This window comes from Nonomuraea maritima (assembly GCF_900100395.1).
GTDB classification, from domain to species: domain Bacteria; phylum Actinomycetota; class Actinomycetes; order Streptosporangiales; family Streptosporangiaceae; genus Nonomuraea; species Nonomuraea maritima.
In genome coordinates, this window is sequence record NZ_FNFB01000033.1 from 1 (window position 1) to 54,761 (window position 54,761).

A 54,761-nucleotide genomic window follows, 5' to 3' on the forward strand; every position below is an offset into this window, starting at 1 on the left:
TGGCTCGGCTGGACGACGCCGTGGACGACGACGCCCGCGGCATGCTGGCGCAGGGCGTGACGGGGTTGCGGCGTTACGGGCCGCAGGGGGAGCGGCGGTTGGACGATCTGGCGGTGTTCGTGCAGGCGTTCGCGCCGCCGCCGCGGATGCTGGTGTTCGGGGCGATCGACTTCGCCGCGGCGGTGGCCAGGGTGGGCAAGTTCCTGGGTTATCACGTCACGGTGTGCGACGCGCGGCCGATCTTCGCGACGGCCCGGCGGTTCCCCGAGGCCGACGAGGTGGTGGTGAGGTGGCCGCACGACTACCTGGCCTCGGTCGAGGTGGACGAGCGCACGGTGATCTGCGTGCTGACCCACGACCCGAAGTTCGACGTGCCGCTGCTGGAGGTGGCGTTGCGTACCGATGCGGGCTATGTGGGGGCGATGGGGTCGCGGCGTACGCACGAGGACCGGCTCGCGCGGTTGCGTGAGGCGGGGTTGAGCGAGGAGGAGCTGGCGCGGCTGCGCTCGCCGATCGGGCTGGACCTGGGGGCGCGTACGCCGGAGGAGACGGCGGTGTCGATCGCCGCGGAGTTGATCCAGCTGCGGTGGGGCGGTTCTGGACGTCCGCTGGCGACGACGGAGGGCCGCATCCACACGTCGACAGAGCACTGACGTACCTGTGTTACGGTTTGGGCGATATCGCTGTTACGCCGTTCTGGCCATCTGGCCGGACGTGCCGGGGCCCGCCAAGGGGACATGGGCGGGCGACTCGTACACGGGGGATTCATGCAATCTGTAGAGACGTACGACTTCGTCGTCATAGGCGCGGGTACGGCGGGCTGCGTGCTCGCCACGCGGCTCTCCGAGGACGGCGACGTGCGCGTCCTGCTGCTGGAGGCAGGCAACGCGGAGCCGCTCGAGGCCATGGCCGTGCCCGCGGCGTGGCCGACACTGCTGCAGAGCACCGCGAACTGGGGCGACGTCACCGTCGAGCAGGCCGCGACCGGAACGTCGATACCCCTGGGCCGCGGACGCGGACTCGGCGGATCGTCCAGCATCAACGCCATGGCGTTCGTGCGCGGACACCGCACCAGCTACGACGCCTGGGTCAGGGCCGGCGCGAAGGGCTGGGGCTTCGACGACCTGCTGCCGTACTTCAGGCGCAGCGAGAACGCCGACCGCCGCGACCCCGCCCTGCGCGGCGTGGGCGGCCCCCTGACCGTACGGTCCGCCGACCCGCTCCACCCCGTGGCGGCGGCAGGTCTGGAGGCCGCCGTCCAGGCCGGTCACCGGCGGGCCGGCGACGTCAGCGGGGGCCAGGAGGAGGGGTTCGGCGCCGTCGACCTGAACGTCGTCGGCGGCAGGCGGCAGAGCGCCGCCGACGCCTACCTCAGGCCGGTGCTGCACCGTCCCAACCTCGACGTCGTCACCGGCGCGCTCGTCCACCGCGTGCTGGTCGAGAACGGCCGGTGCGTCGGGGTCGAGTACCGCACCGACGCGGGCGTCTCCGTCGCGGCCTGCTCGCGGGAGGTCGTGCTCTGCGCGGGCGCGGTCGGGTCCGCGCAGGTGCTCATGCAGTCGGGGATCGGGCCCGCCGCCCACCTGCGGGACGTCGGCGTCGAGGTCGTCCTCGACCTGCCGGGGGTCGGCGGCAACCTGCACGACCACGCGATCGTCCCCCTCGTGTACGCCGCGGCGCGGCCCGTTCCGGCCACGGGGGGCCCGCACGGCGAGGTGATCGGCATGGTGCGCAGCCACCTCGCCACGGACGGCCCCGACCTGCAGCTCCTCTTCATCGACATCCCGTACGCGCCCGGCGTGGCCGTGGACGGCTACACCATCGCGGTCTCGCCCATGCTTCCGCGCAGCCGCGGCACGGTCCGGCTGTCGAGCGCCGAGCCGGGCGCCCGGCCCGTGATCGACCCGAACCACCTGGGCGACGAGCACGACCTCGCCACGGCCGTCGCCGGCTTGCGCCTCGCCCGCGAGATCGGCCGCGCCGCCGCGCTGGACCCGTGGCGCGGCGAGGAGCTCCACCCGGGCCAGGACGTCACCGACGACGCCGCCCTGCGCGCGTACGCCAGGCGCTCGACGAGCTCGTACTTCCACCTGGTCGGCACGTGCCGCATCGGGCAGGACGAGGCCGCCGTCGTGGACCCGGACCTGCGGGTGCACGGCATCGACGGCCTTCGCGTGGCCGACGGCTCGGTGATCCCCTCGATCCCGTCCGCCAACACCAACGCCACCGTCTACGCCATCGCCGAACGCGCCGCCGACCTCCTCCGCTCCTGACGAGCCCGTCAGCGAGCGAGCAGGTCGCGCAGGAACCTCGTGACGTCCGCGGGCGCCTCTTCGGCCATGAAGTGGCCGCAGGTCACGGTGGCGTGCGTCAGATCGGGCGCCCAGGCACGCCACACGGCCGCCGCGTCGTACCCGAGGGCGGTGCCCCAGTCCTGCTGCAGGACGGTGACCGGCATCCGCAGACGTTCACCCGCCTGCCGGGAGGCCCGGTCGTGCGCCACGTCGACGCCGGCCGAGGCGCGGTAGTCGGCGACGATCGAGGGCACCGCGTCCCGGCAGGCGTCCAGGTAGGCGGCGCGGATCTCGGCGGGCATCGAGCGCGGGTCGCCCGTCCACAGGTCGAGGAAATGGCCGAAGAAGGCGTCCGGTGCCGCCGCGATCATCCGCTCGGGCAGTCCTGGAGGCTGGGCCATCAGGTAGAGGTGGAAGGCGACGGCCGCGTCGGCGCCGTGCAGCACGTCCCACATGTCCAGGGTCGGCAGCACGTCCAGGCAGGCCAGATGGCTGATCGTCGCGGGGTGGTCGAGGGCGGCGCGGAAGGCGACGAGGGCGCCCCGGTCATGGCCGGCCAGCGCGAACCGCTCGTGGCCCAGGGCGCGCGCCAGGGCGACGACGTCAGCGGCCATGGTCCGCTTGGCGTAGGTGTCGGGGCCGTTCTCCACGGGTTTGTCGCTGGCGCCGTAGCCGCGCAGGTCGGGACAGATCACCGTGTGGTCGGCGGCCAGATCGGTGGCGACGTGCCGCCACATCACGTGGGTCTGCGGGAAGCCGTGCAGCAGGACGATCGGGCTGCCCGAGCCTGCGACGGCGGCGCTCAGCGTCACGCCGTCGGCGACCGGGACGCGCTGCCGCTCGAAGCCGGGAATGGTGGGAGCCAAGGTCGTGGCTCCTTTCGCCTCTGGATGGGATCGGACACGACCAGCCTGTACGGCCCGGATGAGCGTCCGATGAGCGCGCTAGCGTGGTTGCCCGGGAGGGAGGGCAGCGGCATGGCGGTCGTCTTCGGAGTGCTGGGACCGGTCGTGGCCTGGGACGACGCCGGCGACCTGGTCAGGTTGAGGGGGCCGCGGCACCGCGCGGTCCTCGCCCGGCTGATCGTCGCGCGCGGCCGTGTCGTTCCCGTCACCGGCCTGGTCGACGATCTGTGGGAGGACCCGCCGCCGGGCGCGGTCGGCGCGGTGCGCACGTTCGTCGCCGCCCTCCGCCGTGCCCTGGAACCCCGCCGCCCGCCTCGGGCCCCGGCCCGCCTGCTGGTCACCGTGGGGCCGGGATACGCCCTGCACGCCGCCCCGGACGCGGTCGACGCCTGGCGTTTCGAGCACGCGGTCGCCGGCGCGGCCGCGCTCTCGCCCGACGCCGCGCTCCCACGGCTGGAGGAAGCGCTGAGCCGGTGGCGCGGACCCGCCTACGCCGACTTCGCCGACGAGCCGTGGGCCCGCGCGGAGCGCTCCCGCCTGGCCGAACTCCGGCTGTACGCGGTCGAACGCCGCGCCGAGGCCCGGCTGGGTCTCGGCCTGGCCGCTGAGGCCGTACCGGACCTGGACGCGCACGTGGCCGAACACCCCTGGCGGGAGGAGGGGTGGCGGCTCCTGGCCCTGGCGCTGTACCGGTCGGGCCGCCAGGCCGACGCCCTGGGCGTGCTGCGGCGCGCGCGTTCGCTCCTGGTCGAGCGGATGGGTGTCGACCCGGGCCCCGGACTGCGCCGCCTGGAGGCGGACATCCTCCACCACGCCGACCGCCTGACCGAGGCCGGGCGCTCCGGTGAGACGACGGCTCGGGTATGGGCGCAGGCGACCGCCGCCTACGACCGTACGGTCGCCTCCGGCGCCCGTACCCGGCTCGAGTCGACGGTGGGCCTGTTGCGCGGGCTCGCCGTGACGGGAGGCGGCGGGCTCCAAGCCGCACGTGAGCACCGGGTGGCGGCCGTCGCCGCGGCCGAGGAGCTGGGTGACGCCGAACTCACCGCCCGGGTGATCGGCGCCTACGACGTCCCGGCGATCTGGACCCGTCTCGACGACCCGGAACAGGCGGGAAAGGTGGTCGCGGCGGCCGAACGCACCCTGCTCGCCCTGCCCTCAGAGGGCCACGAGGCCGCCCGGGCCCGGCTGCTGGCCACGATCGCCGTGGAGTCACGAGGCCTGCGGTCACCGTGCGGACCGCAGGCCGCCCGGCAGGCGGAACGGATCGCCCGCGACCTGAACGATCACACCGTGCTGGCCTTCGCCCTCAACGGCGTCTTCATGCAGACCTTCCACCGCGCCGGGCTGGCGCCCCGCCGGGCCGAGATCGGCGCCGAGCTCGTCGCGCTGTCCGAGCGGCACGGCCTGGCCACCTTCGAGGTGCTCGGTCACCTCGTCAGGCTCCAGGCCCTCGGCGCGTCGGCGGACTTCCCCCGGGCGGACCGGCACGCCGACGCCGCCGACCGCCTCGCCGAGCGGCACGAGCTTCCGCTGGTCGGCGTGTTCACCCGCTGGTACCGGGCGTTGCGCCTCGACGCGACCGGCGGGGCGCCGCTCGCCGAGGTGGAGGCGGCCTACCGGGAGGCGGCTGCGGGCACGGCCGGGGTGGGCATGCCCGGCCTGGAGCGGGGTCTGCTGCCGCTCGCCCTCCTGTGCCTGCGCCTTCGGCACGGACTGCCCGCCGCCATCGACGACCACGAGGACTGGGGTCCGTACGAACCGTGGGTCCGCCCGCTGGTGCTGCTGTCGCTCGACCGGCCAGAGGAAGCCGCCGCGGCGCTGCGCGCCGTCCCCGAGCCGCCCCGCGACCTGCTGTTCGAGCTGCTGTGGTGCCTGACCGCCCGCGCGGCCGTCCTGATCGGCGACCACGACACCATGGCGCGCGCCCACGACGAGCTCGCTCCCGCGGCGGCGGAGCTGGCCGGGGCGGGCAGCGGCCTGCTCACCCTGGGCCCGGTCGCCTCCCACCTCGCCGCCCTCACCGCGGCCCTCCACCACCCGAGCTGACGATTTGTTCGCGGTGCTATGTCACTGCTGAGTGCGCCAAAACATGAAATGTGGGATACGCGATGTTCCTCCCGTGTCAGGGGTTGCTGTCTCATGCCGGCTGGGAAAGATGCTCGGTGGCGCGGCGGCCTGGCGCGTCTGCGCCGGTGTCGCATTCCTGCTCGCGGCCCGCTCGCCACAGGCGGCCCGGGCGTTGCGCCGCCACTGCCGACCGTTCGACCCGGGGAGCGACGGTGATCACATCGGTGGTACGACTCGACGACGTGCCGGTCTGGGAACGCTTCGACTTCTGGTGGCAGGCCGTCGCCCGGTCGGTGGTCTCGGTCAGCGCCTCCAGCGACCGGGCAGCCGACTTCTGGGCCGAGATGACGACGGTCGACTTGGGTTCGGTGCAGATGTCCCGCGTCAGATGCGCCGGCTTCGAGGCGCACAGGAGCAGGAGCAGGATCCGCAGCTCGGATCCCGAGGCCTACCAGCTCTCTCTCGTGCTGCGCGGCAGCTCGGGGATACGGCAGGAGGGCCGTGAGACGCTGCTCGCGCCGACCGATCTGATGCTGTACGACACGTCTTTGCCCTTCAAGGCGTGGACGGGGAGCGGCTCGGCGAAGGGGCGGCACCAGGCCGGCTCGGACGGGCTCATCCTGCAGATCCCGCATGACGCCCTGCCGTTCCCCGCCGCGCAGGTCCGGCGCCTGCTGGCCGCCAGGATCGCCGGGCGGCAGGGCGTCGCCGCGCTGCTCGGTGACGTGCTGCGCGGGCTCGTGACCCGGTGCGACGAGCTGTCGGCCGCCGACGCGGCCCGGCTGCGCGGCATCATCCTCGACCTGGTCATCGCCGCGCTCGCCCACGAGATGGAGGCCGACCCCACGCCGTCCATGACCGACCCCGGCAGGACGCTCGGCCTGCAGATCCGGGCGTTCGTCGAGCAACAGCTGGCACAGGCCGACCTGTCGCCCGCCGCCATCGCCGCCGCCCACCACATCTCCGTGCGGCAGTTGCACCGGCTGTTCCAGCAGGAGGGACACACCGTCGGCGGCTGGATCCGCCGGCGCCGGCTGGAACGCTGCCGGCGCGCACTCGCCGACCCCCTGCTGGACGGCATGCCGATCAACGCCATCGCCGCCCGCTGGGGTTTCCCGAACGACTCGCACTTCAACCGGACCTTCCGCAGGGCCTTCGGCGTCACTCCGGCGGCGTACCGGCGGCAGGCGCAGGAGGAGCGGCCGGTCCGGGACGACTGAACGGGCCGAGGCGGTCAGCCGGCCCCCGTGCGGCGGACCACGACGCCGAGCAGCCGGTCGCCGGGGACGTACCCGCAGTGGCGGGAGTCGTAGGAGTCGGCGGCGTTGTCACCCACGACGACGAGGCAGCCGGCCGGGACGGTCGCCTCGGGAACGTGCGCGAGCGCGTCGAAGCCGTCCCTCGGCACCGGGTCGCCGGGGGCGGCGGTGACGCGTTTGATGCTCCAGGGATCCTTGACCGCGAGGTTCCACGACGGGGGATAGCTGAGCCTGACCACCACCACCTGGCCGGGCCGCACCGAGCGCACCCGGGCGCGGCGGACCCAGACGCGGTCGCCCGAGCGGTAGGCGGGCTCCATGCTCGTACCCGACACGGACACCATGACGTAGCGGGTCCGCAGCCACACGACCGCGCCCGCGACCGCCACCGCGCACACCGCCAGGGCCACGATGAGGACGCTCACCGGGGGAACCCCTCCGGTCGGCGCGCGGCGGTCTCGCCGTACCCCTGGGCCTGGAGCCGGAACATCCGCGCGTACGTCCCGCCGGCGGCGATGAGTTCGTCGTGGGTGCCCCGCTCCAGCACGGCTCCGCCGTCGAGCATGACGATGAGGTCGGCGTCGCGGACGGCCCCGAGCCGGTGCGAGATGAGCAGGCTGGTACGGCCGGAGCGGATCATCCGCAGCCGGGTGTGGATGTCGTGCTCGGCCTCCGCGTCGAGCCCCGCGCTCGGCTCGTCGAGGATCATGAGATCGCGGGAGCGGCGCAGGAACGCCCGGGCCAGGGCCACGCGCTGCCACTGGCCGCCGGACAGCACCACCCCGGTCTGCGCGTCGTCGTCGCCCGAGCCGCTGAAGAACAGCCGGGTGAGCAGGGTGTCGTAACCGAGAGGCAGCCCGCGAAGGGTCTCGTGCACGCCCGCCGTGGCGGCGGCCCGCTCGATGCGGTCGCGGTCACCGAGCGCGGTGAGGTCGCCGAGGGCGACGTTGTCGGCGGCGCTGAAGTCGTACGCCATGAAGTCCTGGAACACCGCGCCGATGCGCTCGCGCAGGTCGGCGGGGTCCATGTCCCTGATGTCGACGCCGTCCCACAGGACCGCGCCCTTCGTGGGGTCGTAGAAGCGGCAGATCAGCTTCACGATCGTGCTCTTGCCCGAGCCGTTGTGGCCGACGAGGGCGAGCGTCGTCCCCGCGGGGAGGAACAAGTTCACGCCGCGCAGCACCCACGGATGGCCGTCGCTGTAGCGGAACCACACGTCGCGCAGCTCGATGCCGTGGCGCAGCGGCGTGCCGGCGCGCCGCCGCGCCGAGGTCGGCAGGTCGGGACCGTCGTCCACCACCGCCGCGTAGTGGCCGAACATCATGAGCTGCTGGTGGCCGCCGGCGATCGCGTCCACCACGGAGTCGACCGCGCCCTGCACGCCCATCACGGCGGCCACGAACATGGACACGTCGCCCACGGTGAGCTGTCCCTGGACGGCCGCGAACACCGTCCAGGCCAGACCGGCGCCCGACACCGCCGCCGACAGCGTCGCGAGCGCCGCCTGGACCGACTGCTCACGCCGGTCGAGCCGGCGGCGGGCGTCGTTGGCGGCCACGCGGTCGGCGAGCATCCGCCCGCGCAGGAAGCCGCCGAGCCCGAACAGCCGCACCTCCCTGGCCGCGTTCACACTGGTCAGGAGGTCGGCGTAGAAGAACTCGCGGCGCTCGGTCGGGCTGATCGACAGCAGCATCGCCGCCCTGAGCCGCGAGAGCCGTACGGACATCGTCAGGGCGGGCACCCCGGCCGCCAGCACGATGACGGTGATCATCGCGTTGATCACCAGCAGCGAACCGACGAACCCGGCGAGGGTGAGCAGGCCGCGGACGAATCCGAGGACGCAGTCGACCATCCTGCCGGGGGAGCTCGCGCTCTGCTGGGCGAGCCGCAGGCGGTCCAGGTAGGCGGGGTCCTCCAGCCGGCTCACGCCGACGGTGCGGTCGAGGGCGGTGAACAGCTCGTCCTGCGCCGCGAGCCCCACCTTGCGGTCGATCTCCCCCCGCAGGTACTGGGTCGCGTACGGGACTGCCGCGTTCGCCAGGCCGGCCGCCGCGAGGCCGGCCACCAGCCCGGCCACCGCCGAGACGGAGGCGGCCGTCACGACGGTGTCGAGCGTCAGCTTGGTCAGCCAGGCGATCGCCACAGGGAACGCGGCCGTCAGCAGGGTGAGGGCCAGGTAGCAGGCCATGGCGGAGGGAGCCGACCGGCAGGCGAGAGCGATCGCCCGGACCATCCCGGCCGCCAGCGGGCGGTGGTCGGGCGCCGTCATCTCTCTGCGGGCGCCGCGAGCCTGGCGACGTCCCGCTCGACCGCGAGGACCGTCCCCTCGCTGTCGACCAGGCAGAACGCGGGGTACTCGGTGACGGAGAAGGCGTTGGCGACCCCGTCGGAGAAGTCCTCGTCCACGACGACCGTCGCCACCTGCCGTAGTTCGGCGGTCATCTCCGCCGTCGCGGCCGGCTCGCCGGGCGCCACGATCGCGAGGATCAGGCTGCGGCCCCCGATGCGCTCGCGGGCGTGGGCCAGGAAGCCCGGCAGCTTCTCCACACAGGGCGCGCAGCCGGGACTGAAGAACGCCACGAGCGTCTCACCCGACAGGGAACTCCGCGCGATCTCCTCCCCGTCGAGGGTGGTCGCGGTGAACTCCCCGACGGTGGCTCCCACCGTCGGCAGCGTGCCCTCCAGCGCCGCTCCCGCCGGCCCGCCCTGCAGCAGACGCTCCAGATGGGCGGTGTGTTCCTTCAGGCGGCGGACGACCCCGAGGGTCAGGACAAGATCCAGTGCGCACACCGCCCCGACCAGGACGATGGCGGCCCACATCACGGCCATTGCATGCTCCCTTCCAGCACCCCGACGGCTACGACAGCCTCGGGCCGAACAGTTCGCCGAGTTCTTCGAGACGTATGACCACCACGGCCGCCGCGAGCGCCGCGCCTGCCGTGACCGCCAGCCCGGCGGCCTCGGCCGCGCCGAACGGGCCGGGGTCGAGCGTCAGCCCCGCGGCGACCGCGCCGAGAAGCAGTGCGTTGCGTACGAGATGCCACCCGCTCAGCCGCGCCGACCCGCCGAAGCACCGGCAGGGGGCGGCCACGCCCCGGCGCAGCGCCAGCGCGATGGCCACGCCGAACGCGGCCAGGAGCAGGCCCGCGAGAGCCAGCGCCACGGACGGCGCGGGGATCAGCAGCACCACCACGGCCGCCTCGGCGGCCACGACGACCGGGGCGACGATCCTGGCGGCGGCCGTCGAGGCCCGCCCCGACGGGAGGAGGGCGCCCAGCAGCTTGCGCGTCGACTCCACGAACTCCCGCCGGTCGCCCCTGAGCTTGCTCGCGACGGAGACGGCGAAGACGAGGGCGACGAGCAGTTGACATCCGAAAGCTAGGTATTCCACGCGTACTCCCAGCGCGAATCCGGCCGGCCGGTCGTTCGGGGGCCGCCGTGCCCGTGACGGCGCACGGCGGCGTCGTGCCTTCACCGGTCAGCAGTAACCGCCGGTCAACCTGCAGCCCGTGCATGCCGAGCCGCTGAAACAGTGCTCGATGTACGTGCCGCGCAGGGCGGGCAGGCCGCCGTCCTTCATGCAGCAACTGCGCACACACTGGCAGGGGCCGGACGCGAGGGCCGTCATCCTGGGGACCAGCCGTTCCAGCAGCCTGTCGCCGAACCTCATGATCACTTGCATCATCGGTCATCACCTCCCTCGAAGATCGCGCGTCGGACGGGCAGGCGCACGGGATCGGGTGCTGCTAGCAGCTCTGCGGGGTGCTGGTGACCCTGCAGCCCGTGCATGCCGAGCCGCTGAAACAGTGTTCGATGTAGGTTCCGGTCAGGCCCAGCGTGGAACTGAAGCGGACGCAGCAGTAGCGCACGCACTGGCAGGGGCCGGACGCGTGGGCCGTCATCCTGGGGACGAAGTTCTCCAGGAGCCGGTCACCGAACTTCATGATCGTTTCGGTCATGGCTGTTCACCTCCTTTCTGGATCTCGTGGGTGCCGAGGCAGTCGTGGAGGAAGAGGCGAAGGAGATGAGGGGGCCCGGGTCCGGGTGGCCGCCGCCGGTCATCCGGGCTGTGCGAGGTGTGGTCCGGCCGGTTTCTGACTCGTGAGGTCAATTCCCGTTCGATCGCTCCTGCATGAGCATGGCACGGGCGCGCAGTCGCCGGTTCTCCGTGCGTGCCACGCCTCTTGCCCGTCCGTGCCGGGATTCGCGGCCGGCGGGGGTCACCGCCTCCTGGCGGTGTACGTGGCCGTCGTGCCGTCGCAGCGCACGCGCCGCAGCCCGGCCTTCTCCAGGACGCGTACGGAGGCCACGTTCGCCAGCTCCACGTCGGCGAACACCTCGTCCACGCCCGGAGCGGTCAGCCCGAACGCGGTCATCGCCCTGGTGGCCTCCGTGGCGTACCCGCGCCCGCGCCGCGACTCCACGATGCCGTACCCGACCTCGATGACGCCGTCGTCGGGCGGCCAGAACAGCCCGATCGCGCCGACCGCCAGACCGGTGTCCCGCTCGACGATCTGGCGCTGGCCGTACACGTACATGGCTTCGGGGCGTTCGGCGACGAAGCCGGAGATGCGCCGGTCGGCGGCGGACGGGAAGTCCCGCGCCCAGTGCGCGAGCCGCAGGCCGCCGACGACCGCGGCGATGTCGGCGGGGGGCCACAGACGCAGCACGAGCCGTTCGGTGACCACGTCGGCGCCGGTCGGCGAGGAGGAAAGGGACACGTGGCACTCCTGATTCGTTCGTACGCCACGGGGACACGGCCCTGGCGAGTGACGGACTCGTCGAAGGAGCGATCGAAAGCGGGTCCTTCCCCATGGAACCACGACAGTCGTTCCTGGCGTGACACGCGCTCGGGAGCGGAGGTGGAGAGTGTGGGGTGGGTGAGACTGGGGTTCATGTTTCCGGAGACCCCGGCCGCTGCGGCGGCGATGTCCGTGGTCGGGCGGTTCTGCTCGCCCGCGCTGCTCAACCACTGCGTCCGCTCCTACCTGTGGGCGGCGACGTACGGCGAGGCGCACGGCATCGCCCACGACGAGGAGCTGCTCTACGTCGCGGCGCTGCTGCACGACATGGGGCTGACGGAGTCGTTCGACAGTCACACGGTGCCGTTCGAGACGGCGGGCGGGCGGCTGGCCTGGGTGTTCGGCACGGCGGCCGGCTGGCCGCAGGAGCGGGCCGCGCGGGCCGAGGAGATCATCGTGCTGCACATGCGCGACGACGTGTCCGCGGCCGCCGACCCTGAGGCGCACCTGCTGCAGGTCGCCACCAGCTGGGAGATCGTCGGACGGCACGCCGACCAGTTCCCGGCCGACGTACGGGCGGACGTGCTCGCCCGCTATCCGAGGCTGACATTCGGCGCGGAGTTCCTGGCGTCGTTCGAGGACCAGGCGAGGCGCAAGCCCGACTGCGCCGCCGCCGCATCCGTCCGCAACGACCTCGCGACCCGGATGGCCGCCAACCCGCTCTCCTAGGCGACCGGGACGAACCTTACGTTCGTTCCGGGGCGGGCCTGGGCCGCGGCGGCGAGGTCGGGGGCGGGCACGACGCCGATGACCGGGTAGCCGCCCGTGGTCGGATGGTCGGCGAGGAACACCAGCGGACGGCCGTCGGGCGGCACCTGCACGCTGCCGAGCACCAGCCCCTCGCTCGGCAGCTCCCGATGGACGGCGCGTTCGAGCGAGTGCCCTTCGGTGCGCAGCGCGATCCGGTTGCTGGCGGTGGCCACCTGGAAGCGGGCCCTGGGCAGGCCGGCCAGCGCGGCCTCGGTGAACCAGTCGTGCCGGGGACCGAGGACGAGCCGGAGCACGAGGTCGCGCGCGGGCGCCGACAGCGGGGCCGTGTCCACCGGGCAGGGACGCGGGGCGGGCGTGCCGAGCGGCAGCCGGTCGCCGCCGGACAGCGGCGCCGGACCGAGGCCGGCGAGCAGATCGGTGGCGCGGCTGCCGAGGACGGGGGCGACGTCGACGCCGCCGGAGAAGGCGACGTAACTGCGTACCCCGTGGGTGGCCGTGCCGACGTCGAGCACCGCGCCCGCGGGAACGTGGACGGGCGCGCCCCAGGCGGCAGGGCGGCCGCCGACCCGTACGGGGGCGGGGGCGCCGGTGACGGCCACGGTGGTCGCCACGTGCGGCCGTACCGCGATGCCGGTGAGCGTCGTCTCCAGGGTGGCGGCCGACTCAGGGTTGCCGACGAGGCGGTTGGCGAGCCGGTGCGCCGGTTCGTCGAGCGCGCCCGAGCGCGGGATGCCGAGGTGGGCCAGGCCGTGTCGTCCGAGGTCCTGGACGGTGGTCAGCGCCCCCGCCCGGACGACCTCGATCATCGGTCGACGGGCACGAAACGTACCCGCGTACCCGGGGTGAACAGCGCGGCCGGCTCGCGCGCCGGGTCCCACAGCACCAGGTCGGTACGGCCGATGAGCTGCCAGCCGCCCGGCGACGAGCGCGGGTAGACGCCGGTGTACTTCCCGGCCAGCGCGACCGACCCGGCGGGCACGGACGAGCGGGGCGTGGCGAGCCGCGGCACGTCGTAGCGCTCCGGCAGCCCGGTCAGGTAGCCGAAGCCGGGGGCGAAGCCGCAGAAGGCGACCCGGAACTCCGCGGAGGAGTGGATCTTCACCACGTCGTCCTCGGACACCTGCCAGTGCGCGGCGACGCCAGCGAGGTCGGCCCCGTCGTACCGGGTGGGCACCTCGACCAGGGCTCCCTCGTCCGCCGCCTGCTCGGTGACGTGCCAGCCGGCGATGTCGCGGGCGAGCGCGGCCGGGTCGTCGAGGCCGTCGAGGAGGACGGTGCGGGCGGCCGGGACGATCTCGCCGACGGTGGGCATCGCCCCGGCGGCGCGCCGCCGGAGCACCTCGGCGTGCAGGGACTGCACCTCGGCGTCGGAACCGACCTCCACCAGCAGGGCACGCGTGCCCACCTTCATCACCTTCACGCGAAGGGCTCCACGGAGACGCCGGCCTCGGTCAGCGCCGCGCGGATGCGGCGGGCCAGGAGGGCCGCCGACGGCGTGTCGCCGTGGACGCACAGGGACCGGGCCGCGACGGGCACGGGTTCGCCGGTGGCCGCGACGACGACGTGCTCCACCGCCATCCGTACCGAGCGGGCCACGACCTCGTCCTCGTCGTGGCGGACGGCTCCGGGCTCGCGGCGCGAGACCAGAGTGCCCGCGGCCGTGTAGGCGCGGTCGGCGAAGGCCTCCTGGACCGTCGGCGAGCCGGCGGCCACGGCGGCGCGGTGCAGCGCGGAGCCGGGCAGGCCGAGGACGGGCAGCGACGGGTCGGCCCGGCGGATGCCCTCGATGACGGCGGCGGCCTGGTCCTCGTCGGTGACCACGCGGTTGTAGAGAGCTCCGTGCGGCTTGACGTAGGAGACCCGGGAGCCGGCCGCGCGGGCGAACACGTCGAGCGCGCCGATCTGGTACGTCACCTCGTCGGCGAGCTCGTCGGGCGCCATGTCGATCGTCCGGCGCCCGAACCCGGCGAGGTCGCGGTAGGACACCTGCGCGCCGATGCGCACGCCACGCTCGGCCGCGAGGGCGCAGACCCGCCGCATGATCGAGGGGTCGCCGGCGTGGAAGCCGCAGGCGACGTTGGCGCTCGTCACGACGTCGAGCAGGGCCTCGTCGTCGGTGAGGGTCCACCGGCCGAAGCCCTCTCCGAGGTCTGCGTTGAGGTCGATGACGTTCAGCCCCGTGTCGCGGTCACCTTGCTCGGTCACGTCGTGGCCGTCCAATCGCTCGTTCCAGGTGCTCGTTCGATGTGTCGTGGAGGAGCCGCAGGTGGTGCGGCCTGGGGAAGCGCGAGGTACGGGCAGAGGTGCACCGCCGCGTCTGATCTCACATGTTGACACATTGCACCCTTGTGGGGTTGTTGAACAATACCTTAACCTCTCGGGGAACTCCCCTCCACCCCATATGGGACGGGACACCAGTACCAAAAGGGACGTCCATATGATCGTTCTCCTTGGTGTTGCCGTGGTCATCCTCGGTTTCGCCCTGAAACAAAACCCGCTGCTGGTCGTGGCAGTGGCCGGTATCGTCACTGGTCTGCTGGGCGGTCTGTCGCCACAGCAGGTGATCGCGGCCTTCGGCGACGGCTTCGCCTCCAGCCGGTCGGTGACGATCTTCGTCATCACGCTGCCCGTGATCGGCCTCCTGGAGCGGTACGGCCTCCAGCAGCAGGCCCGCAACCTCATCGGCAAGCTCGCCGGCCTCACCACAGGACGCTTCCTCACGCTGTACCTCTTCATCCGGCAGATCACCGCCGCGCTCGGGCTCACCAACATCGGCGGCCCCGCGCAGTCGGTGCGGCCGCTGGTCGCGCCGATGGCCGAAGGCGCCGCCGAGCGCCGCTACGGGCCGCTGCCCGAGCGGGTCCGCGAGAAGATCAGGTCCTACTCCTCCAGCGCCGACACGGTCGGCCTGTTCTTCGGTGAGGACATCTTCATCGCCATCGGGTCGATCCTGCTCATCACCGGCTTCGTGAACACGACGTACGGCACCCACCTTGAGCCGCTGAGCCTGGCCATCTGGGCCATTCCGACCGCGATCTGCGCCTTCGTCATCCACGGCTACCGGATGGTGTCCCTGGACCGGTGGCTGGCCCGCGAGCTCGACGCGGCGGTCGCGAAGCGGGAGACGGTCAAGTGATCAAGTCCGAATGGTTCTACTGGCTGATCGGCGCCATCTTCCTGGTGATGGCCGTGCAGATGCTGCGCGACAGCACCAACCCCAAGCGGTACGGAACCGCCGCGTTCTGGGGACTGCTCGGCCTCGGCTTCATCTACGCGACCTGGGTCGTCCAGAAGCAGGCTCCCGCCGAGCCGCTCGGCGTCGCGGTGCTCGTCATGGCGGTACTCGGCGGCTTCGGGCTCACCGGCAAGGGCGAGCGGAGGACGACCACGTCCGAACAGCGGGACGAATCGGCCCGCAAGCTCGGCAGCAAGCTGTTCATCCCCGCCCTCACCATCCCCGTGGTGGCGGTGGTGTGCGCGACCGTGCTCAAGGGTCAGACCATCGGCGGCCAGGTGATCCTGGAGAAGGGCAGCGAGACCATTCTCGGGCTCGGCTTCGGCGCCGTCGCCGCCCTCGTCGTCGGCATGCTCATCCTGCGCGAGCGCCGCGTCGCGACCCCGATCAACGAGGGACGCTCGCTGCTGGAGGCGATGGGCTGGGCCATGCTGCTGCCGCAGATGCTCGCCACGCTCGGCAGCCTGTTCTCCACGGCCGGCGTCGGCGAGCAGGTCGGCAAGATCACCGCGAACGTGCTGCCGAGCGGGCAGACGTACGTCGCGGTCGCCGTCTACTGCATCGGCATGGCGGTGTTCACGTTCGTCATGGGCAACGCCTTCGCCGCGTTCCCCGTCATGACGGCGGCGATCGGCTGGCCGGTGCTGATCCAGGGCGCGGGCGGAGACCCGCACGTGGTGCTCGCCGTCGGCATGCTCGCCGGCTTCTGCGGCACCCTCACCACCCCGATGGCGGCCAACTTCAACATCGTCCCGGCCACCCTTCTGGAGCTGAAGGACCAGTACGGGCCGATCAAGGCGCAGATCCCGACGGCGATCCCGCTGCTCGCCTGCAACATCGTGATCATGTCGATCTTCGCCTTCTGAAGCACCTGCTGAGACGTCGTCGGCCCGGCCTCCCCGGCGTCGGCACACGAGAGGAAACCCATGACCAACGTGCTGCTCACCGGATTCGAGCCGTTCGACGGCTCCGGCGTCAACCCGTCGTGGCAGGCGGTCCAGCTCGCCGCGGCGACACCGCCGGACGGGGTGACGCTGACGACGGCGGTGCTGCCGGTCGTCTTCCACGACGCCATCGCGCAGCTCCGTACGGCCGTCGAGGAGTCCGGCGCCGAGGTCGTCGTGTGCGTCGGGCAGGCGGGCGGGAGGACGGGCATCACGGTCGAGCGCGTCGCCATCAACCTCGACGACGCCCGCATCCCCGACAACAAGGGCGCCCAGCCCGTGGACGAGCCCGTCGTCGCGGACGGCCCCGCCGCGTACTTCGCCACCCTCCCGGTGAAGGCGTGCGTGGCGGCCGTCCGCGACGCCGGCCTGCCCGCGTACGTCTCGCACACGGCGGGCACGTACCTCTGCAACCACCTCTTCTACGGGCTGATGCACCTCATCGCCACCGAGCGGCCGGAGGTGCGCGGCGGCTTCGTGCACGTCCCGTTCCTTCCCGAGCAGGTCACCGGCGGCGACCAGCCGTCGATGTCGGCGCAGTCGATCGCGGACGCGCTGACGGCCATCGTCTCGGCGGCGGTCACCACGACCACGGACCTGAAGGAGACCGGTGGCTCACTCCACTGATCCGTCGGTCGCGGACCTCGCGCCCCGGCTCGCCGCGCTGGCCCTGGAGAACGTGACACGGGAGTTCCCGAACGCCCCGCAGCACCTCGTCAGGGGAGCGGACGACACCGCGCTGCCGCGCGTCCACCACCCGGCCTTCTACGGTTCCTACGACTGGCACTCCGCGGTCCACATGCACTGGCTGCTCGTCCGGCTGCTGCGGCGCGACCGCGCCGGGATCGACGAGGCCGCCGTACGCGGGCTGCTCGACCGGCACCTGACGGCAGGGAACCTGGAGGCCGAGGCCCGCTACCTGCTGGCCAACCCCACGTTCGAACGCCCCTACGGCTGGGCCTGGCTGCTCGCGCTGGCCGCCGAGTGCGCCGCGGCCGGTGACGTCGGCGCTCGGTGGGCGGACGCGCTGCGCCCCGCGGTGGCGGCCGTCGCCGAGCTCGTCGAGCGGTGGCTGGCCAAGGCCACCTATCCCGTCCGCCACGGCGTCCACTCCAACAGCGCGTTCGCGCTGGGACTGATCCTGGACGCGGCCGGGCCCGCCGGGTGCGCGGACCTCGCCGACGCCGGCACCGAGGCCGCCCGGCGCTGGTTCGGCACCGACCGCGACTATCCGGCCGCCTGGGAGCCGTCCGGGCACGACTTCGTGTCGCCGGCCCTCACCGAGGCGGACCTCATGCGGCGGGTGCTGCCGGGCGAGGAGTTCCCGTCGTGGCTGGCGGGGTTCCTGCCGGGGCTCGCGCACGGCGAGCCGCAGGTCCTGCTGGAGCCGCCCGTCGTGTCCGACGCTCACGACCCGCACATCGGTCACCTGATCGGGCTCGCGCTCAGCCGCGCGGCGGCGCTGTCGTCCATCGCCGCCGCCCTCCCGGCGGACGACGCGCGCGTCCCGCTGCTCACCGCCGCGGCCGCCGCGCAGCGGCGCGCCGCCCTGCCTCAGGTGGTCGCCGGCGACTTCGTCAGCGACCACTGGCTCGCCACGTTCGCCGTCCTCGCCCTGGACGCCGCCTGATCGCGCCCCAAAGTCTGATTTTTAGTGATTTGTCGGACGTTGGGGCGCGATCTTGCAACGGACGTCCAATGACTCGTCCCAGGGGCCTACTTACGCTCCGTTTGACGAGGCGGTGGGCCTGCGCGCGCCCGCTTCGTCAGTCGTGAACGAGTGACGGAGGCGTTGCATGCGATTAGCACGGACCGTTTCGATCTTGGCGGCCACCGCGACGGTCGCGGCCCTGAGCGTGGGCCCGACCGCGGCGGCGGAGGCGCAAGCGCCGGGTATCGCGGTCGAAGGCGGCCTGACGCAGCCCGTGTTCTCCCACGACGAGGCGATCCAGGAGGTCGTCTACGTCGAGACCCCGATGGACAGCGACGGCGACGGGCACAACGACCTGATCGCCATGGACATCATCCGCCCGCGCGAGACCGGCACGGGGCTGAAGGTGCCCACCATCATGGAGGCGAGCCCGTACTACGGGCGCTCCTCCCAGCCGGCGCCCGACGCCACCCGCGGCTTCCCCGGCTGGTGGGACGAGTACTTCGTGCCGCGCGGTTACGCCATCGCGCAGGTCGAGATGCAGGGAACGGGCCGGTCGTTCGGCTGCCCGACCACCGGCGGCCCCGAGGACACCATCAGCATCAAGGCCGCGGTCGACTGGCTCAACGGCCGGGCACGCGGCTTCTACTCCGACGGCACGCCGGCCGCCGCCGACTGGAGCACCGGGAACGTCGGCATGCAGGGCGTCTCGTACGTCGGCACCCTGCCCAACGCCGTGGCCACGGAGGGCGTCGAGGGCCTGCGGACGGTCGTGCCGATCGCGGCGATCTCCAACTGGTACAGCTACGCCAACGACCAGGGCATCCCCTGGGCCGGCTGGGGCACCCGGTACACCGAGTACCTCGCGAACTACGTCTCGGTCGGGCGCAGCGCCCCCGGTTCGGTCTCGGCCCCGGCCTGCGCGGACCGCATCAAGGCGCTCGGTGACGAGGAGGAGGCCAGCGACAGCGACTTCACCCCGTTCTGGCAGGACCGCGACTACCTCCCGTCCGCGAACAAGATCAAGACGGCGAAGACGTCGGTGTTCATGGTGCACGGCATGACCGACTACAACGTCAAGACGATGCACTTCGCCAACCTCTGGTACGAGGTCGCCAAGCGGCAGATGCCGCGCAAGATCTGGATCCACCGCGGCGCCCACGCCAACCCCACCAGCTTCCGCAACGCCGAGTGGCAGAGCGTGATGCACCGGTGGATGGACCACTGGCTGTACGACATCGACAACGGCATCATGGACGAGCCGATGGCCGACATCCAGCGGCCCGACGGCTCGTGGGAGACGCACGCGAGCTGGCCGGAACCTGGCACCTCCGACGTGAAGCTGTCGCTCGGCCCGGCCGACGGCGGGGTCACCGGCACCCTGTCGCCCGACTCGTCCACGGGGAACCAGACGCAGAGCTTCGTCGACCAGGTCGAGTCCCAGGCACTCAAGGTCGGCGACCCGTCGCAGGCCCGCGCGGGCCGGCTGGCGTATGTCACCCCGCCGCTGACGCAGGACGTGCGGCTGTCGGGCACGCCGAGCGTCGAGGTCCGGATGACCACCGACAAGACCGGCGCGCTGCTGTCGGCGATGCTGGTCGACTACGGCGAGGGCCCGACCGTCACCGTGGCCGGCAAGGAGCCGCTGGAGTTGGTGCAGGAGCCGTGCCAGCCGGAGAACCTCGCCAACCTCACCGGGTGCGCCACCCCCATGGAGGTCACCACGGCCATCACGCCGGAACGGGTGCTCGCCTGGGGCCACGTGGATGTCCGCAACATGCCTGACCTGCGCCGCAGCGACGACCTCAAGCCCGGAAAGAAGTACCAGGTGCGCTGGAACACGCTGCCGTCCGAGCACGTCATCCCGGCGGGCCACCGCATCGGGCTGGTGCTGACCGGCAACTACAACGCCGACCCGAGCCAGACCCGCCCCGCCCGCGACGAGGCGTCGCTCGGCGGCCGGATCACCATCGACCTGAACGGCAGCCGCCTCAACCTGCCGGTCGTCGGCGGAACCAGCGGCCTGCGCTTCTGACACCCCGCCACCAGTGCGTGCCCCCGCCCCCCATCGGAGGCACGCACTGGTCAAGGGTGATCATCCGCAGCGTTCCCGTGGTGAGCAGGAGCATCTCTCCTGCTCCCGCGTCGCGCAGCGCGGTGAGCCGGCCGGCGGATCGCGACCGGTCCACGATCCGCCCGCCGGAGTCGAGACGGAAGAGCACGCCGTCCCGTCCCGCCAGAATGAATCCGCCGCCGCACCGGCCGATGCCGCTGACGCGCGTCCGGTCGATGTTCAGCGTGCTGAGAACCGATCCGCGCCGGGGGTCGACGGCGAGACAGCCGGAGCCGGCCTCCAGCGCGACCACGCCGGGCGTCGAGGCGGGGACACAGGCGCCATGCGTGAGGAACGTGTCCACGCGCCTCGACCCGAGGCGTAAGTCGACCACGTGCCCACCGGGACGTCCCAGCGGGGCGTGCCGTAACGGCGGTCGAGGCACACGAGCCGGGTGTGGCGTTCGTGGACGACGACGCAGTCCTCGCCGATCGCCGGCGCGCCGGCCGACGGCCTCTGGTGGAGCGGGCGCTCCCACCGTGTCGTCACGATCATGTGGTCGGGGTTCTCGGGACGACCCGGGTCGCTGTCAGTAGGTCGTACGGTGTGGCTCGGTCGCGGCGGGTCAGCAGGAGGACGACGTACGTCCCGGCCAGGGCGTACGTCGCGACGAGAAGGGCCATGCCACTGGCTGAGGTGTCGTCGGCCGTCAGCCGGGTCACCGCCATGTGCGCGCACTGCCACGGGAGCAGCTTCACGGCGTTGCGCAGGACGATCCGCGCCGCGCCCGGACGCTTCCCGCCAGTGGTGACGACGACGAGCCCGGCCCGTCGTTTGCCCCAGGTCGCCTGACGCGGCCCCGCCTCGCAGAGGGTCAGGTACGCCAGCACGGGGAGCACGCTCACCGCCGCGATCAGGACGTCGGGGTTGAGGGCGCCTGGCCGGTACAGCCCGGCCAGATACAGCGGGACGAACACCGCGGCCAGCGCCGCAAGCCAGGCCGCGATCAGGAGGTAGTCCCAGCCGGCGGCCACCAGTCTCGGGCGTAAGCGCTCACGCATCGGTTCCCCTTCCGCTCCCGGCGATGATCTCACCCGGTGGGAGCCGCCGTGCTGACCGAGTGAACGGATAAACTGCGTGCGACAGTGGCCGCACCCCCTCGGCCGGCGTGGACGACGACAGCCGACGGGGGAGTTCGCCTGTGAGACGCCTGACCGCCGCCTGCGACGTGCGGGTTCGCTGAGGCCATGCCCTGGCCGCCGAGCGAACGGCCCCGCCCGGCGCGGGTGCGGGAGCATCCGTACGCGCCCTGGCTGGCGGTGGCGGCGGTGTGCATCGGCGCGTTCATGGGGCAGCTCGACGCCAGCATCGTCACGCTGGTCTTCCCGGCGCTGCAGCGCGAGTTCCACGCGCCGCTGGCGGCGGTGCAGTGGGTGGCGCTGGCCTACCTGCTCACCATCGTGGCCCTGCTGGCCGGTGCGGGGCGGCTCGCCGACGTTTGGGGCCGCAAGCTGGTCTACCTGTCCGGGTTCGTGGTGTTCGCCGCGGCGTCGGCGATGTGCGGGTTCGCGCCGTCGCTGCCCGTCCTGGTGGCGTGCCGGGTGGTGCAGGCGGTGGGGGCCGCGATGTTGCAGGCCAACAGTGTGGCTCTGGTGGTGATGAGCGTCCCCCGGCATCGGCAGCGGGCCGCGCTGGGGGTCCAGGCGGCCGCGCAGTCGCTGGGTCTCGCCCTCGGGCCGCTGGTGGGCGGGGTGATCGTCTCGTTGGTCGGCTGGCGGTGGGTGTTCTGGATCAACGTGCCGGTCGGTGTGGTGGCCGTGCTCGCGGGCCACTACCTGCTGCCCCGCTCCCGCGAGCGGGCTCAGGGCGGGGGCTTCGACGTGGCCGGACTGGTCCTGCTGGCCTGCGCGGCCTCCGGCCTGCTCCTGGCCCTTTCCGCGGTGGCCGGCCTGCGATGGCCGCCATGGACGGTCGGGGTCCTGCTGGCCGCCGCCGTGGCGTCCGCGCTGCTGCTGCGCTGGAGGGAGGCGCGGGCGTCCGTGCCGTTGCTGCACCCGGCCATGACGAAGAACCCGGTCGTGGCGCGCGGGCTGGGCGGAGCGCTGTGCGGCTACCTGGTGCTGTTCGGGCCGCTGGTGCTCGTCCCGCAGGTGCTGCTCGCCGCCGGGCTGAGCGAGCCGCACGCCGGTCTGGTGCTCAGTGCGCTCCCTGCCGGGTTCGCGGTGACCGCGCTCACCAGTGATCTCGCCCTGCCGCGCCGGTGGGGCAACCGGCCGCGCTGCCTGACCGGCGCCCTGACGGCCGCCGCCGGTACGGGGCTGGCGGCGGTCGCGCCCACCGAGCCCCTCCCGCTGGCGGCCTGCCTCGCCGTCCTCGGCGCGGGACTCGGCATGTTCGTCCCGGCCAACAACGCGGCCGTCATGGCCGCCGTCCCGGCACGGGTGTCGGCGACCGCCGGCGGGCTGATCAACATGGCGCGGGGCATCGGCACCGCGCTGGGCATCACCACCGTCACCCTGGTGCTGTTCGCCGCGGGCGGCCCGGACGCCGCCGGGGCCCGCCTCACCCTCGCCGTGCTCGGGTGCGCGGCGCTCGCCGGCGCGCTGACCGCGATCGGGCGGGACACCTGATCGCCGTCGTCAGTGGCTGCCCGACAGCTCCCCTGACAGCGCGGCGTGCATGCGCGCGCTCGGTTGGTTGAGGCCGACGATCCGTACGGTCTTCCCACGGGCGGCGTACTTGGCCTCGACGGCGTCCAGGGCGGCGACGGAGGAGGCGTCCCAGATGTGGGCGTCGGTCAGGTCGACCACCACGTCGTCGGGGTCCTTGCCGTAGTCGAACTGGGAGACCAGGTCGTTGGTGGAGGCGAAGAACAGTTCGCCGGTGACCGCGTACACGACCTGCTTGCCGTCGGGATCGAGGCAGGCGGTCACCTGGGCGAGGTGGGCGACCCGGCGGGCGAAGATGACCAGGCCGGTCAGCGAGCCGACGACGACGCCGATGGCCAGGTTGTGGGTGGCGACCACGACGGCGACCGTGACGACCATGACGGTTGTCTCACCGGCGGGCAGGCGCCTGAGCGTGGCCGGGGCGATGGAGTGCCAGTCGAAGGTGCCGAACGAGACCAGGATCATGACGGCCACCAGCGCGGCCATCGGGATCTTGGACACGAGCGGCCCGAACACGATGCACAGCACCATGAGCATCACCCCGGCGGTGAAGGTGGACAGCCGGGTACGGGCGCCGTTCCTGACGTTGATCATGGTCTGGCCGATCATGGCGCAGCCGCCCATGCCGCCGAAGAAACCCGTGACGATGTTGGCGACGCCCTGCCCGATGGACTCGCGGGTCTTGGAGGAGCGGGTGTCGGTGATGTCGTCCACGAGCTTGGCGGTCATCAGCGACTCCATGAGCCCGACCAGCGCGAAGCCGAGCGCGTACGGGGCGATGAGGGTCAGCGTGTCGAGCGTGAACGGCACGTCAGGCAGACCGGGGACGGGCAGCGACGACGGCAGCGCGCCGCGGTCGCCGACGGTCGGGACTGCCAGGTGGGCGCCGATGGTGAGCGCGGTGAGCGCCACGATGGAGATCAGCGGGGCCGGGACCGCCTTCGTCAGCCGGGGCAGGAACACCATCAGCACGAGCGCCCCGCCGACCAGCGGGTAGACGAGCCACGGCACGTCGATCAGTTCGGGCACCTGCGCCATGAAGATCAGGATGGCCAGCGCGTTGACGAAGCCCACCATGACGCTGCGCGGCACGAAGCGCATCAGCTTGGCGACGCCCAGCGCGCCGAGCACGATCTGGATGAGACCACCGAGGATGACGGTGGCGACCAGGTAGCCGAAGCCGTACTCGCGGGCCAGCGGCGCGACGACGAGGGCGATGGCGCCGGTGGCGGCGGAGATCATCGCGGGACGGCCGCCGACGACGGCGATGACCACGGCCATCGTGAACGAGGCGAACAGCCCGACGCTCGGGTCGACCCCGGCGATGATCGAGAACGAGATCGCCTCGGGGATCAGGGCGAGGGCTACGACCAGCCCCGACAGGATCTCGGTGCGCGCCACCGAGGGCTTCAGCCAGGCGGGACGGCCGGGTCGCAGGTGGGCGGGCAGGGATGAGCTGGGCAACGAACGTCCTTCGTGATGAGCGGCCCTCGTGGGGACGGCGGTGGCCGAGGGCGGCAGCAGGCGAGATGCCGTGGCAGGTAGGGTGCGCCAGGGCAGCTGTCCGGTACATGCCGGACAGCCCAGACTTCGGTAACCCTACCCTAACGTTAGGGTAGAGATCCGGCGGGCCAGCCGAGCAGTGAGGTCGTGCAGACGATGGACGGATCAGAGTTCCCCTCCGCCGAGGGCGGCACCCCGGCGAGCGGCGACGGAGAGCACATGCACATCGGGCAGGTGGCGGCGCGCACCGAGCTGTCGCTGCGGACGATCCGGCACTACGACGAGGTGGGTCTGGTCCGCCCCTCCGCGCGCAGCCAGGGCGGCTTCCGCCTCTACACCGAGGCCGACGTGGCCCGGCTGATGGTGATCCGCCGGATGAAGCCGCTCGGCTTCACGCTCGACGAGATGGGCGAACTCCTCGCCGTCACCGACCGCCTGGACGAGACGGGCGAGACGCCCCTTCCCGCGGCCGAGCGCGAGCAGCTGCTGACGCGGCTGAGCCGCTTCGAACAGGCCACCCGCGAACGCTGCGAGGCCCTGCGCACCCAGCTGAGCCGAGCCGAGGAGTTCGCCGCCGACCTGCGCCGCCGCGCCGTGCAACTCACCGCCGACGACTGAAGCCGCTATCGCCAGTCAGTCTTCTCAGGCTGTCCACGACCGACGGCGATCAGCAGGCTGAGCACCGCGTACGCGCACAGCACGGTGAGCCCGGCCCACCAGGGCAGCGGGAAGTACCCGGCCGACGCCGCGTAGTGTGCCGTCACCTGCGGATACTCCACCAATGTCTGCTTCACCGCGAAGCCTGCGGCCGGCGTGAGCCGCAGCAGCCAGTCGGAGACCGCGTCGGGGAGCAGCGGCAACGCCGTGACGGCACAGGGCAGGGCGACCAGCGTCACCCCGACGAGCACCGCCGACCACCTCCGGCGCAGCGACACACCCAGCCCGTACGCGACGACGGCGCAGAGCGCGAGCACCGCCGCGAGGCCGAGGATCACCCGGGCGCCGGTCGGCACCGGCAGCGACGCCACCACGACGCCGTTGCCTCCCAGCCGCGCCAGGCCTGCCGCGAGGACGGTGCCCACCGCGACCAGACCTGTGGCGAAACCGGCCCCGGCGACGACGAGCGCCCGGGCGACGACCGATCGCCGGGACGCCGCCGCGCGGGTGCCGTGGCGTGCCGCGACGACGACCATGATGATCAGCGCGACCGGCAGGCCGGTCAGCAGGCTGTCGACGCCAGGCGTACCCTCCTCGCCGAGCGGCCCGATGTCGCCGGTGCCGCTGATCGTGATGACGCCGTCCTTCACCACGGCTCCCGACGCGTTGTGGTACTTCTCCCAGTCGGTGTGGTTCATCTCGCCGACGGGGTCGCTGTCCCACGTGCCGGTGGCGCCGCCCTCGACGGTGACGTTGTCGAAGACGCCGACGGCCTGGGTGAACCGGACCTCCGCGATGGCGCCGCGGAGCGTGAGGTCGCCGGGGGAGGCGGCGAAGAGGCCGACCTGCACGGTGTCCGGCAGCCCGTCGAGCGTCGCGCTCGCGACGGTGTGCCACCGCCTGCCGTCCGCGGACTCGAAGCCGGTGATCGTGTCGCCCGAGCGGGACAGGCGCAGCCAGCGGGGTGACCGCGCCGAGACGTCTCCGGCGACGTCGTTCCGGTAGTCGTGCTGGAAGCGGACGCCGTGGCTGCCGGTCATCATGAGTGCCGCGTACCGCGAGCCCTGTCGCATGCCGTCCTTGACGATGATCCCGGCTTTCGCCCACGGAACCAGCCCGGACACGATCCGGTCGTGTCTCGGCGGCGGATAGGTGATCGTCCCGGTCATCGAGGTCATCCGGACGGTGATGCTGCCCTCGCGGCCGAGGTCGCGATGCAGGAACCAGAACGTGTCACTGACGACGGAGCCGTCACCGGCGACGGGCGTGGCCGGACACGGACCCGGGCAGGACGCGTGGTTGTCGAGCGTGAGCAGCAGACCCGGCGCGATGACGGCGAGGGCCGCGGCGACCAGGGCGATCAGGCGCCCGGGGCGGCGGAACGCGGTCCATTCCCGCCGCAGGAGTTCGATGGTCGACATGCCGTCGGTTGTACGGATCGGAGAGTGACAGGGCCCGAACCGGCGCCGTCATGCTGTTGTTAGGTTGGCCAGGGCATGCTGGCGGCATGATGGGGCAGCGCGGTGGCACCGTGGGAGCACGCTTTACGATCTTGTACGCCGGGGTGTTCCTCCTGTCGGGTGTGGGCCTGCTGGGCCTGGCCTTCCTGCTCTCCGGCGGCGGCGTGAGCGACGTCGTCCCGGCTGGAGGCCTCCCTCACCAGGGCGGCGTGACCGCGGCGTACCAGCGCATCCAGGAGCTGGAGGGGCAACTGGCCGCGGTGCACGCGCAGCAGTCCCGCCAGCTGCTGGTCGGCTCGCTGCTGGCGCTGGTCGTGATGGCGGTCGTCTCGTTGCTGCTCGGCCGGGTGCTGGCCAGGCGCGTCCTGCGGCCGCTGCGGCTCATCGCGGCCGCCACCCGGAGCATCTCCGCCGACAGCCTGCATCGACGCCTGGCCGTCGCCGGCCCGGCGGACGAGGTGAAGGACCTCGCCGACACCATCGACGAGCTGCTCGGACGGCTCGACGCGTCCTTCACCGCGCAGCGGCGCTTCGTCGCCAACGCCTCCCATGAGCTGCGTACGCCGTTGGCGACGATGCGGGCATCGCTGGACGTCGCGGTCGCCAAGCCGGACCCGGCCGCCTCGACGGTGGCGCTCGCGGCCCGCCTGCGCCGGCAACTCGACCGGCTCGACCACCTGCTCGACGGGTTCCTCGTGCTGGCCCGGGCACAGCACGGCGCGCCCGCCGACGCCGCGCCGGTCGACCTCGGCGACCTCGTCGACATCGCACTGCGGGGAAGATCCGCGGACGTGCGGCGGAAGGGGCTGAGCGTGACGGTGGACGTGCCGCCGGCGACGACGACCGTGGGCAGCCCGGCGCTGCTGGCGCGGCTGGTGGGCAACGTCGTCGACAACGCCGTGACCCACAACGAGGACGGCGGCTGGATCGGGATCACCGGCTCCGCGGACGCACAGGAGACGGCGCTGATCGTCGAGACCGGCGGGGCCGTCCTCGACCAGCGGCAGGTCGACCGGCTGGTGCAGCCCTTCGAGCGGCTCGGCGGCGAACGTACCGGCTCCTCGGGTCTGGGCCTGTCGATCGTGGCGGCCGTGGCGGCCGCCCACGGCGGCCGGCTGGCCCTGCTCGCCCGGCCGGCGGGCGGCCTGCGCGTCTCGATCACCCTTCCGGCCGCGAAGGTGCCGGTGGGGGCGTGAGGGTCCTGGTGGTCGAGGACGACGACGCCCTGGCCGAGGTCGTCGCCGAAGGGCTACGCGACCAGGGAATGGCCGTCGACCTCGCCCATGACGGGCTCACCGCGGCCGCCAAGCTGGACCTCGCCCCGTATGACGTGGTGGTCCTGGACCGCGACCTGCCCGGCCTGCACGGCGACACCCTGTGCCAGATGATCACCGAGAGGGCGGGCCGGCCGATGGTGCTGATGCTGACCGCGGCCGGTGCGCCCGGCGACCGGGTCAGCGGATTGACCCTGGGCGCCGACGACTATCTCGGCAAGCCCTTCCACTTCCCCGAGCTGATCCTCCGGATCCGGGCGCTGGCCCGCCGCAAACCTGACGCGCGGCCCCGGACGCTGCAGGTGGCCGGGATCGTGCTGGACCCGGTGAGCCGCACCGCCGTCCGCGACGGGCGGCGACTCGACCTGTCGGTGAAGGAGTTCGCCGTGCTCGAAGCGCTGCTGCGGGCAAGCCCAGGCTTCCTGAGCGCGGAAACCCTGCTCGAACGGGTATGGGACGAGAACGCCGACAGCTTCACCAACACCGTCACGGTCACGGTGGGCCGGCTGCGGCGCAAACTCGGCGACCCGCCGGTCATCGAGACGGCGCGAGGAGTCGGCTACCGGATCGCGTGAATCAGATCACCGGCAGGCTGCGGTCGAGGCCGGTGATGTGCAGCAGCCGGGACATGGGCGGGCGGGGAGCGGCGAGCGCCAGGGTGATGCCCAGGGGGCGGGCGCGGCGCTGGATGCCGACCATCACGGCCAGGCCGGCGGCGTCGCAGAAGGACACCCCGGACAGGTCGAGGACGAGCATGTCGGTGCTGGACTCCAGGGTGCTCAGCAGACAGGTGCGCAGGGCAGGGCTCGTGAAGACGTCGATCTCGCCGGTCAGGCGCACGGTGGTCGCCGCCGACCGGTCGGCGTGCCCGAGTGGGCAGGCGTCGGTGACGGTCATGCGAGGCGCGGGCGTCCGCTTCACGGCCGGTCGGGGCCGAGGGGCGGGTACGCGCTTCGCGGCCTGACCGGTGGGGCGCGGCCGAGGCGATGGCGGGGCGTTCTCGTCGACGACGAGGCCGCCCTCGTTCTCCCAGTCCAGCGTGTCGGTGGCCGGGACGTCGGGCGAGTGCGTCGTCAGGTCGTGCGCGGCCCCTGGCGAGCTCACCAGCAGGGTCACGGACCCGGCGCCCGCGAAGGTCAGGACGATCACGTGCGGATCCGTCCCGCGCAGGCAGCCGACCTCGATCTCCCTGCCGCGCGCGGAGATGCGGTACGGAATGTTGATCCAGGCGTCGGCGTGTACGTCGACGCGTCGCGTGATCCGGCCCATCCGCCGGTCGACCTCGGCGATGAGGCGGGGCAGTTCTGCGGCGGCGTCGCCGGAGTACGGCCACCACACCCCGTCGCTGGTGCCTTGGCGCTTGAGCGTGGGGTCCAGCCAGAGCCGGATCGTGGAGTCGACCGCGGGCGCGGCGTTGACAGCGCTCAGCGGTGCGGGCGGGGTGAGCAACGCGGACTTCATGGTTGCCGGCCTGTCCGGGCCTGTGAAAGGGCCCCTTGTGTATCGCCGGGGGCGACGCCGACCTGAATGCCAACGCTCGGGAAATCCTCGGTAGTTCGAGACTACCTTCGAATTCCGGAATGTGAGGTAAAACGCATTACCTGATTGTGGACTGGTCTTGTGCTTTTTTCGTGGTCAAGGTGTGAACCCTCCCTTGTCGCGCACAAGGGCGGAATTCATGGCGATGCGGGGGTGTCGCGTTCGGGGTGGACCGCTTCCGTGTGCTCGGTGTGGGCGACGGCCAGGTCCAGCAGCATGCGCACGTGGGCGTCGTCGAGCCGGTAGTACGCCATGCGTCCCGTCCGGCGTACCGACACCACGCGGTGGGCGCGCAGCAGACGCAGCGCGCGCGACGCCGCCGACTCGCTCAGCCCGCTGACCACCGCGAGGTCGCACACGCACAGCTCGCCCTCGGTCAGGGCCAGCAGTAACCGCAGGCGTCCCGGTTCGGCCAGGAGGCCGAACACGTCGGCGGTGTCGATGAGGTCGGGCTCGGCCGGCATCCGGGAGACGACCGTGGCGACGCGGTCGGCGTCCACGACGCGGGCGGCGCAGCCGTCGACGGCGGTGGGGGGCGGCGGGCTGTCCAGGTCGTTCACCTCGGGTCGGGACGGTGGGGCCGGCGCGGAGAGGCGGCTCCCTGCCTTTACCTATGAACAAGTGCGCAGGTGTTTAAACGGAGAGTAATCAGAGAACCACTTTCCGTAATAGCGTTAGGCGGGAGCCCCGCACCGTCCGGCCCCCGCTTCCTCGCGAAAGGCACCACCATGACACCTCCCCACTGTTCCCGGCCGGACGCGCGTCCCGGCCCGCCGCCACCTCCGACCGACGGCGAAAGGTGACGGTCATGCACGCCGACATCGACACCGACGTCCTGTTCGCCGCGCACGGCCGACCCCATGACGGCCGTACAGAGACGAGCGGCGACCACACCATCGGAGCGGGGCCGTGGGAGGTGATGACTCCGGCCGCGGTCCACCACCAGGTCTTCACCGTGGTCCGCCTGCGCGAGGGATACAGCCTCGCCGAGGTCGACGCCTTCCTGTCCCGCGTCGAACACAGCCTCGCCGCGCTGTGGCGCGAGAACAAGGAGCTGGGGGAGCGCCTCGACAGCGCCCGGCGCGCCGGCGCGGACGTCGTCGAGGCCGCCCGGCTCCAGGCCGAGCAGATCATCACCGAGGCGTACGCGCAGGCCGAGCAGGTGCAGCTGGAAGCGGTCGCCGCGGCCGAGGTGCTGGTCGAGCGGACCTGTTCCGCCCACCGCGAGGCGCTCGAGGACCAGATCGACCAGCTGGAGGCGACCGTGGGCGAGCACGGCAGGCAACTGCAGCACGGCCTCACCGTCCAGCTGGCGCAGTTGCGTGCGCTGATCGAGCGGCGCGGCGCCGTCCCCTCGTCGATCGCGACGACCCAGCCGTGGCCGCCGGCCGGTGAGCCCGGCTCCGCCGATCAGGCGCCCCTGTAGCCGCCGTGCCAACCCCTCGCAGAGAAAGGCGTCCACCATGTCCCTGTCGTTCAGGGGGCCGGCACCGCAGTGGGAGCTGGCGCACCCGAGCATGAACGTCGACCCGCCCCTCTGGAGCTCGTGGGCGGCCGTGGCGCTGATCGTGGTGTCCACGATCGCGGGCGCCTGGCTGGCCAGGAAGAACGCGTCCAAGATCGGTCTGTGGCTGTCGGTGGCGTCCGCGTCGATGCTCGTCACCGTGCTGACCGAGCTGCTGCCCGAGGCGTGGCAGGAGGCCGTCGACACCGGGACACCGCTGTGGGCGATCGCCCTGGCGGGGGTGTTCGGCTACTCCGTGATCACGTACTTCACCCGCAGGGGGTGCGGTCACCGGCACACCGGCGGCGGCAAGGGCCGCCGGCACGCGCCCGGCCTGCATCGCAGGGTCAAGCGTGCGGTCAACGCCGCGGTGTTCGGCGGCGTCGGCACGGCGAGCGCGCTGATCGTGCACCGCATGATGGAGGGCACGACGCTGGTGCTGGCCCTGTCGGTCGTGGTCGTGGCCGCCCTCATGGTGCACTCCGCGAGCGAGGGCCTGGCGCTGACGGCGATGCTGGAGCTGGCCGGCAAGCCGCTCGCGCCCTGGCTGACGGCGTCCTGCCTGAGCCCCGCGGCGGGTGTGCTGCTGGCCGAGATCCTGACCCTGCCGCCCCAGAGCATGCCGATCCTCCTCGCCGTCCTCGCCGGGGTCCTGCTGCGTACCGCCGTCATCGGGCTGCAGATGGCGCGCGTGGACGGCGGACTGCGGCGACGACACCTGCTGCCCGTCGCCGCCACCGCGCTCAGCGTGGGCGCGCTGCTGGCCGCCGCGCAGGTCCTGCTCAGCGACCGGACGACGCCCTTCACCCCCGCCAGCGCGCACACCGCCGCGCATGCCACCGCTACACCCCGCCCCACCGGCACACCGGCCGCCACCCCGCCCCCCGCCGCGCCGACCAGCAGGAGCCAGCTGCGCGAGGCCGTCGCCGCCGGGCAGATCACCCTGCACGCGCTGCTGTCGCGTACCGACCCGACCACCGTCGGCACGCCCGCCGGGTGGCTGCTCCGGGCCCTGCCCGGTCGCAGCCCCGACGCGATCGCCCAGACCCTGCAGCGGGCCGGGATCGACAGCGACGCCGACATCGGCGACCTGACCCTCCGCCAACGCAACCACCTCCTCGCCACCCTGGCCACCGACTGATCCGCGCCGCGTCCCTGACTGTGGGCGGCGGCCAGTTCACGCTCTGGCCGCCGTCGACCATGATCGATTGTCCGGTGACGTACGAGGCCAGGTCCGAGAGGAGGAAGAGGGCGACGCGGGCGACGTCCTCCGGTTCGCCCAGTCGCCCGAGCGGGATCTTCTCCCCGTCCGGGTGGTTCTCGGACCCGTCCGCGTTCCTGGAGATGCCGCCCTCGGTCAGGGGAGTGCGGATCACCGTGGGGTTCACGGTGTTCACCCCGACGGCGTCGGGGCCGAGTTCGACGGCGGCGGCGCGGGCCAGCGCCGCGACGCCGCCCTTGCCGGCGCTGCAGACGGAGATCCCGGCGATGCCGAGTTCGGCGAAGACCGAGCCGTTGAAAACGACGGAACCGCCCCGCCGCTGGCGTTTCATCTGCGCGACCTGCGCCTGCAACGAGAAGAAAGCGCCCTTGAGATTTCCGTCGACCAGGTGGTGCCACATTTCTTCGCCGAGTTCGGTCAGCGGGCCGACGGCGGCGGTGCCGGCGTTGTTGAAAGCCGCGTCCAGGCGGCCGAAACGGCTGACGACCTGGTCGACGACGTCGTACGCGGCGGCGATGTCGGTCGCGTCCGCCTTGACGAACATCGCCTCGCCGCCGGATCGGGTGATCTCCTCGACCACCTCCACCCCGGCCTCGGCCCGCCGTCAGGTCAGCGCGACCTTGGCGCCTTCCTGCGCGAACAGCAGCGCGGCAGCCCTGCCGATCCCGGACGTGCCGCCGGTGACGAGCGCGACCTTGCCTTCGAGCAGTCCCATGCTCCGTACCCCTCCTCGGGATGTCCGAGGCGCGGGGCCGCGCCTCGGGCCGCGCGTTCCCGACGGCGCGACGTCGCGTGACAGCGCCCGCCGTTCATCGTGTCTTCCTGGTACGTCATAGCCGCCGACAATGGCCGGCACAAGTCCGGTCAAAGGCATTCACGATCGCCTCGATAAGCGCGGCCGATCGCATTTCAGGAAGCTTTCCCGGCCGCTGGAGTTTGCATGTTCTGTCCCTCGTCGGGACGCGTGATTCCACACAGAAGAGATGGGCGACATATCCATGCAGTTGCGTAACAAGACCGCGCTCGTCACCGGCGGCACCTCGGGCATAGGCCGCGAGGCCGCGCTCCTGCTGGCCGCGGAGGGCGCGTTCGTCATCGTCTCCGGTCGAAGCGCCGCCAAGGGCTGGGCCGTCGTGGCCGACATCGAAGCCGCAGGCGGACGGGCCATGTTCGTTCCCGCCGACCTCAGTGATCTCGACTCGGTCAGCCGTCTCGCGGAGACCGCGGGAGAGGTCGACATCCTCGTGAACAACGCGGGCGCGTTCCCCTTCGCGCCGACAGTGGAGCAGGACGTGGCCACGTTCACGACGCTGGTCGACACGAACCTGCGGGGCACGTACTTCCTGACCGCCGCGCTGGTGCGGGCGATGGCGGCCAAGGGCTCCGGCAGCGTCGTCAACGTCACGTCGGTCGCCGGTCTCAGCGGCATGGCCGTGGCCTCCGCCTACGGCGCCACGAAGGCCGCGGTCGACTCGCTGACCCGTGCGTGGGCGGTCGAGTTCGCGAGCAGCGGCGTCCGGGTGAACGCGGTGGCGCCCGGCCACATCAGGACGGACAACGTGGTGGCGATGATCGGCGAGGACTCGTTCGACGAGCTCGGGAAGAAGGTCCCGATGCGCCGTCTGGGCACACCGCGCGAGGCCGCCGAGGCCATCGTCTTCCTGGCGTCCCCCAAGGCCGGCTACATCACCGGCGTGACGCTCCCCGCCGACGGAGGGTTCATGGCACTCGGCGACCGCTGACCCGCCGCCGCTAGGGGGCTCGATACTCTGCACGGCGTGATCCACTCGAGTGACGACGACGCCGCAGTCGCGGTAGCCGGGGCACGGGCCGCAGCCGACGTGGTCCGCACCCTGTACGGCCGGCGGCTCCACCGCATCGACAAGGGCGACGGGGACTTCGCCACCGCCGCCGATGTCGAGGCGGAGAAGACGATCCTCGGCGTCATTCGCGCCGCCCGGCCCGATGACGCGGTGCTCGGCGAGGAGGGCGGGCAGCAGGGCGCCGCCGGGGGTGTGCGTCAGTGGCTGGTGGATCCCCTGTGCGGCACGCTGAACTACGCCGCCGGCAACATGCTGGTGGCCGTCAACGTGGCGCTGCGTGACGGGGCGGCGGCGGTGGCCGACCCGTTCGGCGGCGAGGTGTTCTTCACCGACGGGGAGACCGCCTGGGTGCGGCGTGACGGGGCCGACGACGCACCGCTGGTGCCCTCGCCCGCCACCCGGCTGGTGGACGTCAACCTGGATCCGCCGTTCCCGAGTGCGCCGGGGTTCCGGGCCGTCGATCTGCTCGCCCATCCTGAGTTCGCCGGACGTTTCCGTCCTCGGGTCGTGTCCACGACCCTGGCGCTGGCCTGGGTCGCGGCCGGCAGGCGCGCCGCGTACGTCACCGACGGCGGCGACCTTTCGGGCAGCGTGCACTTCGCGGCCGGCATCGCCTTGTGCCGGGCCGCCGGGTGCGTGGTCACCGGGATCGACGGCGGCCCCGCCGAGGCGGGCCGTGGGCTGGTGGCCGCCGCCGACACCGAGACCCACGGGCTGCTGATGTCGATGATCCGCAGCTAGACGGCCTGGGGTGAGTCGCCGGTGCCGATGACGGCCTGGCTGCTGCGGAGGAACGAGGCGGCGACGGTCTCCGGACGGCCGAGGTAGCCGGCGACCATGGCGCCGTCGCGGATCAGCATCAGGTCGTCGGCGACCTCCCCGGGGTTCGGGATGCCGAGCGGGGCGACGAGCTGTTCGAACGTCGCCCTGTTCCAGCGGCGATGCGCGTCGACGGCCTTGCGGATCGGGCTGTCGGGGTCGGAGTACTCGGCGGCGGCGTTGATGAAGGGACAGCCGCGGAAGCCGGGCGCGCAGGCGAGCGCCCCGACCGCCTCGGAGATCACCCGCAGGGTGGCGTCGACGTCGCCGTCGCCGTGCTCGATCGCCGCACCGATGCCGTCGCGTTCGAGCGCGGCGCGGTGTTCGAGGTAGGCGACGACGAGCTCGTCCTTGCTCCTGAAGTGCCGGTAGAACGTCACCTTCGTCGTACGGGCGGCATCGATGACCTTGTCGACGCTCACCGCGCGGAGCCCGTACGCGTAGAACAGCTCGGCCGCGGCGGCGAGGATGCGCTCACGCATGGGGCTGCTCATGCCCGAGATCCTACGCACCCTTCCCCACTGCCACCCCTCCACCGTGTCGGCTACCACGACCGGCCCTGGACGACGGTATCGATGCGGTGCTTGCGTTTATTTCGTTTGCTTCGGATACTGCGAAGAGGAGGTGATGTCATGACGGACGTACGGGCCAAACGGGTTCAGCCGGGAAGCATCGATGCCGAGGTCGCCGGTCGTGCGGTGCGACGGATCAAGGACTATCTCATGCGGTATCCGGAGCAGTCGACCGTCCGAGTCTCCGGAGAGCACGGGGGGGAGGATCCCCTGATCCTGCCTCGCGAGGCCGTGAGTCTGCTCGCCTTCATCCTCGCCCAAGCAGCCGAAGGGCGCGGAGTCACGGTGATTCCGTCGCACGCCGAGCTGACGACACAACAAGCGGCGGACATGCTGAACGTCTCGCGCCCTTACGTGATCAAGCTCCTGGAAACGGGGGAGATCCCCTTCCGGTTGATCGGCAAGCACCGGCGGATCAAGTACGAAGACCTCCAGGAGTACAGGCGCCGCGACGACGCCAAGCGCCGCACTGCGGCCGATCAGCTCGCTGAGCTGGGGCAAGAGCTGGGCATCTGAGCGATGACACCCGTAGTGGTCTACGACGCGAACGTGCTGTACGGCAACGCCCTGCGTGACCTGCTCATCCGCCTTGCCATGACGGGGCGGGTGCAGGCCAAATGGACCAACCGGATCCTCGATGAGATGCAGCGCAATCTTGCTGCCAACCGGCCCGACATACCTGCGGAGAAGCTCGCCAAGCTCCGCTGCCTGATGAACTCCGCTGTCCGGGACTGCCTCGTCGAGGGGTACGAGCCGCTGATCGAAGGGCTGAAGCTGCCGGACCCGGATGACCGGCATGTGCCGGCCGCGGCGATCAAGGCGGGTGCGGAGGTGATCGTCACGTCGAATCTCAAGGATTTTCCCGCCGAGTACATGGCTCCGTGGTGTATCGACCTGCAGTCGCCGGACGACTTCGTACTGGACCAGATCGACGTGGACGGAAGGGTCGTCTGGGCTTGTGTGCAGCAGATCGCGGACTCACGCAGCCGCCCGCCGGAAACCGTCGATGACGTGCTCGACGCTTTGGAGGCGGCAGGCCTCGTCGAAGCGGTCGCCGCCCTGCGAGCCGGCTGAGATCCCGCCGAACCTGCTCGCCCCGGCGTGGTCCTGCACCGCATGCTCGTCAAGGCGGCGGGTCGCTCTTCCGCGGAAGGGGTGTGGGCGCGGCCTTCTGTCACTAGGGTCGCCGTCGTGGACGACAGGGTTCTCTTCGACGTGCCCGACACCGTGCTGGTGCTCTCACCAATCCTTGGGTGGGGCCTCTTGCTTCTGCCGACCATGATCTGGGTCGTCTGGGTCGTCGTGAAGATGCTGCGCCGCCCCGAAGAACGTGCCGACCGTACGGTGGCCGGGGGCAGGGAAGACGATTGATACCGGAGCCCGACCTGGCTCATGGCAGAACGTCGTAGGCGCCGAAGGTGATCGGGGCTACGGCGAGGCGGGTGAGGTGGCGGTCAGGTTTCTTGGTCGTCCAGGGTTTTGCGTGAGGCGCGTACCAAGGTCGCGGCGAAGATCACTGCGAGGAGTGCCGCTGACCCCACCGCCGCCAGTACGGGTGGCAGCAGGAACGTGGCCACGGCGCAGGCCGCGCCGAGCGCCACCATGGCGGTCCCCGCCCACCGCTGAGAGCGCTGCCAGGCCGATGTCCAGCGGCCCAGGGTGTCAGCCCCCGCGACACCGGCTGGAGAGAGCTTCTGGAGCAGGGCGCCGAACCCCATGAGCAGGACCCCGAACGCCGCCCCCATGACCCGATCCATGGGGAACTCCCGTCCGGACACGGTGAGCAGGAAACCCGTGTGCAGCACGAGCAGGAACAGCGGCAGCAGGGTGAAGAGCGCGTTCATCGAGCGGGTCTGGGCGTCGGGGCCGGCCACCAGCCGTGGATCCACGTACGGCCGGAGGCGGTCGCCGAGTTCGGTCGCCAGCACCATGATCGCGGCGATGAGCAGCAACGTCGCAGGGAGCGCCGCCACCGCCGCCGCCCGAGGGACGGAGACGCCTGCCCGCTGCCCGCTGCTCTCTCGCGTCACGACGACCGTGGGCAGCGAGTCCCACAGCGCCCAGGCGACGCCGGCCATGACGATCAGGCTCGCGGCAGACACCACGATTCCCGCCCACGGCGGACGGGGCCTACGATCCGTCCGGTTCACACCGCCTCCTTCCGCGTCCACGGTGGGCGGGGTTCGCAGCTGGGTCACGCCGCCTCCTTCGTCGTAATGACGCGCCTCGACTGTAGGCAGGCGGTGCGGTCGCGCGCATCGGGCACGGGTCATGTCCTGACGGCAGGCACGACATGCCGATCGTCATGGTGCGTACGTGCTCATCGGCATGCTGGGCGGGCTCGGTCGGCGCCGTTATGCTCCGGCTATGCCGGATGTCGGGCCGTTGGCGCGGACGGGGACATGGGCCGGCTTCTCGGATGGCCGCCCCCCGACCGTCTTCCAGATCTGTTTCTGGGGTTCGGTGCTGGTCAGCGCGCTCGTGGTGGTCGCCGCGGGCTTCCAGGCGACCGACCGCATCACGAGCGACGGGCTGATGCTGGCGTTCTACGTCATGAGCGCCGTCGCGTTGCCCCTGGTCTGCCTGCTGTGGCCGCTGCTGCCGTGGCAGGCCACGGCGCCGGCGCGGCGCAAGGCGGTCACGGTCGCGTTCCTGGCATCCACGCTGCTCCTTGTCGCGGGCGGTGGCGTGGCCGCGCTGCTGGTGGTGGGCGTGGCGGTCGGCAACGCGCTGGTGGTGTACGGGCTGCGCGGCGGCATCGCCTACGCCTGCGTCACCGGGCTGTTCTCCTTCGCGCTGGGCCTGCTCAACCCCAGCCAGGGGGTCGTCGCCTCGATCGTGTCCGGCGTGGTGGTGCTGCTGCTGTGCCTGGTGATCCTCGTGGTCGTGGTGGCGATGATCGAGGCCGACCGCCGCGCGGAGGAGACCGCCGTACTGCTGGCGAAGTTGGAGAAGGCCCACGCCGAGCTGCGCGGTTTCGCCGAACGTACGCGCGAGCTGGCCGTCGGCGAGGAGCGGGCCCGCATCGCGCGCGACATGCACGACTCGGTGGGGCACTACCTGACCGTCATCAACCTGGGGCTCAGCAACGCGCAGCGCTACCGCGAGCGCGACCCTGACCAGGCCTGGGACGAGGTGCGCCAGGCCCAGCGACTCACCCGCGAGGCCCTCGCCGACACGCGGCGTTGGGTGCGAGCGTTACGTCCCCTGCGGATGGACGGCAAGAGGGGGATCGAGGCGCTGGCCGCACTGGTGGAGTCGTTCGGCGGCGCCGACACCGCGATCACCTTCACCCCGCGTGGCCGGTGGCCCGACCTGGACGGCGACCGCGAGCTGCTGTGCTTCCGCGCCGTACAGGAGGGGCTGACCAACGTGCTGCGGCATGCCAAGGCGGGCGACGCCAGGGTCGCGCTGGACTGCACGGAGGCGGCGGTGACCATCACGATCAGCGACGACGGACGGGGCGGCGACGGCGATGCGTGGACCGACGGTGCGGGCCTGCGCGGCCTGCGGGAGCGAGCGGAAGCGGTGAACGGGACCATCGAGACGCACACCCGCCCCGGCGAGGGGTTCACGTTGCGCGTGACGGTGCCGGCAGGCCGGCCGTGATCCGCGTCCTGCTGGTCGACGATCAGCTGCTGATGCGGGAAGGGCTCCGCAAACTGCTGCAGATCGAGCCCGGCATCGAGGTGTGCGGGTCGGCGAAGGACGGCGTGGACGCGCTCGACCTGCTCGCCCGGCTGGCCCCTGGAGATCGTCCGCACGTGGCGCTGGTGGACGTCCAGATGCCGCGGATGAACGGCGTGGAACTCGTCACCCGTCTGCGGGCGCAGCATCCGGACATCGCCCCGCTGATGCTGACCACGTTCGACGACGACGACTTCGTCTTCGGCGGGTTGCGCGCCGGCGCCCAGGGCTACCTGCTGAAGGACATCGCGCCGGAAGAGCTGGTGGACGCCATCGAAAGGGCCGCGCGGGGGGAGACGGTGCTGGGCGGCCCGGCGGCCGAGCGCCTGGTGGCCGCCCTGCGCGGCGACATGCCCGCACCGGAGGAGCCGCCCGTTCTGTCGGAGCGCGAGTACGAGGTCGCACGGCTGGTCGGAGCGGGCGCCTCCACCCGCGAGATCGCCCGCACGCTGCACATCACCACCGGCACGGCCAAGAACCACATCTCCAGCTGCCTCCGCAAACTCGACCTGCGCGACCGCGCCCAACTGGCCGTGTGGGCCGTACGCCACACCTGACGACACGCCGGGGACGGGGAAGCTTTGCTCCCGGTATGGGGGGAGTGGGGCGAAGGTGGGGGATCTCCCGCAGCGAGGGGCTTTGTGACGTTCTGTCTGAAAGGCCCGTCCGCTGACTCGTGAACACAGCAGGGGAGACCACTGATGAGGATGGTTCGACTGGTTCCGGTTGCCGTGCTGGGCGTGGGGGTCGTCGCGCTGGGCGCCTCCGCCCTCGGTGACATGCTGCCGGCCCGCGACGGCGCGCCCGCCGGCGCCGTGATCAAGGACGCGGCCGGTCAGACGGTCGGCTCGCTCAAGGTGGAGGACGCCGGGGGCGGGATGACCAGGCTCACCGTCGGCGTGTCGAACCTGCCGGCCGGCTTCCACGGCTTCCACGTCCACACCAAGGGCGTCTGTGAGGCGCAGTCGAAGGACCCCGCCACCGGCAGCCCGTTCTTCAGCGCCGGCGGACACTGGGACCTCGACTCGCACTCCCACGACGACCACACGGGAGACCTGCCCAACCTGCTGGTCGGCAAGGACGGCTCAGGCACCGCGACCATGACGACCGACCGCTTCACCGTGGCGCAGCTGCTGGACGGGGACGGCAGCGCCATCATGGTCCACTCCGCGGCCGACAACCACGCGAACATCCCGGACCGGTACCGCACCGCGGCCGGCGCGGCGGGCCCCGACGCCGAGACCCTGAAAGCGGGCGACTCAGGAGGACGCATCGCCTGCGGCGTGATCACGTCGGGCTGACCCGTGCGCCGGGGACCCTGCACCGCACGTGGACGGCAGGACATGTCTTTTGTCAGAGGTCTGAGCTATGGTCGGCCGTATGACGGGACCGTGGAGAACTCCACGTGGGTCCATCGCGTTCACCATCGCGATGGGCCTGGTCCTGCTGTCTCTGGTGCTGGCCGGCGCGTCAGGGCGCACGAGTTCCGGCCCCGCGGTCGCGCAGGGCTCGGCCTCCGGCCCCGTGTGGCAGCTGAGCGGATCGGGCGCCGATCTCACCGGCCTGCCGCCCCAGGCGAGCAACGCCCGCGAGCACCACGTGCTGTCGCTGTGGCCGCCGCTGCGCGGCGAACGCCACAGCGAGCTCGCGCATCTGGCGCTGCTTCCTGCGCTGGGCTCCGACCCGGGCATGCTGCGTGAGCCGCAGCAGCTGACGCACCGCACCGCCGGTTCCCGCAGCCCCCCGCAGGCTTAGCCGACGTTCTTCGTCCAGGCTCCGCGACCACGTACGCCGCGGAGCCCGATGGCGCACCCTCTCAACCGTTCCGCGTGCGGGCTTGAGCCCGGCGCCGGTGCGGGCGTTCCGGCGCGCCACGAAGACGTCTCACGACCCATCCCCTCAGGAACATCCCTCAGGGAAGCCGCCCGACGTCCGGGCCGCTTTCGTCGTGCCGCCATCTCGTTGGCGTCAGCTAGGAGCCGAACATCGTCATGGCCGTAGTCGCTTGGGTTCACGGGCTGCCGGGTCAGCCCGCCGTCCGCCGGTCCGCCGCTGCTGTCGCGCGACCTCGCGCGGCGGGACGGAGGCCGAAATGAGGCAGGAGCGGCGCCTGCTGGCGCTCGACCTGGGCACCGCCCGTACGCGGTCGCTGTCGGTGGGCGGGCACGCGATCGCCGACCGGCCCTCGGCCGTCGTACGGCGGTCGTCGCCGCCCGGCTCCCACGGGAGCGACCACGGGAGAGACCCCGGGAGAGACCACGGGAACCCGGGGAGAGACGTGGTGCGGCCCCTGCGGCACGGCATGGTGGCCGACCCGGGCGCCTGCCTGCGGCTGGTGCGCATGGCGGTGCAGAACACCTGCCACTACGACCCGCGTCCGCTGGAGCGGGTGCTGGCCGGGGTGCCGGTGGCGGCCTCGCCCAGTGACCGCCGGGCCGTCCGGGTCGCGGTCTCCGAGATCGCCGGGTGCGAGGTGCGGCTGGTGGAGGAGCCGCTGGCCGCCGCCGTCGGCGTCGGCCTCGACGTCGTCGACCCCCGTCCGTGCCTGCTGCTGGACGTCGGGGCCGGCATCGCGGAGGCCGTGGCGATCAAGGAGGGGGCCGTCTCCGACGCGGTCGCCCTCCAGCTCAGCACCACCACCAGCGCGGGGCTGGCCGCGTACGCGCTGGAGAACGTCGTCGAGATGACGGCGGGGCTGCTGCGCCGGGTGCCCGCAGCCGAGCGCCCGGCCGCGCGCGCCCGAGGCCTGGTGGTCACCGGCGGCGGCGCGCAGCAGGAGGTGCTGCTGCGGCGGCTGCGGGCCGTGCTGCGGCTGCCGGTCGGCGCGGCGCCGCAGCCGCAGCACGCCACCGTGCGCGGGCTGATGCGGCTGTGCCTGCAGCCGGCCCTGGCGGCCGGGCTCGCCGCGTCGGCCCGCTGACGCGCGCCTCGCCCTCACAGACTTCCTGACCCATCACAGAAAGGACCCACCTGATCATGGCATCGCATCTCAGCAGCGTGCAGCTCCAGTCGCTCCGGCAGGACCTGGAGACGCAGCTGGAGCAGCACCGCCGGCACCTGCACGGGCTGCGCGAGCAGGAGCAGGACAGCAACGGCGGCGACGGCACCTGGCAGGAGCTGGTCGTCTCGATCACCACGGCGGAACGCGCCGTGGCCGAGCTGTCCCAGGCCATCGACAGGCTGGCGGACGGCACGTACGGCCGCTGCTCCCACTGCCAGTCGCCCATCCCGTTCGAGCGGCTGAAGGTCCGGCCGCTGGCCCATACGTGCATCCAGTGTCAGCGGCGGAAGGAAGCCGCCTGACACTAACGAAAGGGGGCGGATCGCTCCGCCCCCTTTCGCACCTGGAGATGAAATGATCACTTTGGACCGCCTGCTGAACGTCCTCGGCGGGTACGGCGTGCGGCTGTGCGGCCGTCCCGAGGCGCGCTCGGCGCGCCTGCGCAGCGTGGCGATGCCCGACGCCAGCGACCACCACGTCGCGGGCGACGTGCTCCTCGCCGTCGGCACCTGCTCGATCGACGAGGCGGTACGGTGGGCGGCCGCCGCGCGGGCAACGGCGGTCCTCGTCCGCCCGACCAGGGTCGGCGCCGACGTCGAGAGGGAGGCCGCCGCGATCGCCGACCGGTCAGGGGTGGCCGTGCTGCTGGCCGACCCGGTCGTGTCCTGGAGCCAACTGGCCGGTGTGGTGTACGGGCTGGTCCTGGAGAGCCGCGAGACCGCCTCAGGACGCGGCCCCACCGACCTGTTCTCCCTGGCCGACAACCTGGCCGACACCATCGGCGGCGCGGTCACCATCGAGGACCGCCACTCGCAGGTGCTCGCCTACTCCCGCTCCCAGCAGGCCGGAGACCCGGCCCGCTTGGAGACGATCCTCGGACGGCGGGTGCCCGAACGGGTGCGCGAGCTGTTCCAGCGGCAGGGCGTGTTCGCCCGCCTGGCGGCGACCGACGAGCCGCTGTTCGTCCCCGCCGACGCCGACCACGGCCTGACCGGGCGGATGGCGGTCGCGGTACGGGCCGGCCGCGAGCTGCTCGGCACGGTGTGGGTCAGCTGCGACAGCCCGCTGACCGGCGTCCACCGTTCCGCCCTGGCCGACGGCGCGCGTACCGTCGCGCTGCACCTGCTGCGCTCCCGAGCCAGTGCCGACTTCGAGCGGCAGGTCGAGTCCGACCTGGTCACCCGGCTGCTGGAGGGTGACGCCGACGCCGAGACGGTGCTCAGCCGGCTGGGCCTCGGCCCACGCGAGACCCGGGTGATCGCGGTCCGCGCGCACACTCCCGACGACAGCCACGCCGCGCTGCTGCTGGCCTTCGAGCAGGCCACGTCCGGTTTCGGCTGGTCGCGCCCCGGGCGCAGCGCGCTGCTCGGCGACACCCTCTACACCGTCCTGCCGGCCGAGGGGGCCGAGACGGCCAGGCAGTGGATCGCGGCCCTGCGTACCGAGCTGCCCGCCAGGGTGCGGGTCACGGCTGGGGTCAGCGCGCCCGCCGAGGCCGCCGACCTGCCCGCCGCCCGCCAGGAGGCCGACGAGTGCCTCGCGCTGCACGAGAGCGCCGAACCCGGCGCCGTCCCGCCCGCCTACGACGAGTCATGGGACGACATCCTGCTGCGGCGGCTGCGCACCGCCGCGCGCAGCGGGCGCACCCCGGCCCGCGGCCCGGTCGGCACGCTGCTGCGGCACGACCAGCGGCACGGCACCAGCTTCGTCGTCACGTTGCGGGCCTGGCTGGAGAGCCAGGGCGACCTCACCGTGGCCGCCGAGCGGCTCGAGGTGCACCCCAACACCGTGCGCAACCGCCTGCGCAAGATGGGCGAGCTCGTGCCGCTCGACCTGTTCGACCCGCGCCGCCGCCTGGCCATGACCATCGTGCTCGCCGCGCTGGAGGACCTCGCGTGACGCCGTTGTGCTGAATCCACAATGACGGCTTTGTGATTGTCGTCCGCTCACAACGGCGTGGACCGCCGCCCAGGTCATGCTGAGGCGTCCGTACGTGTTGGAGGGGTGGAATGGGTGGCAACTGGCCGCGGTCGGTGATCGTGGTGGGCGCGGGCGTCGTCGGCCTGTCGACCGCGTGGTTCCTGCAGGAACGCGGCGTCCAGGTGGAAGTGGTCGACCGCGGCGGCGTCGCCGCCGGCGCGTCGTGGGGCAACGCCGGCTGGGTCGCACCCGGCCTGGCCATCCCGCTCAACGAGCCCTCCGTCGTGCGGTACGGCCTGCGCTCGCTGGTCAACCCGGCGGCTCCGCTGCACGTGCCCGCGACCCTCGACCCGGGATTGTGGTCGTTCCTGACGCGCTTCGCCGCCAACAGCAGCTGGCGGTCGTGGACCCGCGCTGCGCGCGCCGGCGTGCCGCTCAACGACGAGAGCATCGAGGCGTACGACGTGCTCGCCGCCAATGGCGTCTCGGCGCCCGTCATCCCGGCGCCGATCACCGCGGCGTTCCGCACGCCGCGTCAGGCCGAGAGCCTGCTGCACGAGCTGCGCCGGCTGGAGGCGGTCGGGCAGCACGTGGAGCACGCCGTGCTCGACGCCGCCGCCCTGGCCGAGCAGGTGCCGCTCGCCGGACAGGCGCTGACCGCGGGCGTGCGGATCGACGGCCAGCGGTACATCGACCCTGGCGCGTTCGTGAACGCCCTGGGCAAGGCCGTCATGCAGCGCGGCGCGAGCCTTTCCGCCCTTGAGGTGGACGACATCCGCGCCGACGCCGACAAGGTGGTCGTCAGCTCGTCGAAGGGCACCACCCTGTCGGCCGACGCGGTCGTGGTGGCCACCGGCGCCTGGCTGCCCCGCCTCGCCCGGCGGTTCGGGGTGCGCGTCCCGGTACGGGCCGGTCGCGGCTACTCCTTCACCGTGCCGGTCGACCATCCGATCCCCGGACCGATCTACCTGCCGGGGGAGCGGGTGGCGTGCACGCCGTACCGTGGCGGGCTTCGGGTGGCGGGCACGATGGAGTTCCGCGGTCCGGACGCGCCGCAGGTGGCCGCCCGGGTGGAGGCCATCATCGCCTCGGCCCGTCCGCTGCTGCGCGGGGTGCACTGGGAGGAACGCACCGACGTCTGGGTGGGGCCGCGCCCGGTCACCCCCGACGGACGGCCGCTCATCGGCGCGACGAAGGCCCCCAACGTCTACGTGGCGGGCGGGCACGGCATGTGGGGCATCGCCCAGGGCCCGATCACCGGACGGCTGCTGGCCGAGCAGATCACCACGGGTAAGCAGCCCGAGGCGTTCGCCGACCTCGACCCGCTGCGCTGACCCGCGCACCCCGCCAACCGGACACGAGCGCCAGGGCGAGCAGCAGCTCCGCGACGTCGCCGCCGTAGTACATGAGCTCGGCCCCGCCGCGCAGCTGCGCGACGGGTGCCGGCACGTCCACGCCGATCCCGGCGTACATGAGCTGTGACAGGACGCTGTGCACGGCGATCGCCACGCCCAGCGTCACCAGCCGCGCCGGCACCGAAGGGCGGCGGGGCGCCGGGTCGGGGCCGGCGATCACCCAGGCGAACAGGTATCCGGAGAGCAGGAAGTGCACGTGGACGGCGGCGTGCAGCCGTCCGTCCGTCAGGGTGAGCCGGTAGAGCGGGGTGCAGTACAGCACCACCATGCCGCCCACGCTGAGCACCAGCGCCGTCACCGGGTGGGCGAGGACGCGGGCGGCGCGGCAGCGCAGCAACGCGCTGAGACGGCGCGCGCCCGCCGCGGGCAGCGAGCGCAGCAGCAAGGTCATCGGCGCGCCGAGCACCAGGAACAGCGGCGCGAGCATCCCGATGAGCAGGTGCTGCAGCATGTGGCCACGGAAGTCGGTCGCGGCCGGTTCCGCGACCGGCCCTGTCAGCGCGGCCGCCAGGAGCGCGATCCCTGCGGTGAACGCCGCCGCACGCCACCGGCTCCACCGCTTCGCCCGCGCCGCGAGCACCAGGTAGGCGGCGCCCACGAGCAGCACGGCCACGAGCGCGTACGGGTCCGCGTGCGCGTGGTGGCCGCTCATGCTCATGCCGCCTGCTCGCCGTCGTGGCACAGGTCGAGCGCCCGGCCGGTGCGCTGCAGCGCCCATCCGGCGAGGACGAGCAGCGCGCCGAGGAGCAGGAAGCCCAGGTCCCACCACAGCTCCTGCGGGCCGGTGCGGACGTGGTGGATGCCCAGCAGGTGGTGGTCGATCACGCCCTCCACCAGGTTGAACAGCCCCCATCCGATCAGCACCCAGCCCCACAGCGCCCGCGAGCGCCACACGCGCCCGCGGGAGCTCAGGACCCGGGAGTAGAGCAGGCCGAGCCCGATCAGCACCGCCAGCCAGGTGACGGTGTGGAACAGTCCGTCCCCCAACGTGTTCATCCGCAGGCCCGGCACGGTGTCGTCCGGGTAGGCGGCGGTGCTGCTGAGCATGTGGTGCCACTGCAGGATCTGATGCAGCAGGATGCCGTCCACGAACCCGCCGAGCCCGACGCCGAGGATCGCGCCGGGCAGCCGGATGCGGCGGCGGACGTCCACAGCGGGCATGGCTCGCGCCGTCAGGTCTTCTTGCCCATCGTCTGGCGGATGACGTCGCGGATGCGGTCCATCATCGCGACCGGCGTGCCGACGAGGATGTTCTTGGTGGCGGACTCGGTGCCGGGGTGCGGGTGGGTGGGGGCCATCGCCTCGGCCGCCTTGACGCCGACGGCCATGGCGCGCCGCTCGGCCTTCGTGGTGTGGCCGCGGAGCTGGATGAACTCGTAGCGTTCCTCGGCGCGGGCGTGCGCCTCCACGGCGGCCCGCAGCGTCGCGAGGTTCTCCAGGAAGTCGGGGGCGTCCGCGCCGGCCTCGTCCATCCGGCTGAGCAGCTCCTTGGCCTCCCTCTCCTCGGCGAGACGGTCGTCGACGACGCCGTCGCCACCGTCGATCTTGCCGCGGGCGTACGGGTGGACGATCTCCTCCTCGGCCGTCTCGTGGACGGCGAGCAGGCGTACCAGGCGGGTGAACGCCTCGCCGCGCTGCTTCTTCGGTGCCTGCTCGACCTCGTCGAACATGTCCCGGATCATGCCGTGCTGGGCTTGGAGCAGGTCGATGACGTCGGTCTCGCCCATCGTCTCGGGCGCCGTCTTCTGAGCGGTCATGTGCGGTCCCTCTCCTTCGGGTACGGGGCGGGGCCTACCCCTGGGGAAGGGCGACACGCTCCGGTACGAGAAGACCAGCCGGGATCCTTACCGACTCTGGAGGCGTGGGCGGGGGCGAGCAGAGGTTGTGCCGGGAAGTCTCGGTTAGTCGGGCACACCTGCACATTCCACCGCAAAGGAGCGGAAGCGCATGACCTTCAATCCACTACGCGAACGAGGCATCCCGCTGGACAAGCAGCTGCGCAACTGGCGCGAGCTGAACGTCACGCCGATCGACCCCGACCATTGCGACCCGTACACCCGCTGCCGCATCATCACGATGAACGGCATCGAGACCGAGGCCGTCTTCTTCAGCCACCACATGGCCCGCCACTGCCCCGACATCGAGCTGAAGCAGCAGCTCGCCCGCGTCCGTTACATCGAGGCGCAGCAGCAGAAGGCGGTCAACTGGCTGCTGCCCGGTTTGTCGTCGGTGCTGGAGACGACGCTCGCCTACGAGCAGGTCGCGGTCGACCTGACCGCGTGGGTCGCGCGGATGGAGCCGGACCCGTACCTGTGCCAGGCCTACCAGTTCGGTGTGCTGGAGGACTTCGACCACCTCTACCGGTACGCCAACCTGTACGAGATGATCGAGCACCGCAAGGCGGAGAAGATCGTCGACCAGCTCACCGAGGTGATGCCCGGCCGGCCGACGTACCTGCACCACCGCAACCCGATCGACAACGTGCGCGAACCGTACGACCGCAACAGCACCGCGCCCATCAGCAAGCTGCACGCGCTGACCATCATGTCGGCCGAGCAGCAGACGATGAACTTCTACATGAACGTCGGCCCCATGTACATGGAGCCCATCGCCCGCCAGCTCTACCAGGAGATCGGACTGATCGAGGAGGAGCACGTCACCCACTACGAGTCGCTCGTCGACCCCGGCGAGAGCTGGTGGGAGATGCTGCTCAACCACGAGTACAACGAGTGCTACCTGTACCACTCGTTCATGGAGACCGAGCCCGACCCCAAGGTGAAGAGCATCTGGGAGCTGCACCTCAACATGGAGCTGGAGCACCTGCGCCTGGCGGCCGAGCTGTTCAAGCGGCACGACGGCCGCGACCCCGAGCAGGTGTGCGCGCCTGAGCTGCCCGCCCCCGTCACGTTCGAGCCGAACAAGGCGTACGTACGCGAGCTGATCGCGACCCAGATCGACTACACGACGCTGGGCACCGGCTACGTGCAGGAGGCGCACGAGCGGTTCGAGAAGATGCAGGAAGCCATCATGGGCGGTGAGAAGGCGCCCTCCGAGCGGGTCATCGACGACAACCGCGAGAAGTCCGGCCGCGAGTACCGGCTGCAGACCGAGGGCGAGCACCCCATTCACAGCCTCGCCTACAACCGCTGACCACCTGACCGGCTCCCCGCGGGGAGCCGGTTTCGCCCCCTTTTGTCCGCTTCAAAGGTTCCATCCCGTCCGAAAATGGGCACCAAGCCCCATGACGCACCGGGGCGGGCCGAACGCGCCTCCAGGGCTCGGGACCTCGCGGAACGACGGCGCTCATCGGGGCCGCCGCCGAGCGACCTGACGTCATGCGCGCCGACGAGATCACGGGAGGGCCACGGTTGAACGCCTCGCCGGGTACCCGGGCCAGCGACTCCTTGGTGGAACTGGCCGCCAGGGTCGTGCCGCTCGCGGCCTTCCTGGCCTTCGTCGGCGCCTGGGGGCGCACCCTGCCCGTCCTGGGCGAGATCGTCGTCGTCGGACTGCTCGCCGTGACCGTGGTGGCCGCGGTGCACCACGCCGAGATCGTCGCGCACCGCGTCGGCGAGCCGTTCGGCTCGCTCATCCTCGCCGTCGCCGTGACCGTCATCGAGGTCGGGCTCATCATCACGCTCATGGTCTCCGGCGGCCCCGGCGCGGCGACGCTCGCGCGGGACACCGTCTTCGCGGCCGTGATGATCACCTGTAACGGCATCGTGGGGGTGTCGGTGCTGATCAGCGCGTTGCGGCACGGCACCGCGTCCTTCAACACCAAGGGCACCACCGCCGCGCTGGCGACCGTGCTGACGCTGTCGGGGCTGAGCCTGGTGCTGCCGTCGTTCACCACGAGCGTCCCCGGGCCCGAGTTCTCCGGCGCCCAGCTGGCCTTCGCGGCGGCCGCCTCGCTGGCGCTCTACCTGCTGTTCCTGTTCGTGCAGAACATCCGCCACCGCGACTACTTCGTGCCCACCTCGCCTCCCGTCGTGCGTCCGCTCAGCAGCGTCGTCGAGCAGGCCGTACGGGCCCGCCGCACTGGAGCGGCCGTCACCGAGCACCACTCCGCGCGCGGCTCCGGCGCCGCGCTCGCCGCCACGCGGGTGGGGGAGACGCGGATGACCGGCGTCGAGGTGCACGCTGCCGTCCCGCCGCTCGGCACGACCATGATCAGTCTCGGGCTGCTGATCACGGCGCTGGTCTCGGTCGTCGGCCTGGCGAAGGTGGAGTCGCGGACCATCGAGGCGGCCGTCGAGGCGGCGGGGCTGCCGCACGCGGTGGTGGGCGTGGTCATCGCCCTGCTGGTGCTGCTGCCGGAGACGCTGGCGGCGGCCCGAAACGCCTACCGCAAACGCACTCAGATCAGTCTCAACCTCGCGCTCGGGTCGGCCATGGCCAGCATCGGCCTGACCATCCCCACCATCGCCGTGGCGTCGATCTGGCTGGAGAGCCCGCTCCACCTGGGGCTCGGTGCGACGCACCTGGTGTTGCTCTGCCTCACCGCGATCGTCGGGACCCTCACCGTGATCCCCGGCCGGGCCACGCTGCTCCAGGCGGGGGTGCATCTCACGCTGTGCGCCAGTTACCTGTTCCTCGCCGCCGTCCCCTGAGGGTCAACGGGCGTCGTACGCCGCCCTCGACTCGACGATGCCGGCGGCGTTGTTCTCCGCCCACCCGGCCAGGGCGCGTACGACGCTGAGCAGGCTCATCCCGCGCGGGGTCAGGGCGTAGTCGACGCGCGGGGGCTTGGCGTCGTGGACGGTGCGCGTCACGAGGCCGTCGCGTTCGAGCCCCTGCAGCGTCGCGCTGAGCATGCGCTTGGTGATGGGCTTGCTCATCCGGCTGAGCTCGTTGAAGCGCCGGGTGGTGTCGTCGAGCTGGCAGATGACGACCACCGACCACTTGTCGCCGATCCGTTCGAGGACGTCGCGGATCAGGGACAGGCGGTCCTCCTCGCACAGCTCGATCGCCTCGGAGGTGGCTTGGGACATGCGAGCAGTATACGTACGGAACCTGGTTCCTCCCCAGGCATGCGCTCGTGGACCCCCAGGAACGGCGCGCGTACGATGGTCCGTAAGCGGTGACTCGCCCACATGCGGCCTGCGTGCCATGGCGACTTCTTTCGCACCGTGGATGGGACCATCCCATGACCGCCCTGGCCATTCGGTTTGTGCACCACCCCGCTTCCTGTGACCTCCTGCTGAGCGGCGACCTGGACGCCATCTCCGCCCCGCGCCTGCAACCAGCGGTCGAGTCGGTCGTCGACCGGGGCCACCGTAGCCTCACCATCGACGCCGCCGACCTCGCCTTCTGCGACTCCGCCGGGCTGCGCGCCCTGCTGACGGCGCGCCGCACCCTCACCGACGCCGGCGGCACGATGGACCTGGTGCACGTGGGCGCCAGAGTCGGCCGCATCCTCGACATCACCGGCCTCGGCCGCGCCTTCCGCCCGAGCCTGCCGTCAGCCCGTGGCCGGTCGCGGGACGACGCCCCACATGAACGCGGCGTCCTTCAGTAACTGCTCGGACGGCATGATCCCGGTCAGGTGCTCGACGAGCAGGAAGGCCGGCCCTGTGTACAACTCGGGGAACGTTGGGTAGAGCCGGTCGATGGCCGCCATCGCGTCCCTGAGTTCGTCCGGGGTTTCCGTCGGATGTTCTTCGTCGTAGCCCCAGCCATACCGGATCTCGCCGTTCTCGCACCAGAAGAAGTAGTCGAGGCCCTTGATGGCGAGGGCGGCCTGGGAGACCAGGCGGGTGCCCCGGGAGAGCTCGGTGATGACGCTCTCGCACGTGCCGAGCCAGTCGGGGTCGAGGACGAACGTCCAGTCGCCGAGGGCGGCGACGCCGAGAGGCTCACCGTGGTGGGGGAAGTCGTCGGGGTCGTCGGGGAAGGGGCCCGGCGTGAAGTCTTCCCATCGACCGCCGAGGCGAGTGACCACCTGCTCGGGCGTGGCGCGGATGTAGATGAAGGAGTAGCACTCCTCGCCGTACTCGCCGTGGAGCCAGGAGACGTCGGGGGGTCGCATCGTCATGCTGGTCATACTGCCGACCGCCACCGACAGAACGTGGGCGTCGCGTGTTTGGGGTGTTATGCCGTTTTTGTGAGTGCTGATACCTTGTCGGTAGGTGAGCCGGGAAGTCTGGTCGGCATGTGATCCCTCTACAGAGCGGAGTTTCATGCCCGGCGTCACGTTTCACCGCCGTCCTCGCCTGCTCCCCAACCGTACGTGGTCAGAAGTCCGGCGGATCACCGCCATCCTGCGCAAGGAGACCATCGGCGGGGCGTTGCTGCTGGCCGCCGCGCTCGTGGCGCTGGTGTGGGCCAACTCGCCGTGGGCGCAGCTCTACTTCGATCTGCGGGCGATCCGCATCGGGCCCGCGGCGCTGCACCTCGACCTCGACCTGGCCACGTGGGCGGCCGACGGCCTGCTGGCCATCTTCTTCTTCGTCGCCGGGCTGGAGCTGAAGCGCGAGTTCGTCGCCGGTGACCTGCGCGACGTGCGGCAGGCGGCCGTGCCGGTCGCCGCCGCGTTCGGCGGGGTCGTCGTGCCCGCGCTGCTGTACCTCGCGATCGCGAGCGGTTCCGGCGCGGCGAGCGGATGGGCGATCCCCACCGCCACCGACATCGCCTTCGCCCTGGCGGTGCTGGCCGTGATCGGCAGGTTCCTGCCCACGGCGCTGCGGACGTTCCTGCTGACGCTCGCCGTGGTGGACGACCTCATCGCCATCGTGATCATCGCGGTGTTCTACACCGCCCAGCTGTCGGTGCTGCCGCTGCTCGGCGCCCTCGTCCCGCTGGTGGTCTTCGCGGCACTCGTACGGCGCCGCGTGCGCTCGTGGTGGCTGCTGCTGCCGCTCGCGTTCGTGACCTGGGCACTGGTGCACGCCTCGGGCGTGCACGCCACCGTGGCGGGAGTGGCACTGGCCCTGACCGTGCCGGTGCCGCGCAGCGAGCAGGCCGGCGGACCCGAGGCGGGCCCCGGGCTGGCCGAGCACTTCGAGCACCGGTTCCGGCCGCTGTCCGCCGGTGTCGCCGTCCCGGTCTTCGCGTTCTTCGCCGCGGGCGTGGGCCTCGGCGGGTTCGGCGGGCTGGCCACGGCCCTGACCGACCCGGCCGCGGTCGGCATCGTGTTCGGCCTGCTGGCGGGCAAGCCGATCGGCATCCTGGCCGCGACCTGGCTGGTGGCCCGCTTCACCCGCGCCGACCTGGACGAGGGCCTCGCCTGGATCGACATGGTCGGGCTGGCGATCCTGGCCGGCATCGGGTTCACCGTCTCGCTGCTGATCGGGGAGCTGGCCTTCGGGGCGGGCAGCGCCCTCGACACCCACGTCAAGGTCGCCGTCCTGGTCGGTTCCCTGGCCTCCGCCCTGGTGGCCACGGTGATCCTGCGACTGCGCGCCCGCGTCTACCGCCGCATCCACGAGTCCGAGACAGCCGACCTCGACCGCGACGGCGTTCCCGACAGCTACCAGACCCCCGACCGCTGAGCTACGACGGCTTGACCTCGGCCATGACCCGGCGCATGTCCGAGATCGCGCGCAGCGTCCCTCGTACGGTGCCGGTCACCTTGGAGCGTCCGGCCCGCGGCAGGTAGTCGACCTCGACCTCGGCGATCCGCCAGCCAGCGGCGGCGGCGCGCAGCACCATCTCCAGCGGGTAGCCGAAGCGGCGGTCGGTCAGCTCCAGGTCGAGGAGCGCGACCCGCCTCGCCGCCCGCATCGGGCCGAGGTCGTGCAGGGACGCACCCGTACGGCGACGAAGATCGGCGGCGAGGACGGCGTTGGCCAGCCGCGCGTGCGGCGGCCACGCGCCCGAGGCCGACGGCACCCGCCGCCCGAGGACCAGGTCGCTGCGCCCGTCGAGCACCGCGGAGGCCACCTCGGGCAGCCGGCGGGGATCGAGCGAGGCGTCGGCGTCCATGAAACAGACGAGATCGGACGTGGCGGCGAGCAGCCCGGAATGACACGCGGCGCCGAAGCCGCGTACGGGTTCGCTGATGACCCTCGCGCCAAGGGAGCGGGCGACCTCCGCCGAGCGGTCGGTGGAGCCGTTGTCCACCACGATCGGACGGTAGCCGCGGGGCATCCGTCCGAGCACCCAGCCGAGGGCGGCCTCCTCGTTCAGACAGGGCAGAATCACGTCGACCGTCATGACCAGGCGAACTCCTTCATGCCTTGCTCGAAACCGATCCCGGCCAGGAAACCGAGCTCGGTCAGCGCCCGCTGCGGGGAGGCGACGATGTGGCGGACGTCGCCCAGCCGGTACGCCCCGGTGACCTGCGGTTCCGGCCCGCCCCGCTCGGCGGCCAGCGCGGCGGCCAGCTCGCCCACGGTGTGCGGGGTGCCCGAGGCGATGTTCCAGGCACGCAGCTCACCTGGACGGGCGGCGGCCGACATCGCCGCGAGGTTGGCCCGCGCGACATCGCGCACGTGCACGAAGTCGCGCGTCTGGTGGCCGTCCTCGAACACCTTCGGCGCCCGGCCGGCCTCCAGCTCCGAACGGAAGATCGCCGCCACTCCTGCGTAGGGCGTGTCGCGGGGCATCCGCGGTCCGTAGACGTTGTGGTAGCGCAGTGCGGCGGCGCTGCCGCCGGTCTCCCTGGCCCAGTTGGCGGCCAGATGCTCCTGCGCGAGTTTGCTGGTGGCGTAGGCGTTGCGCGGGTCGGGCCGCGCGTCCTCGCCGATCACCGCGCGGGTCAGCGGCTCACCGCAGCGCGGGCAGGGCGGCTCGAACCGGCCCTCCTCCAGGTCCGTCACGGCGCGCGGGCCCGGCCTGACCTCGCCGTGCAGGGCGCACGTGTAGCGGCCCTCGCCGTAGATCACCATCGAGGACGCCAGCACCAGCCGCTCGATCCCGTGCCTCGCCATGGCGGCCAGCAGGACCGCCGTGCCGTACACGTTGACCGACGCGTAGTCGGGCAGGTCGGAGACGTCCACGCCGAGGCCCACCTTCGCGGCCTGGTGCACGACGACGTCGACCCCCGGCAGCAGGGCGTCCAGAACGCCGGCGTCGCGGACGTCCGCGCCGGTCCGTACGTCCAGGCCGACGACGTCGTGCCCCGCGGCTTCCACCGCCTCCACCACGTGCCCGCCGATGAACCCGGCCGAGCCGGTGACCATGACTCTCATGACGGCGACGCTAGCCCGCCGTCCCGTGGGTTCCGAGGGTACGTTCGCGGTCCGTAAGGGTTCTTACGGGAGACGAACGGAACCCGCCGCAACGGTTACGAACCGGGCCAGGGATGTGAGGCTGACGGCCGTGAGCCGACACACGCTCCTGGCCGGGGCAACCCTGATCGCCCTCGCCGCCGTCGTGATCCAGATGGTGGCGGGGCCACCCGTCCTGGGCTGGTACCTGCTGGCCTGGGCCCTGTTCGCGGCGGCGCTGTGGCTGGTCAGGCGGGTGCCGGAACGGCGGCTGACCGCCCTCGTCGTCACCGGCGGCATCGCGCTGGCGACGATCGGGCTGGCGACCCCGCCGAGCAGCAGCACCGACTCGTTCCGGTACGCCTGGGACGGCCGGGTGCAGGCCGCCGGCATCTCGCCGTACGACCATCCGCCCGCCGACCCCGCGCTGCGCGGGCTGCGTGACGACTGGCTCTTCCCCGCCGACTGCGGGGCCAAGGACCTGTGGCCGCTGCCTGACGGCGGCTGCACCCGGATCAACCGCCCGACCGTTCCCACGATCTATCCGCCGGTCGCGCAGGGGTACTTCCTGCTGGTCCACTGGCTGTCGCCGGATGGCTCACGGCACAAGCCCCTGCAGCTCG

At 72.1% G+C, this 54,761-nt stretch carries 60 protein-coding genes and 1 pseudogene (1 of these 61 running past the window's edge); 34 read left to right on the forward strand and 27 right to left on the reverse strand.

The features are described from left to right. Positions 1–653, forward strand: a 653-nt coding sequence (locus BLR04_RS33505) for an XdhC family protein (RefSeq protein WP_176903405.1), incomplete at its 5' end; no start/stop codon positions are given. A 114-nt stretch (positions 654–767) separates the two neighbouring features. Further along, on the forward strand, positions 768–2,273 hold the full coding sequence (locus BLR04_RS33510; protein WP_090772920.1) for a GMC family oxidoreductase: 1,506 nt from the start codon (positions 768–770) through the stop codon (positions 2,271–2,273). An 8-nt stretch (positions 2,274–2,281) separates the two neighbouring features. On the opposite strand, the gene BLR04_RS33515 is transcribed toward BLR04_RS33510, so the two are convergent. Continuing rightward, entirely contained in the window at positions 2,282–3,160 is an 879-nt protein-coding gene (locus BLR04_RS33515) for an alpha/beta fold hydrolase (RefSeq protein ID WP_090772922.1), read from the reverse strand. A gap of 111 nt (positions 3,161–3,271) precedes the next feature. Here BLR04_RS33515 and BLR04_RS33520 point away from each other — a divergent pair, with 111 nt between their 5' ends. Together BLR04_RS33520 and BLR04_RS33525 are read left to right on the forward strand one after the other, a co-directional pair. Further along, on the forward strand, positions 3,272–5,248 hold the full coding sequence (locus BLR04_RS33520) for an AfsR/SARP family transcriptional regulator (protein WP_090772923.1): 1,977 nt from the start codon (positions 3,272–3,274) through the stop codon (positions 5,246–5,248). 233 nt (positions 5,249–5,481) lie between these two features. Next, positions 5,482–6,489 carry a helix-turn-helix domain-containing protein gene (locus BLR04_RS33525; RefSeq protein WP_176903406.1) on the forward strand — a complete coding sequence of 336 codons (1,008 nt, stop codon included), beginning with the start codon at positions 5,482–5,484 and terminating at the stop codon, positions 6,487–6,489. Positions 6,490–6,503: 14 nt separating this feature from the next. Here the strand turns inward: BLR04_RS33525 and BLR04_RS33530 are convergent, their stop codons facing one another. From BLR04_RS33530 to BLR04_RS33560, 7 genes are all read right to left on the reverse strand, one after another. After that, on the reverse strand, positions 6,504–6,953 hold the full coding sequence (locus BLR04_RS33530; RefSeq protein WP_218129266.1) for a S26 family signal peptidase: 450 nt from the start codon (positions 6,951–6,953) through the stop codon (positions 6,504–6,506). Beyond that, the gene (locus BLR04_RS33535) at positions 6,950–8,797 is read right to left on the reverse strand and encodes an ABC transporter ATP-binding protein (RefSeq protein ID WP_090772927.1); all 1,848 of its coding nucleotides are present in this window, start codon (positions 8,795–8,797) and stop codon (positions 6,950–6,952) included. Before BLR04_RS33535 ends, BLR04_RS33530 begins: the two co-directional genes overlap by 4 nt. Further along, complete coding sequence (locus tag BLR04_RS33540; protein WP_090772929.1) at positions 8,794–9,357, reverse strand: TlpA disulfide reductase family protein; 564 nt, start codon at positions 9,355–9,357, stop codon at positions 8,794–8,796. Before BLR04_RS33540 ends, BLR04_RS33535 begins: the two co-directional genes overlap by 4 nt. A 28-nt stretch (positions 9,358–9,385) precedes the next feature. Further along, entirely contained in the window at positions 9,386–9,919 is a 534-nt protein-coding gene (locus BLR04_RS33545) for a MauE/DoxX family redox-associated membrane protein (RefSeq protein ID WP_090772931.1), read from the reverse strand. An 87-nt stretch (positions 9,920–10,006) separates the two neighbouring features. Further along, a complete protein-coding gene (locus BLR04_RS33550) occupies positions 10,007–10,213 on the reverse strand; it encodes a hypothetical protein (RefSeq protein WP_090772933.1) in 207 nt (68 codons plus the stop codon). Positions 10,214–10,274: 61 nt separating this feature from the next. Continuing rightward, complete coding sequence (locus BLR04_RS33555; protein ID WP_090772935.1) at positions 10,275–10,487, reverse strand: hypothetical protein; 213 nt, start codon at positions 10,485–10,487, stop codon at positions 10,275–10,277. Between the two features lie 261 nt (positions 10,488–10,748). Then, positions 10,749–11,249, reverse strand: coding sequence for a GNAT family N-acetyltransferase (locus tag BLR04_RS33560; protein ID WP_090772936.1), 501 nt, complete (start codon positions 11,247–11,249; stop codon positions 10,749–10,751). Between the two features lie 174 nt (positions 11,250–11,423). Between BLR04_RS33560 and BLR04_RS33565 the strand changes: the two genes are divergently transcribed. Continuing rightward, positions 11,424–11,999, forward strand: a complete 576-nt coding sequence (locus tag BLR04_RS33565) for an HD domain-containing protein (RefSeq protein ID WP_090772938.1) — start codon at positions 11,424–11,426, stop codon at positions 11,997–11,999. On the opposite strand, the gene BLR04_RS33570 is transcribed toward BLR04_RS33565, so the two are convergent. The 3 genes from BLR04_RS33570 to BLR04_RS33580 are packed head-to-tail and all read right to left on the reverse strand — an operon-like array spanning position 11,996 to position 14,246. Beyond that, positions 11,996–12,847, reverse strand: a complete 852-nt coding sequence (locus BLR04_RS33570) for a 5-oxoprolinase subunit C family protein (protein WP_090772940.1) — start codon at positions 12,845–12,847, stop codon at positions 11,996–11,998. The two genes, BLR04_RS33565 and BLR04_RS33570, sit on opposite strands and share 4 nt — an antisense overlap. After that, positions 12,844–13,452, reverse strand: a complete 609-nt coding sequence (gene pxpB / locus BLR04_RS33575; protein ID WP_176903414.1) for a 5-oxoprolinase subunit PxpB — start codon at positions 13,450–13,452, stop codon at positions 12,844–12,846. Before pxpB ends, BLR04_RS33570 begins: the two co-directional genes overlap by 4 nt. Before the next feature lie 5 nt (positions 13,453–13,457). Beyond that, on the reverse strand, positions 13,458–14,246 hold the full coding sequence (locus BLR04_RS33580) for a LamB/YcsF family protein (RefSeq protein ID WP_245740820.1): 789 nt from the start codon (positions 14,244–14,246) through the stop codon (positions 13,458–13,460). A 232-nt stretch (positions 14,247–14,478) separates the two neighbouring features. On the opposite strand from BLR04_RS33580, the gene BLR04_RS33585 reads away from it, so the two are divergent. The 5 genes from BLR04_RS33585 to BLR04_RS33605 all read left to right on the forward strand — a co-directional run bounded on the left by BLR04_RS33585 (position 14,479) and on the right by BLR04_RS33605 (position 19,906). Continuing rightward, complete coding sequence (locus BLR04_RS33585; RefSeq protein ID WP_090772948.1) at positions 14,479–15,177, forward strand: DUF969 domain-containing protein; 699 nt, start codon at positions 14,479–14,481, stop codon at positions 15,175–15,177. Next, the gene (locus BLR04_RS33590) at positions 15,174–16,142 is read left to right on the forward strand and encodes a DUF979 domain-containing protein (RefSeq protein WP_090772950.1); all 969 of its coding nucleotides are present in this window, start codon (positions 15,174–15,176) and stop codon (positions 16,140–16,142) included. Before BLR04_RS33585 ends, BLR04_RS33590 begins: the two co-directional genes overlap by 4 nt. 60 nt (positions 16,143–16,202) lie before the next feature. Beyond that, positions 16,203–16,847: a pyroglutamyl-peptidase I gene (pcp, locus tag BLR04_RS33595; protein WP_090772951.1), complete on the forward strand. Its 645-nt coding sequence runs from the start codon at positions 16,203–16,205 to the stop codon at positions 16,845–16,847. Further along, a complete protein-coding gene (locus tag BLR04_RS33600) occupies positions 16,831–17,850 on the forward strand; it encodes a DUF2891 family protein (RefSeq protein WP_090772953.1) in 1,020 nt (339 codons plus the stop codon). The genes pcp and BLR04_RS33600 overlap by 17 nt, the downstream gene beginning before the upstream one ends. Before the next feature lie 193 nt (positions 17,851–18,043). Next, positions 18,044–19,906 (forward strand): CocE/NonD family hydrolase, encoded by a 1,863-nt coding sequence (locus BLR04_RS33605; protein ID WP_143022331.1) that lies wholly within the window; start codon positions 18,044–18,046, stop codon positions 19,904–19,906. Here the strand turns inward: BLR04_RS33605 and BLR04_RS33610 are convergent. Together BLR04_RS33610 and BLR04_RS33615 are read right to left on the reverse strand one after the other, a co-directional pair. Then, the gene (locus BLR04_RS33610; RefSeq protein ID WP_143022332.1) at positions 19,863–20,318 is read right to left on the reverse strand and encodes a hypothetical protein; all 456 of its coding nucleotides are present in this window, start codon (positions 20,316–20,318) and stop codon (positions 19,863–19,865) included. The two genes, BLR04_RS33605 and BLR04_RS33610, sit on opposite strands and share 44 nt — an antisense overlap. A gap of 157 nt (positions 20,319–20,475) precedes the next feature. After that, a complete protein-coding gene (locus BLR04_RS33615) occupies positions 20,476–20,985 on the reverse strand; it encodes an RDD family protein (RefSeq protein ID WP_176903407.1) in 510 nt (169 codons plus the stop codon). A gap of 186 nt (positions 20,986–21,171) precedes the next feature. Here BLR04_RS33615 and BLR04_RS33620 point away from each other — a divergent pair, with 186 nt between their 5' ends. Beyond that, the gene (locus BLR04_RS33620) at positions 21,172–22,554 is read left to right on the forward strand and encodes an MFS transporter (RefSeq protein WP_090772961.1); all 1,383 of its coding nucleotides are present in this window, start codon (positions 21,172–21,174) and stop codon (positions 22,552–22,554) included. 9 nt (positions 22,555–22,563) lie between these two features. Here the strand turns inward: BLR04_RS33620 and BLR04_RS33625 are convergent, their stop codons facing one another. Further along, positions 22,564–24,042, reverse strand: a complete 1,479-nt coding sequence (locus BLR04_RS33625) for a SulP family inorganic anion transporter (protein WP_218129272.1) — start codon at positions 24,040–24,042, stop codon at positions 22,564–22,566. A gap of 273 nt (positions 24,043–24,315) precedes the next feature. Between BLR04_RS33625 and BLR04_RS33630 the strand changes: the two genes are divergently transcribed. Then, on the forward strand, positions 24,316–24,714 hold the full coding sequence (locus tag BLR04_RS33630; RefSeq protein WP_090773066.1) for a MerR family transcriptional regulator: 399 nt from the start codon (positions 24,316–24,318) through the stop codon (positions 24,712–24,714). A 5-nt stretch (positions 24,715–24,719) separates the two neighbouring features. Here BLR04_RS33630 and BLR04_RS33635 read toward each other — a convergent pair whose 3' ends face one another. Next, a complete protein-coding gene (locus BLR04_RS33635; protein ID WP_090772965.1) occupies positions 24,720–26,174 on the reverse strand; it encodes a hypothetical protein in 1,455 nt (484 codons plus the stop codon). A gap of 110 nt (positions 26,175–26,284) precedes the next feature. Here BLR04_RS33635 and BLR04_RS33640 point away from each other — a divergent pair, with 110 nt between their 5' ends. Together BLR04_RS33640 and BLR04_RS33645 are read left to right on the forward strand one after the other, a co-directional pair. Further along, the gene (locus BLR04_RS33640; protein ID WP_245740822.1) at positions 26,285–27,409 is read left to right on the forward strand and encodes a sensor histidine kinase; all 1,125 of its coding nucleotides are present in this window, start codon (positions 26,285–26,287) and stop codon (positions 27,407–27,409) included. Beyond that, the gene (locus tag BLR04_RS33645) at positions 27,406–28,062 is read left to right on the forward strand and encodes a response regulator transcription factor (protein ID WP_176903408.1); all 657 of its coding nucleotides are present in this window, start codon (positions 27,406–27,408) and stop codon (positions 28,060–28,062) included. Before BLR04_RS33640 ends, BLR04_RS33645 begins: the two co-directional genes overlap by 4 nt. Position 28,063: 1 nt before the next feature. On the opposite strand, the gene BLR04_RS42070 is transcribed toward BLR04_RS33645, so the two are convergent. Together BLR04_RS42070 and BLR04_RS33655 are read right to left on the reverse strand one after the other, a co-directional pair. Further along, the gene (locus BLR04_RS42070; RefSeq protein ID WP_245740824.1) at positions 28,064–28,948 is read right to left on the reverse strand and encodes an STAS domain-containing protein; all 885 of its coding nucleotides are present in this window, start codon (positions 28,946–28,948) and stop codon (positions 28,064–28,066) included. Between the two features lie 215 nt (positions 28,949–29,163). Then, positions 29,164–29,586 carry an ArsR/SmtB family transcription factor gene (locus BLR04_RS33655; RefSeq protein WP_245740826.1) on the reverse strand — a complete coding sequence of 141 codons (423 nt, stop codon included), beginning with the start codon at positions 29,584–29,586 and terminating at the stop codon, positions 29,164–29,166. 248 nt (positions 29,587–29,834) lie between these two features. Between BLR04_RS33655 and BLR04_RS33660 the strand changes: the two genes are divergently transcribed. Both BLR04_RS33660 and BLR04_RS42075 read left to right on the forward strand, forming a co-directional pair. Further along, complete coding sequence (locus BLR04_RS33660; protein WP_090772969.1) at positions 29,835–30,452, forward strand: DivIVA domain-containing protein; 618 nt, start codon at positions 29,835–29,837, stop codon at positions 30,450–30,452. A 37-nt stretch (positions 30,453–30,489) separates the two neighbouring features. Further along, positions 30,490–31,671, forward strand: a complete 1,182-nt coding sequence (locus tag BLR04_RS42075; protein ID WP_245740827.1) for a ZIP family metal transporter — start codon at positions 30,490–30,492, stop codon at positions 31,669–31,671. A 103-nt stretch (positions 31,672–31,774) separates the two neighbouring features. On the opposite strand, the pseudogene BLR04_RS42895 reads toward BLR04_RS42075, so the two are convergent. Beyond that, positions 31,775–32,626: pseudogene (locus BLR04_RS42895) on the reverse strand (SDR family NAD(P)-dependent oxidoreductase); the annotation flags it as partial. Between the two features lie 109 nt (positions 32,627–32,735). Here BLR04_RS42895 and BLR04_RS33670 point away from each other — a divergent pair. Both BLR04_RS33670 and BLR04_RS33675 read left to right on the forward strand, forming a co-directional pair. Then, positions 32,736–33,494, forward strand: a complete 759-nt coding sequence (locus BLR04_RS33670) for an SDR family NAD(P)-dependent oxidoreductase (protein ID WP_218129268.1) — start codon at positions 32,736–32,738, stop codon at positions 33,492–33,494. A gap of 36 nt (positions 33,495–33,530) precedes the next feature. Further along, positions 33,531–34,316, forward strand: a complete 786-nt coding sequence (locus BLR04_RS33675; RefSeq protein WP_090772975.1) for an inositol monophosphatase family protein — start codon at positions 33,531–33,533, stop codon at positions 34,314–34,316. Here the strand turns inward: BLR04_RS33675 and BLR04_RS33680 are convergent. Further along, on the reverse strand, positions 34,313–34,888 hold the full coding sequence (locus BLR04_RS33680; RefSeq protein ID WP_090772976.1) for a TetR/AcrR family transcriptional regulator: 576 nt from the start codon (positions 34,886–34,888) through the stop codon (positions 34,313–34,315). The two genes, BLR04_RS33675 and BLR04_RS33680, sit on opposite strands and share 4 nt — an antisense overlap. A 138-nt stretch (positions 34,889–35,026) precedes the next feature. Between BLR04_RS33680 and BLR04_RS33685 the strand changes: the two genes are divergently transcribed. The 3 genes from BLR04_RS33685 (at position 35,027) to BLR04_RS33695 (ending at position 36,337) form a co-directional block, all read left to right on the forward strand. Then, complete coding sequence (locus BLR04_RS33685) at positions 35,027–35,482, forward strand: helix-turn-helix domain-containing protein (RefSeq protein ID WP_090772978.1); 456 nt, start codon at positions 35,027–35,029, stop codon at positions 35,480–35,482. A gap of 3 nt (positions 35,483–35,485) precedes the next feature. Further along, positions 35,486–36,040: a PIN domain-containing protein gene (locus BLR04_RS33690; protein ID WP_090772980.1), complete on the forward strand. Its 555-nt coding sequence runs from the start codon at positions 35,486–35,488 to the stop codon at positions 36,038–36,040. A gap of 117 nt (positions 36,041–36,157) precedes the next feature. Then, positions 36,158–36,337 (forward strand): hypothetical protein, encoded by a 180-nt coding sequence (locus BLR04_RS33695; RefSeq protein WP_143022334.1) that lies wholly within the window; start codon positions 36,158–36,160, stop codon positions 36,335–36,337. An 83-nt stretch (positions 36,338–36,420) separates the two neighbouring features. Here BLR04_RS33695 and BLR04_RS33700 read toward each other — a convergent pair whose 3' ends face one another. Then, positions 36,421–37,164, reverse strand: coding sequence for an SdpI family protein (locus BLR04_RS33700; RefSeq protein WP_143022335.1), 744 nt, complete (start codon positions 37,162–37,164; stop codon positions 36,421–36,423). Positions 37,165–37,333: 169 nt separating this feature from the next. Here BLR04_RS33700 and BLR04_RS33705 point away from each other — a divergent pair, with 169 nt between their 5' ends. The 8 genes from BLR04_RS33705 to BLR04_RS33740 all read left to right on the forward strand — a co-directional run bounded on the left by BLR04_RS33705 (position 37,334) and on the right by BLR04_RS33740 (position 44,908). Then, entirely contained in the window at positions 37,334–38,575 is a 1,242-nt protein-coding gene (locus tag BLR04_RS33705) for a sensor histidine kinase (RefSeq protein ID WP_176903411.1), read from the forward strand. Next, complete coding sequence (locus BLR04_RS33710; protein WP_281191778.1) at positions 38,572–39,210, forward strand: response regulator; 639 nt, start codon at positions 38,572–38,574, stop codon at positions 39,208–39,210. Before BLR04_RS33705 ends, BLR04_RS33710 begins: the two co-directional genes overlap by 4 nt. A 144-nt stretch (positions 39,211–39,354) precedes the next feature. Continuing rightward, positions 39,355–39,954, forward strand: a complete 600-nt coding sequence (locus BLR04_RS33715) for a superoxide dismutase family protein (RefSeq protein ID WP_090772988.1) — start codon at positions 39,355–39,357, stop codon at positions 39,952–39,954. A gap of 79 nt (positions 39,955–40,033) precedes the next feature. Beyond that, positions 40,034–40,408: a hypothetical protein gene (locus tag BLR04_RS33720; protein WP_143022336.1), complete on the forward strand. Its 375-nt coding sequence runs from the start codon at positions 40,034–40,036 to the stop codon at positions 40,406–40,408. Positions 40,409–40,745: 337 nt separating this feature from the next. Next, on the forward strand, positions 40,746–41,573 hold the full coding sequence (locus BLR04_RS33725) for a rod shape-determining protein (protein ID WP_090772992.1): 828 nt from the start codon (positions 40,746–40,748) through the stop codon (positions 41,571–41,573). Positions 41,574–41,629: 56 nt separating this feature from the next. Next, positions 41,630–41,956, forward strand: coding sequence for a TraR/DksA family transcriptional regulator (locus tag BLR04_RS33730; RefSeq protein ID WP_090772994.1), 327 nt, complete (start codon positions 41,630–41,632; stop codon positions 41,954–41,956). 52 nt (positions 41,957–42,008) lie between these two features. Then, a complete protein-coding gene (locus BLR04_RS33735) occupies positions 42,009–43,553 on the forward strand; it encodes a PucR family transcriptional regulator (protein ID WP_090772996.1) in 1,545 nt (514 codons plus the stop codon). A 110-nt stretch (positions 43,554–43,663) separates the two neighbouring features. Beyond that, positions 43,664–44,908, forward strand: coding sequence for an NAD(P)/FAD-dependent oxidoreductase (locus BLR04_RS33740; protein ID WP_090772998.1), 1,245 nt, complete (start codon positions 43,664–43,666; stop codon positions 44,906–44,908). Here BLR04_RS33740 and BLR04_RS33745 read toward each other — a convergent pair. From BLR04_RS33745 to BLR04_RS33755, 3 genes are read right to left on the reverse strand one after another with little or no spacing between them, the layout of a single operon-like run. Next, positions 44,856–45,647: a cytochrome c oxidase assembly protein gene (locus BLR04_RS33745; protein WP_090773000.1), complete on the reverse strand. Its 792-nt coding sequence runs from the start codon at positions 45,645–45,647 to the stop codon at positions 44,856–44,858. The genes BLR04_RS33740 and BLR04_RS33745 overlap by 53 nt on opposite strands. Beyond that, entirely contained in the window at positions 45,644–46,150 is a 507-nt protein-coding gene (locus BLR04_RS33750) for a DUF2243 domain-containing protein (RefSeq protein WP_090773002.1), read from the reverse strand. Before BLR04_RS33750 ends, BLR04_RS33745 begins: the two co-directional genes overlap by 4 nt. A gap of 11 nt (positions 46,151–46,161) precedes the next feature. Then, on the reverse strand, positions 46,162–46,746 hold the full coding sequence (locus BLR04_RS33755) for a hemerythrin domain-containing protein (RefSeq protein WP_245740829.1): 585 nt from the start codon (positions 46,744–46,746) through the stop codon (positions 46,162–46,164). Between the two features lie 190 nt (positions 46,747–46,936). Between BLR04_RS33755 and BLR04_RS33760 the strand changes: the two genes are divergently transcribed. Beyond that, positions 46,937–48,139: a hypothetical protein gene (locus BLR04_RS33760; protein ID WP_090773004.1), complete on the forward strand. Its 1,203-nt coding sequence runs from the start codon at positions 46,937–46,939 to the stop codon at positions 48,137–48,139. 185 nt (positions 48,140–48,324) lie between these two features. After that, positions 48,325–49,599, forward strand: coding sequence for a calcium:cation antiporter (locus BLR04_RS33765; protein ID WP_090773006.1), 1,275 nt, complete (start codon positions 48,325–48,327; stop codon positions 49,597–49,599). A 3-nt stretch (positions 49,600–49,602) separates the two neighbouring features. Here the strand turns inward: BLR04_RS33765 and BLR04_RS33770 are convergent, their stop codons facing one another. Then, the gene (locus tag BLR04_RS33770) at positions 49,603–49,980 is read right to left on the reverse strand and encodes a winged helix-turn-helix transcriptional regulator (RefSeq protein WP_090773009.1); all 378 of its coding nucleotides are present in this window, start codon (positions 49,978–49,980) and stop codon (positions 49,603–49,605) included. Between the two features lie 155 nt (positions 49,981–50,135). Here BLR04_RS33770 and BLR04_RS33775 point away from each other — a divergent pair, with 155 nt between their 5' ends. Next, entirely contained in the window at positions 50,136–50,507 is a 372-nt protein-coding gene (locus BLR04_RS33775; protein WP_090773011.1) for an STAS domain-containing protein, read from the forward strand. On the opposite strand, the gene BLR04_RS33780 is transcribed toward BLR04_RS33775, so the two are convergent. Then, positions 50,451–51,023 (reverse strand): DUF6461 domain-containing protein, encoded by a 573-nt coding sequence (locus BLR04_RS33780; RefSeq protein ID WP_090773013.1) that lies wholly within the window; start codon positions 51,021–51,023, stop codon positions 50,451–50,453. The two genes, BLR04_RS33775 and BLR04_RS33780, sit on opposite strands and share 57 nt — an antisense overlap. A 145-nt stretch (positions 51,024–51,168) precedes the next feature. Here BLR04_RS33780 and nhaA point away from each other — a divergent pair, with 145 nt between their 5' ends. Beyond that, a complete protein-coding gene (nhaA, locus tag BLR04_RS33785; protein ID WP_090773015.1) occupies positions 51,169–52,479 on the forward strand; it encodes a Na+/H+ antiporter NhaA in 1,311 nt (436 codons plus the stop codon). Between the two features lies 1 nt (position 52,480). Here nhaA and BLR04_RS33790 read toward each other — a convergent pair whose 3' ends face one another. Continuing rightward, positions 52,481–53,143 carry a glycosyltransferase family 2 protein gene (locus BLR04_RS33790; protein WP_090773017.1) on the reverse strand — a complete coding sequence of 221 codons (663 nt, stop codon included), beginning with the start codon at positions 53,141–53,143 and terminating at the stop codon, positions 52,481–52,483. Beyond that, on the reverse strand, positions 53,140–54,120 hold the full coding sequence (locus BLR04_RS33795) for an NAD-dependent epimerase/dehydratase family protein (protein ID WP_090773019.1): 981 nt from the start codon (positions 54,118–54,120) through the stop codon (positions 53,140–53,142). Before BLR04_RS33795 ends, BLR04_RS33790 begins: the two co-directional genes overlap by 4 nt. A gap of 130 nt (positions 54,121–54,250) precedes the next feature. Here BLR04_RS33795 and BLR04_RS33800 point away from each other — a divergent pair, with 130 nt between their 5' ends. Further along, on the forward strand, positions 54,251–54,761 hold the 5' portion of the coding sequence (locus BLR04_RS33800) for a glycosyltransferase 87 family protein (RefSeq protein ID WP_218129269.1). Its footprint extends 791 nt past the window's final position; the window shows 511 of its 1,302 coding nt (coding positions 1–511); it begins with the start codon at positions 54,251–54,253; the stop codon falls past the right edge of the window.

Coding starts and splice junctions, on each gene's coding strand:
- BLR04_RS33510 (WP_090772920.1), top strand. CDS start 768: ATGCAATCTGTAGAGACGTACGACTTCGTCGTCATAGGCGCGGGTACG.
- BLR04_RS33520 (WP_090772923.1), top strand. CDS start 3,272: ATGGCGGTCGTCTTCGGAGTGCTGGGACCGGTCGTGGCCTGGGACGAC.
- BLR04_RS33535 (WP_090772927.1), bottom strand. CDS start 8,797: ATGACGGCGCCCGACCACCGCCCGCTGGCGGCCGGGATGGTCCGGGCG.
- BLR04_RS33540 (WP_090772929.1), bottom strand. CDS start 9,357: ATGGCCGTGATGTGGGCCGCCATCGTCCTGGTCGGGGCGGTGTGCGCA.
- BLR04_RS33550 (WP_090772933.1), bottom strand. CDS start 10,213: ATGATGCAAGTGATCATGAGGTTCGGCGACAGGCTGCTGGAACGGCTG.
- BLR04_RS33555 (WP_090772935.1), bottom strand. CDS start 10,487: ATGACCGAAACGATCATGAAGTTCGGTGACCGGCTCCTGGAGAACTTC.
- BLR04_RS33565 (WP_090772938.1), top strand. CDS start 11,424: ATGTTTCCGGAGACCCCGGCCGCTGCGGCGGCGATGTCCGTGGTCGGG.
- BLR04_RS33570 (WP_090772940.1), bottom strand. CDS start 12,847: ATGATCGAGGTCGTCCGGGCGGGGGCGCTGACCACCGTCCAGGACCTC.
- pxpB (WP_176903414.1), bottom strand. CDS start 13,452: ATGAAGGTGGGCACGCGTGCCCTGCTGGTGGAGGTCGGTTCCGACGCC.
- BLR04_RS33585 (WP_090772948.1), top strand. CDS start 14,479: ATGATCGTTCTCCTTGGTGTTGCCGTGGTCATCCTCGGTTTCGCCCTG.
- pcp (WP_090772951.1), top strand. CDS start 16,203: ATGACCAACGTGCTGCTCACCGGATTCGAGCCGTTCGACGGCTCCGGC.
- BLR04_RS33615 (WP_176903407.1), bottom strand. CDS start 20,985: ATGCGTGAGCGCTTACGCCCGAGACTGGTGGCCGCCGGCTGGGACTAC.
- BLR04_RS33620 (WP_090772961.1), top strand. CDS start 21,172: ATGCCCTGGCCGCCGAGCGAACGGCCCCGCCCGGCGCGGGTGCGGGAG.
- BLR04_RS33630 (WP_090773066.1), top strand. CDS start 24,316: ATGCACATCGGGCAGGTGGCGGCGCGCACCGAGCTGTCGCTGCGGACG.
- BLR04_RS33635 (WP_090772965.1), bottom strand. CDS start 26,174: ATGTCGACCATCGAACTCCTGCGGCGGGAATGGACCGCGTTCCGCCGC.
- BLR04_RS42070 (WP_245740824.1), bottom strand. CDS start 28,948: ATGAAGTCCGCGTTGCTCACCCCGCCCGCACCGCTGAGCGCTGTCAAC.
- BLR04_RS33660 (WP_090772969.1), top strand. CDS start 29,835: ATGCACGCCGACATCGACACCGACGTCCTGTTCGCCGCGCACGGCCGA.
- BLR04_RS42075 (WP_245740827.1), top strand. CDS start 30,490: ATGTCCCTGTCGTTCAGGGGGCCGGCACCGCAGTGGGAGCTGGCGCAC.
- BLR04_RS33670 (WP_218129268.1), top strand. CDS start 32,736: ATGGGCGACATATCCATGCAGTTGCGTAACAAGACCGCGCTCGTCACC.
- BLR04_RS33680 (WP_090772976.1), bottom strand. CDS start 34,888: ATGAGCAGCCCCATGCGTGAGCGCATCCTCGCCGCCGCGGCCGAGCTG.
- BLR04_RS33685 (WP_090772978.1), top strand. CDS start 35,027: ATGACGGACGTACGGGCCAAACGGGTTCAGCCGGGAAGCATCGATGCC.
- BLR04_RS33690 (WP_090772980.1), top strand. CDS start 35,486: ATGACACCCGTAGTGGTCTACGACGCGAACGTGCTGTACGGCAACGCC.
- BLR04_RS33705 (WP_176903411.1), top strand. CDS start 37,334: ATGCCGGATGTCGGGCCGTTGGCGCGGACGGGGACATGGGCCGGCTTC.
- BLR04_RS33715 (WP_090772988.1), top strand. CDS start 39,355: ATGAGGATGGTTCGACTGGTTCCGGTTGCCGTGCTGGGCGTGGGGGTC.
- BLR04_RS33720 (WP_143022336.1), top strand. CDS start 40,034: ATGACGGGACCGTGGAGAACTCCACGTGGGTCCATCGCGTTCACCATC.
- BLR04_RS33725 (WP_090772992.1), top strand. CDS start 40,746: ATGAGGCAGGAGCGGCGCCTGCTGGCGCTCGACCTGGGCACCGCCCGT.
- BLR04_RS33730 (WP_090772994.1), top strand. CDS start 41,630: ATGGCATCGCATCTCAGCAGCGTGCAGCTCCAGTCGCTCCGGCAGGAC.
- BLR04_RS33735 (WP_090772996.1), top strand. CDS start 42,009: ATGATCACTTTGGACCGCCTGCTGAACGTCCTCGGCGGGTACGGCGTG.
- BLR04_RS33740 (WP_090772998.1), top strand. CDS start 43,664: ATGGGTGGCAACTGGCCGCGGTCGGTGATCGTGGTGGGCGCGGGCGTC.
- BLR04_RS33745 (WP_090773000.1), bottom strand. CDS start 45,647: ATGAGCATGAGCGGCCACCACGCGCACGCGGACCCGTACGCGCTCGTG.
- BLR04_RS33750 (WP_090773002.1), bottom strand. CDS start 46,150: ATGCCCGCTGTGGACGTCCGCCGCCGCATCCGGCTGCCCGGCGCGATC.
- BLR04_RS33755 (WP_245740829.1), bottom strand. CDS start 46,746: ATGACCGCTCAGAAGACGGCGCCCGAGACGATGGGCGAGACCGACGTC.
- BLR04_RS33760 (WP_090773004.1), top strand. CDS start 46,937: ATGACCTTCAATCCACTACGCGAACGAGGCATCCCGCTGGACAAGCAG.
- BLR04_RS33765 (WP_090773006.1), top strand. CDS start 48,325: ATGCGCGCCGACGAGATCACGGGAGGGCCACGGTTGAACGCCTCGCCG.
- BLR04_RS33770 (WP_090773009.1), bottom strand. CDS start 49,980: ATGTCCCAAGCCACCTCCGAGGCGATCGAGCTGTGCGAGGAGGACCGC.
- BLR04_RS33775 (WP_090773011.1), top strand. CDS start 50,136: ATGACCGCCCTGGCCATTCGGTTTGTGCACCACCCCGCTTCCTGTGAC.
- BLR04_RS33780 (WP_090773013.1), bottom strand. CDS start 51,023: ATGACGATGCGACCCCCCGACGTCTCCTGGCTCCACGGCGAGTACGGC.
- nhaA (WP_090773015.1), top strand. CDS start 51,169: ATGCCCGGCGTCACGTTTCACCGCCGTCCTCGCCTGCTCCCCAACCGT.
- BLR04_RS33790 (WP_090773017.1), bottom strand. CDS start 53,143: ATGACGGTCGACGTGATTCTGCCCTGTCTGAACGAGGAGGCCGCCCTC.
- BLR04_RS33795 (WP_090773019.1), bottom strand. CDS start 54,120: ATGAGAGTCATGGTCACCGGCTCGGCCGGGTTCATCGGCGGGCACGTG.